This is a genomic window from Phenylobacterium sp., from assembly GCF_036495085.1.
GTDB lineage: Bacteria > Pseudomonadota > Alphaproteobacteria > Caulobacterales > Caulobacteraceae > Phenylobacterium.
This window is the reverse complement of sequence record NZ_DASXNL010000004.1, coordinates 1-40,570: the sequence shown is the minus strand read 5'-3', so window position 1 is coordinate 40,570 and position 40,570 is coordinate 1. Positions and strand designations below refer to the sequence as shown.

The following is a 40,570-nucleotide window of genomic DNA, read 5'->3' as shown; positions in this document are numbered from 1 at the left end:
CCTGCGGCGCTATCCGCCGGCCGCCAGAATCGCGGCCAGCCCTTCGCGATAGGTCGGAAAAGCGGGCCGCCAGCCGAGTTCGGCCTTGGCGAGCGCATTGGAGACCCGCTTGTTCTCGCCATAGAAGCGCAGAGCCGCGGGTGACATCTGGGCCTGCGCAAACGGGACTTCGGGGGGTGGCGGCAGTCCCAACAATCCGGCGGCGTAGGCTATGACGTCGCTGTTCGGAGCCGGCTCGTCGTCGCAGAGGTTGTAGACAGCCGCGGCCCTTGGCCGGCCTATCGAGGCTTCCAGGCCGGCGGCCAGGTCGTCAACGTGGATCCGGGAAAACACCTGGCCGGGACTGACGATGCGGCGCGTCTCGCCGGCCCTCAATCGATCGAATGCCGAGCGGCCTGGGCCATAGATGCCGGGCAGGCGAAAGGTGGCCACGGTGAGCCCCATGCCGCGCCCGATCTCCGACCAGTCGCGTTCGGCGCCGACCCTGCGAGCGCCCTCGACGGATCGGGCGGAGAGGCGGCTGGATTCGAACACCCAACCTCCGTGGCGGTCGCCGTAGACGCCTGTCGTCGAGAGATAGCCGATCCAGTCCGGAAAGGCGCCAGCCCGGGCCAGCGCGGGAACAAGCGCCTGCAAGCCGGGACAACCGTCGGCATCTGGCGGTGCGGTGACAAGAACGGCCTGGGTCCTGGCCAGCGCATCGGCAAGGTGGCGCCGGTCGCCGGCCGCGACCGCCGTTACGCCGTCGGCGGCCAGTCGCTGCGCATCGGCGGTATCGCGCACGCTCGCAGCGACCGTCCAGCCTTTGGCCGTCATCCGGAGGGCTAACGCCCGGCCCGCATAGCCATAACCGAAGACAAACAACTGCAACCGCTATTCCGCCGCCTGGGTGGTTTGCGCCGCCCCGGCCGCTGCCGCGCGCTCGGCGTTCCAGCAGGAGATGCTGGGGATCTTCGACAGGTCCGCGCGGTGCGCGTAGCGGCGGGCGACCTCGGCGATCTCCAACAGCAGCCCGTCCTCGAGCCTGATCGGCCTCAAGCCCAGCCCCAGGAGCCGCCCATTGTCGACCATGAGATCATTCTCTTCAGCCTCCACGCGGGGATTGGGCAGGTGGGTGAGCTCCGCGCCGGTGAGTCCGGCCACCATCTGGGCGAGATCGCGAACCCGCCAGCATTCGGTCATCTGATTCATCACCTTCACGCGCTCGCCGCGCTGTGGCGCATCGGCGAGCGCCAGCTCCACGCAGCGCACCGTGTCCTGGATGTTGATGAATGCCCGCGTCTGGCCGCCTGCGCCGTGGACGGTGAGCGGATAGCCGACAGCCGCCTGCATCAGGAAACGGTTCAACACCGTGCCGTAGTCACCGTCATAGTCGAAGCGGTTAATCAACCGCGGATCTGCCCGGGTCTCGAGGGTCTGAGCCCCCCAGACGATCCCCTGGTGGAGGTCGGTGATGCGCAGGCCGTCGTTGCGGGCATAGAACTGAAAGGCCAACGCGTCCTGGGTCTTGGTGAGATGGTAAATGGAGCCCGGCGAGGCGGGGTAGAGGATTTCCCGTGTCGCCCAGCCCTCTGCGGTCTCGACACGCACGGTGAGATAACCTTCGGGCACCGAAACGCCCGCCGAGCCGTAGCCGTAGACGCCCATGGTGCCCAGATGCGCCAGGTGAATATCGAGCCCGCTCTCGACGATCGCAGCCAGGACGTCGTGCGTGGCGCAGACGTTGTTACTGACGGTGTAGCGCTTGTGCCGGGCCGATTTCATCGAATAGGGCGCAGCCCGCTGCTCGGCGAAGTGGACGATCGCTGCTGGCCGGAAGTCCTTGAGGAGCGCCAGCAGCGCGTCGAAGTCCTGGCCGACGGTGAAGTCATGCGCCGGTATGTCCCGGCCGGATATCTCCCGCCACGCCGCAAGGCGGGTCTCGAGCGTGGCTATCGGCGTCAGCGACCCCGCGCCCAACTCATCATCTATGTGTCGGCGCGAGCCGTTATCGACGATGGCGACCTCGTGGCCGCGAGCCGACAGGTGAAGGGACGTCGGCCAGCCGCAGAAGCCGTCGCCGCCCAGGATAAGTACGCGCATGCCCCGCTCCGGTTCGAGGCCCCCCTTCCGCAACGGCTAACGCACAAGGGGGGCGCTTCGCGACTCGAATCTGCGGCAGCCTGTCGTGCCCTGGGTCGACGCTCCCGGCGAGGGGCCGCCAGCGATCTCCTAGAGCAACGCCTTGATCGCCGCGCGGGCCTCTTCGGCCAGGTCGGGGCGGCGAAGGGCGAAGGCGACGTTGGCGCGCAACAGCCCGATCTTGTCGCCGCAGTCATATGTGGTCCCTTCATACTCCAGGGCATGGAACGGCTGGCGCTTCATCAGGCCGACCATGGCGTCGGTGAGCTGAATCTCGCCGCCGGCGCCGCGCTCCTGGGTCTCCAGGATGTTGAAGATTTCCGGCTGTAGGACGTAGCGGCCGGAGATGAACAGGTTTGAAGGCTCGGTTCCCAGCGGCGGCTTTTCGACCATCCCGGTCATGCGGTTGAGCCGGCCGTCCTGACCCTCCAGCGCGACGATGCCGTACTTGTTGGTCTCGCCCGCCGGCGCCGGCTCTACGACCACGATATTGCCGCCGACCTGCTCGTAGGCCTCGACCGTCTGGGCCAGCGCCGAGCGTTGGGTCGCCATCAGCATGTCCGGCAGCATTACCGCGAAGGGCTCGTCGCCGATCACGTCGCGGGCGCACCACACGGCGTGGCCGAGCCCGAGAGGCGCCATCTGGCGGATAAAGCTCATCTCACCCGGCGTAGGCAAGTCGCGGCGGACATCGGCGAGGATCTCGGTTTTGCCCTTGGCTTCCAGCGCCGCCTCGATCTCCGGGCTCGTATCGAAGTAGTCCTCGATCGCGCCTTGGCCGCGTCCGACGATGAACACGAAGTGCTCGATGCCGGCCGCGCGGCCTTCTTCGACGATGTAGGACAGGATCGGTCTGTCGACCACGTTCAGCAGGTTCTTCGGGGTGGTTTTGGCGCCTGGCAGGACCCTCGTGCCCATGCCCGCCACCGGCAGCACCGCTTTGCGTACCCGCTTGCCCATCGAGATCCTCCCGAACATCGCGCGAGACGGGACCCCGGCCCAAGCGCCCCGCCCCAAGCCGCACTAGATGAGGTGGCGCTTGAAATCCATGGTCTGCGGTCCGGAAAAAGTGGTTCGAAAGAATGATCACGATTTCGGGAACTCACGAACCCGTGTAAGAGTCATCCTTTGTCGGGGGATAGTCCTCCAGGGGAGCAATCCATGAAACTGCGTATCATCACCACGGTCGCTGCAGCTGCGGCCCTGGCTCTGAGCCTGTCCGCCTGCCAGAAGAAGGCCGACGACACCGCCACCACGACCACGACCACGGCGACTGATTCGACCGCTCCCGCGGCGACCACGCCGCCGGCGGCCGACGCCTCGGCGACCACGACCACCACGACTCCGCCGGCTGACGCTTCGGCGCCTGCCGCCTCGACCACGACCACCACGACCCCGCCGGCGGCCACCCCGCCCGCGACCGGCTCGATGTCGTCGACCACGACCACGACCAAGAAGTAGGTTTTAGGCCCTCTGGGTCTGGACTAGGCGCGGCCGCCCCCTCAGGGGGCGGCCGTTTCCTTTTGTGGCCGCCGCGCCCGCGGGTTGTCGCCTTGTCCCCGGGCTACTCGACCGTCACCGACTTGGCCAGATTGCGTGGCTGATCGACGTCGGCGCCCTTCTGCACGGCGACGTAGTAGGCCAGGAGCTGGATCGGCGGAGCGTAGACCAGGGGGGCCAGCAGAGGGTCGCAGGTCGGGCCGACGATCACCCGAGCTCCCGCAGGCGCGTGGCGCGCCCCCTCCGCGTCGGTGATCAGCACGATGGGGCCGCCGCGTGCGGCGACCTCGCTCATGTTTGAGATCGTCTTTTCGAACAGCGGATCGGTGGGGGCGATGACGATCACCGGCGTCGCCTCGTCGATCAGGGCGATTGGCCCATGCTTGAGCTCTCCGGCGGCGTAGCCCTCGGCGTGGATGTAGCTGATCTCCTTGAGCTTCAGCGCGCCTTCCAGGGCCAGTGGGAACATCTGGCCGCGGCCGAGATAGAGGATGTCGCGGGCTTTCGCGAGGTCGGGAGCCAGCGCGCGGATCTCCTCCTCCAGATGGGACGCCTCGGCGATCAGGCGTGGCGCCTCCAGGAGGAGCTTCGAGATCTCGACCTCCTTCTGGGCGCTGATCTTGCCGCGCGCCGCCGCGGCGGCGACGGCCAGCGCGATCAGTGCGGCGACCTGGCTGGTGAAGGCCTTGGTGGACGCGACGCCGATTTCCGGGCCTGCATGGGTCGGGAACAGGACATCGGCCTCGCGGGCCATTGTCGACTCGTGGACGTTCACCACCGCAGCGGTCGTCAGTCCCTGGCTCTTGCACCAGCGTAGCGCCGCCAGTGTATCGGCCGTCTCGCCTGACTGGGACACCGCGATGGCCAAGGTGCCCGGGGTCATAGCCGGCTGGCGGTAGCGGAATTCGGAGGCTACCTCCACATCGCAAGGCAGGCCCGCCAGGCTCTCAAACAGGTAGCGGGCGATGGCGCCGGCGTAGCTCGCCGTGCCGCAGGCGACGATCTGGATGCGGGATACCGCGGCCAGGTCCACGCCGCCCGGCGCGGTCACCTTTCCGGTGGTCGGGTCGATGTAGGCCGAGAGGGTGTGCTGGCAGGCGTCCGGCTGCTCATGGATCTCCTTTTCCATGAAGTGCCGGTAGTTCCCCTTCTCAACCAGGGCCGCGGAGGCGGAGATCGTGCGGACCTCACGTTCGGCCCTGTGGCCGTGCTCATCGAAGATCTGAGCCTGGTTGTGGTCGATGGCGACGTAGTCGCCCTCTTCCAGGTAGGCGACCCGGTTGGTGAAGGGCCCGACGGCCAGGGCGTCCGAGCCGATGAACATTTCGCCCTGCCCATAGCCGACCACCAGCGGGCTGCCGCGACGAGCGCCCAGGATCAGACCGTCTTCGCCGTCGATCAGCACGCCGATGGCGTAGGCGCCGGTCAGCTGGTCGAGCGCGGACTTCAGGGCCTCGACGACGGGCTTGCCGCCCGACAGCTCGAAGTCGATCAGCGAGGCGATGACCTCGGTGTCCGTGTCGCTTTCGAATTTACGGCCCTTGGACTTCAGCATCTCGCGCAGCTCGGCGTAGTTCTCGATGATGCCGTTGTGCACCAGGGTCACGCGGCCGGCCTGCTGTGGGTGGGCGTTGCGGGTCGTGGGGGCCCCGTGGGTCGCCCAGCGGGTGTGGCCGATGCCGACCGTGGCGGTGAGCGGGGTTTCGGCCAGAACCTCCTCCAGCGCGCGGATCTTGCCGGCCGCGCGTCGGCGCTCGACGCGGCCATCCATGACCCCCGCCACCCCGGCGCTGTCGTAGCCGCGGTATTCCAGGCGCTTGAGGCTGTCGACGAGACGTTCCTCGACGGAGCGTGTCCCGACGATACCGATAATGCCGCACATGGGGTTTGGCGTCCTTTTGTGATAGTGCGTCGCGGGTCGAACCAGATCAGGGTGCGGCTTTAGCATTCGCCAATCGCACGTCGACTAAATCTCAGTTTCGGATCGTTTCGAGAGCTGCCGATGTCCAAGCGCGCCTATTTTGGAACCGATGGCATTCGTGGGCAGGCCAATCGCTTCCCCATGACTGCTGAAGTGGCCCTGCGGGTCGGCATGGCGGCCGGCAAGCTGTTCATGTCGAAGGACGACCGCCGCCACCTGGTGGTGATCGGAAAGGACACGCGGCTTTCCGGCTACATGATCGAGCCGGCCCTGGTGGCAGGCTTCACCAGCGTGGGCATGGATGTGCGGCTGTTCGGTCCGCTGCCCACTCCCGGCGTGGCCATGATGACCAGGTCGCTGCGGGCGGATCTCGGGGTGATGATCTCCGCCTCGCACAACGCCTTTCTGGACAACGGGATCAAGCTGTTCGGCCCCGACGGCTACAAGCTCTCCGATGAGCGGGAGTTGGAGATCGAGGCTCTGATGGATCAAGGCCTCCAGGAGAACCTGGCCGCGCCGACGAACCTTGGTCGGGTGCAGCGCATCGACGATTGCCAGGCTCGCTACGTCGAGATCGCCAAGGCGACCTTCCCTCGTCGGCTGAACCTTTCGGGCATGCGGATCGTCATCGATTGCGCCAACGGCGCGGCCTACAAGGTCGCCCCCGAGGCGCTCTATGAACTCGGCGCCGAGGTAATCCCGGTTGGCGTGACGCCCAATGGGTTCAACATCAACGAGGAGGTTGGCTCCACCTCGCCAGGCGCCATGCAGAAGCTGGTCAAGGACTACCGCGCGGACATCGGAATCGCCCTGGATGGGGACGCCGACCGGCTGGTGATTTGCGATGAGAAGGGCCAGATCGTCGACGGCGACCAGATCATGGCGTTGATCGCCGGACACTGGGCCGGGCGCGGCCGCCTCAACGGGGGCGGGGTGGTCGCCACGGTGATGTCCAACCTGGGCCTTGAGCGCTTCCTGAACGCGCGCGAACTCAAGCTCGAACGCACGGCCGTCGGCGACCGCGCCGTGATGGCCCGCATGCGCGAGGGCGGCTTCAATCTCGGCGGCGAGCAGTCGGGCCACATCATCCTCTCCGACTTCTCCACCACCGGCGACGGCCTCCTGGCCGCCCTGCAGGTGCTGGCGGTGCTTAAGGAGAGTGACGTGCCGATGAGCGCGCTCGCCCGTCAGTTCGAGCCTGTGCCGCAAAAATTGGAGAACGTCCGCTTCGGGGCCGGCAAGCCGCTGGAGGACGCTGAGGTGAAGGGTGTCATCGCTCAGGCCGAGCAGCGCCTCAACGGCTCGGGACGTATTCTGGTCCGCGCGTCGGGGACCGAGCCGCTGATCCGGATCATGGCTGAGGGCGACGACGAAAAGCTGGTGTCCCAGGTGGTCAAGGAGATCGCCGGCGCGGTGAAGAAGGCCGCCGCCTAGCGACGAGCGGGGTCTGCAAAGCCGCGGCCCCTGCTGCAATCACGCTGATTGAAACGTCGTCTCGGCGAACAGTTTGTGCTGCGCGGTTCAACGCCCTCCATCACCAGGAGATCGGGCGACTCCACGCCATCACAAAATTGCGCCCCGACGGGGCGAGTGCGCGGGCGTGCAGCATCCCTACCCAAACCTTGAGCATCGAGCGTCACGGCAACCCTACCCAAACGCTAAACATTATGACAATCTCGTAACCTCTGCGCCGCTCGACCGGTATCAGAGGTAGAAAAAAAGAGCTTGGGAGGCACTATGGTACGTCACCTCACGTTTGGGGGCGCCACACGGCCTGTGGGGCGAGGCGTCAGTTCGCTCGCCTGTCTGGCCTTTGTCATACTCCTCGGAATAGCGTTCTGGGCGGGCGCGGTGTGGATCGCGCAGTTCCTGCTCCGGATCGGCGCGTCAGGCGTCTGAAATCGCAGCCGCGGGAGGCGGTTCAAACGGCCGGGCGGCCCACGCTGGTGTAGGCGAAACCGCGGGCGCGCATATCGTCCGGCTTATAAATGTTGCGCAGATCGACCAGCACCGGCGTCTTCATCAGCAGCTTGATCCGATCGAGATCCAGCGCCCGGAACTGGTCCCATTCCGTGATGATGACCAGCACATCAGCGCCCTCCGCCGCATCGTAGGGGCTGTCCTTGAAATCCACGCCGCGAAGCAGCTGGCGCGCCTCGTGACCACCTTCTGGATCGAAGGCCTGGACGTGGGCCCCTTGCGCCTGCAGGGCGGGCACGATGTCGAGCGCAGGCGCGTCCCTCATATCGTCCGTGTTCGGTTTGAAGGTCAGGCCGAGGATGCCGACCGTCTTACCCTTGAGCTCGCCGTTCGCCGCAACGCCGATCTTGCCGGCCATGGCCTTCTTGCGTTCGCCATTGACCTTGACGGTGGTCTCGATCAGCTCGACCGGCGCGCCGGCGTCGCGGGCGGTCCGGACGAGTGCGATCGTGTCTTTCGGGAAGCAGGATCCGCCGTAACCAGGGCCGGCGTTCAGGAACTTTGACCCGATGCGGTTGTCCAGCCCGATGCCGCGCGCCACCTGCTGGACGTCGGCGCCCACCGCCTCGCACAGGTCGGCCATCTCGTTGATGTAGGTGATCTTCAGCGCCAGGAAGGCGTTGGCCGCATACTTGATCAGCTCGCTTGTGCGGCGATTGGTGAACAGGATCGGCGTCTCGTTCAGATAGAGCGGCCTGTAGAGTTCGCGCATCACCGCCTGGGCGCGGGGCTCCTGGGTTCCGACGACCACGCGGTCCGGGCGCTTAAAGTCCTCGATGGCCGCGCCCTCGCGCAGGAATTCCGGATTGGATACGATGGCCACGTCGGCGTCCGGACGGACCCGCTTGAAGATCGCCTCGATCTCGTCACCGGTGCCCACGGGGACGGTCGACTTGGTCACCACCACGGTGAACCCATCCACCAAGCCCGCGATCTCCTCTGCCGCGGCGTAGACGTAGCTGAGGTCCGCATAGCCATCGCCGCGCCGCGAGGGCGTGCCGACCCCGATGAACACCGCATCGGCCCCGCGCACCGCCTCGGTGGCGTCGGTGGAGAAGAACAGACGTCCGGCCTTGACGTTCTGAGCGACCAGGAGGTCGAGCCCCGGCTCGTAGATCGGGATGCCGCCGCCCTGCAGTCGCTCGATCTTCGCGGCATCCTTGTCGATGCAGGTCACGGTGTGTCCGAAGTCGGCGAAGCAGGCGCCGCTCACGAGGCCCACATAGCCAGTCCCGATCATCGCCACATGCATGAAGACAACTCCGTTGGGGGCCCCGGTGGCGCTTTCAGCACGCCACCGCTTTCGGCGCTAGCTTCCCGCTAGGATTTCGTGCGTAGGCTAGCTTTGCGGCGCCGATGGTTTCGTTTTGCTATCCGCCGCCGGCCTTGGGATATAGGGGCCGAGGTGGGCGGTAGCTCCTGGCGCTTAGTGCTGGAACACGAAGTCGCTATGGCCCGTGGTCAATTCTGAGGCGGGTCTTCAACCATGCATCTTGAACGTCGCGTGCTGATCTCAGGTGGGGCAGGCTTCCTTGGCTCGCATCTATCGGAACGACTGTTGTCCCAGGGCTGCCAGGTGCTTTGCGTCGACAATTTTTTCACCGGGACCCGCCGGAACATCGAGCATCTGATCGGCGAGAAGAATTTCGAGCTCCTGAGGCACGACATCTGCCAACCGTTGTTCGTTGAGGTCGACGAGATCTACAATCTGGCCTGTCCCGCCTCGCCGATCCACTACCAGCGCGACCCGGTCAAGACGACCAAGACCAGCATACTCGGCGCGCTTAACATGCTGGGTCTCGCCAAACGTGTTGGCGCGAAGATCTTCCAGGCGTCGACCAGTGAGGTTTATGGCGACCCAAGCGTCCATCCCCAGCCCGAGGAATACTGGGGCAACGTGAACCCCATCGGCCCGCGCTCCTGCTACGACGAGGGCAAGCGTTGCGCCGAAACGCTGTTTTTCGACTACCGCCGCCAGCACAATCTGGAGATCAAGGTCGGTCGGATCTTCAACACCTACGGCCCACGCACCCATCCCAACGACGGTCGCGTGGTTTCCAGCTTCATCGTCCAGGCCCTGACCAATCGGCCGATCACCATTTTCGGGGAGGGCCGCCAGACCCGCTCATTCTGCTACGTCAGCGACTTGATCGAGGCCTTCGTGGGCATGATGGCGACGCCTCGGGAAGTCGCAGGCCCCGTTAACCTGGGAAATCCCGCGGAATTCACCATCGCCGAGTTGGCCACGCAGATTATCGAGCTGACCAATTCGCGATCCGAAATCATCAATCTGCCGCTCCCGCAGGATGATCCGCAGCAGCGTCGCCCGGACATCTCCAAGGCCAAGAAACTCCTCGATTGGGAGCCTAAAGTCGGGCTGACCGAGGGCCTCACCAAGACGATCGAATACTTCGAGGGCATGATCGCCGAGGGCCTGGTCCAGCGGGTGCACGCGCCGACCTGAGAGACTAGGCGGCGGCCTTCCTCTGCTCGCGCCACAGCCGAAGCCGGTAGTAGCGCGCCATGAAGCCCGGATCCGGTTGGCGGTTGATCACCAGTCGCAGGAACTGCGTCAGGCACCGGACGCCCAACCCCGGCAAAACCTTGAGCAGCATTATCAGCGAGGGCGGGCCGGCGGCTGGATCGCGCTCGCGATCGACGATCACCTGCGATGCAGCCATCCGCCGTGCGGTGGACAGGAAGGCCTCGAACGACAGACGGTCCGAACCGAAGTGATGTTCGACTGCGACGTCGGGCAGGAACAGCTTGCTGTAACCCGCCCGCTCGAGCGCCCAACCCAGAGCGGTGTCTTCAAAGAAGCCGGCGGCGCCTGGCCCCAGCCGTGGGTCGCAGGGCCCCGCGACGTCGAAAGCCAGACGGCTGCAGGCCATGTTGGCGCCGACCAGGCCCTCAGGCGGCCAGGCTGGATTGTCCACCGCCGCGACCCAATAGCGAAGGACGCCCTTCAACCACGCCTTATCGAGATGCGGCGCGATCCTAATCCCGCCCTGCACCGCGTCCGCCGCGCCGGACAGGATCGGACGGCACATGTTCTCGATCCAGTCGGCGGATACGTGGACGTCGTCGTCGGTCATCAGCAGGACCTTGCTGTTGCAGGTCGCGACGCCGGTGTTGAGGGCATGGCTCTTGCCGCCGTGTGGCTCGAACACGTAGCGGACCTGCATGTTCGGCATATGCGCCTGCGAGACCACCTGCTTGGTGTCGTCGCTTGACCCGTTATCCACGATCAGGAGTTCGACCTGCCAATCGGCCGGGACCCGCGCGCGGGCCAGGTGCTCGAAGAAATCCCGCAGCGCCGCGCCGCGGTTCTTGGAGCAGACGATGATCGATACGTCCAATTCAGGCACCGCCGTCGCTTCGGATTGGCTCTCAGTCATGGTTCATCCGGATCGTGCTGGCTATCCGGGTTTTCCTTATATTTCCTGATTATAGGCTCCGACCTCCGGGCGCTTCGCCAGGCGCGGCTTGACTTCCTCGCGGAAGAGCGCCCGCATGTCGTCTTCGCTTCGTGTGCTTTCCACGACCACGACGATCTCGGGTTTGTTGGAGGATGCGCGCACCAGCACCCAGGAGCCGTCGTCCAGCGCCACACGCACGCCGTTGACAGTGATCAGGTCGGCGATCTTGCGCCCCAGGATCTTGCCGCCGGCATCGCGCAGGGCGGTGTATTCGGCGACAACCTGGTCCACCAGGCCGTACTTAACCTCGTCGGCGACATGCGGGCTCATAGTCAGCGAAGTATAGGCGACAGGCAGGGCTTTTTTGAGGTCCGAAAGCTTCTTGCCTGGATTGCGGTCCAGCATCGACAGGACCGCGGCAGCCGCCACGATGCCATCGTCATAACCGCGGCCGATCGGCGGGTTAAAGAAGAAGTGGCCTGATTTTTCGAAACCCGCCAGGGCGCCCAGCTCGGCGGTCTTGCGCTTGATGTAGGAGTGGCCGGTCTTCCAGTAGACCGTCTTGGCGCCGTTCTTCTTGAGCACCGGGTCCGTGGCGAAGAGCCCCGTGGATTTCACGTCAACCACGAAGGTGGCGTCCTTGTGCAGTTCCGAGAGGTCGCGGGCCAGCATCAGGCCGATCTTGTCGGCGAAGATCTCCTCGCCTTCGTCGTCGACCACTCCGCAGCGGTCCCCGTCGCCGTCGAAGCCCAACGCCAGGTCGGCGCCATGTTTGCGCACCGCCTCCGCCATCGCGTGCAGCATCACACTGTCTTCCGGGTTTGGATTGTATTTGGGGAAGGTCCAATCGAGCTCGCAATCCATCTCGACGACCTCAGCGACGCCCATTTTGCGCAGAGCGTGCGGCGCGAAGGCGCCGGCCGTACCGTTGCCGCACGCGCAGACAACTTTCAGCGGCCGCGAGAGGCTGGCGCGCGAAGCCGCATCGGCGATGTAGCGCTGGGCCACCGCGCCCACATGAGCCACCGAACCGTTGGGGCGCTGCTTCCAGGTCCCGGTGAGCACAATCTCCTTCAGCCGGCCCATTTCGTCGGGGCCGAAGGTCAGCGGCCGCTGGGCGCCCATCTTCACCCCCGTCCAGCCATTCTCGTTGTGGCTGGCGGTAACCATCGCCACACAAGGCGCCTCGAGATCGAACTGGGCGAAATAGGCCATGGGCGAGGTGGCCAGCCCGATGTCGATCACCTCGCATCCGGCCGCCACCAGGCCGATCGTCAGCGCCTGCTTGATCGACAGCGAATAGGATCGGTAGTCGTGGCCGACGACGATCCGATTCTGGCCAAGCTCGTGGATATAGGTCCCAAGCCCCAGGCCCAGGGCCTGTATGCCGAGCAGGTTGATTTCCGGCCCGAACAGCCAGCGCGCGTCATACTCCCGAAAGCCCGTGGCCTTCACCAAGGGCTCGTTCTCGAAGTCGTAGGTGTTGGAGATCAGGTCAGCGCGGGGAACGGGAAGCATCGGAACTCCGTGACGGTCGCACGTGCGGGAAGCGTGGGATAGCTTACCTTAAAGGCCCTGCAGGAGTGTGTACGGCGCGCTACATTACCCCAGCGCGCAACAGGTCGTGGATGTGCAGAATGCCCACCGGCCTTGCGGCGTCGACCACGAACAGCACGGTCACCGCGGGGGGCGGGTCGCTCATCAGCGCCAGGGCTTCGGAGGCCAGCATGCCCGGCGGCACGGTCTTCTTCGGGCCTGCGGTCATCACCTCACCTGCGGTATGGGACATCAGGCCTTCGATGTGACGGCGCAGGTCTCCGTCGGTGATCGCCCCGGTCAGCTGCCCGTCGCGGCCCGTCACCCCGACGATTCCCCAGCGCTTCTCGGTCATCACCAGGAGCGCATCCTTCATCGGCGTTTCGAGGGTCACCAGGGGCAGTTCGTTCGCGCCGTGCATCAGGTCGCCGACCGTTCGCAGCATGGCGCCGAGCTTGCCGCCCGGGTGGAAGACCCGGAAGTCCTGCGGCCGGAACCCGCGCCGTTCCAGGAGCGCGACGGCGAGCGCGTCACCCAGCGCCAGTTGCAGGGTCGTCGAAGTGGTCGGCGCGTTCAGCTCGTCGGCGGCCTCGGGCGCGTCGGGGATCGCCAGCACGATGTCGGCTGCGCGGCCGAGCGCGCTGCCCGGCGCGACGGTGATAGCGATGAGCGGTATTTTGAACCGCGTCGCATAGGCAATGACGTCGGCGAGCTCGCGCGTCTCACCGGTCTTGGACAGCGCCAGGATGACGTCGTCTGCGCCGATCATGCCCAGGTCGCCGTGGCTGGCTTCCGTGGCGTGGACGAACATGGCGACCGAGCCGGTGGAGGCGAGCGTCGCGGCGATCTTGCGCGCCACGTGGCCGGACTTGCCGATACCAGTCAGGACGATGCGGCCTTTCGCATCGAACAGAGTCTCGACCGCGCGCGCGAAGGATTCGTCGAGCCCCGCGGCCAACAGGCCCAGGCCTTCGGCTTCGGCGGCCAGAACCCGGCGGCCGACCGTGATTGCGTCGAAACCGCTCATCGCCCCAAATTCCTCATTGTTCGGGTGCGAGAGCCTGGGACTGCAGGGCGCGGACCTGGTCACGGGTCTGGGAGACGTGAAGCTCGGCGGCCGCCGCTTCGGCCTTCATGGCCGCTTGCATGGCGGGGGTCCGCTGGACGGGGATCGAGCCGAACGGCGCGGGCGAACGGTCACCCAGCCCCTGCGGCCAGACCATCGCCAGGGCGATTGCGGCGCCGGCGAGTAGCGTCAGCATCGGTAGGTAGAGGCGATCGAGCATGCCGTTCTATAGCTGCTCGCCCGCGCCGGACCAAACCCGTTGCGGCCCTGCGCGCGACCTAGGCGGCTCGTGCATGCTTGACGGAAGTCGCGCTCGCCCCTAGCGCCTCATCACCGCACCGCTGCCAAAGAGACCTGAGCCTTGCCGACCCTGATCCTGCTGCGCCACGGCCAGAGCCAATGGAACCTCGAGGACCGCTTCACCGGCTGGGTGGACGTGGACCTCACCGCAGAGGGGGAAGCCCAGGCCAAAAAGGGCGGCGAGCTGATTGCAGCTGCAGGGCTTTCGCTCGACCGCTGCTACACCTCGGTCCTCACGCGCGCGATCCGCACGTCATGGTTGGCGCTGGCCGCTGCGGGCCAGGCCTTCGTACCGGAGGTGAAGGACTGGCGGCTCAATGAGCGCCACTACGGCGGCCTAACCGGGCTCAACAAGACCGAAACCGCAGCCAAGCACGGCCAAGAGCAGGTCAAGGTCTGGCGGCGCTCCTACGATGTGCCGCCGCCGCCGCTGCCGGCGGGCGGAGAGTTCGACTTTGCCAACGACCGCCGCTACGCCGGCGCCGTCCTGCCGGCCACCGAGAGCCTGAAGACCACGCTCGAGCGTGTTCAGCCCTACTGGGAAGCCGAAATTGTTCCGAACCTGCGGGCCGGCGAAACCCTGCTGATCGCGGCGCACGGCAATTCCCTGCGCGCCATTGTCAAGCTGCTCTTCGAGCTGGACGGGGGCGCCATCGTGGGCGTCGAAATCCCCACCGGCAACCCGCTGCTCGTCGAACTCGACGTGACCCTGAAACCAACAGCCGCCCGCTATTTGGACCAGGCCCGAGCGCAACCGCTGCCAGCCCTGCCGTAGAGCGACTTTCTCCCGGAAGGTGAGAAAGGCAATTCCTGAGTTTTACTTGATTATTCAAGGTATTGTGTCGCCGCTTCGGCGACGGCGCTCGCCCTAACGCTCTCCCAGATTCTGCCGGCTCACAACACGGCGTGCGCCCCAACGCCGCGCGACGCCAGGCTTAGGCGTGGAGCCCGAAAACGGCCTCCGGAATATCCGAAAAAGCGTGTGGGAGGCAGCCGCTCGCGAAGCCCCGGGGTGACTCCGCGACCATTGTCGGTAACACTGTTCGGTAACCGGGATTTGGGGGGCCGCTGGGGCTGGGAAACCGCGATGAGGATCGAACTGGCCGCGAGTCTGTTTCTATGGGCTGCCTGCATCGCGGGGTCGGTTGAGGCTCAGCCGCGCGCCGGAGCCGGCCCAGTCCGGGCGAAGCCCAGCATCGAAGGCGACTGGCGGGTGAACTTCATCCTGCCGATGGAGGCGACGCCGGCGACCCCGCAGCTGGTGGTGTCCGAGGAGGAAGCCAAGGCGGTCGCCGCCGCTGCCGGCGCGGCTCTGTCGGATGAGTTCGCCAAGACGCTCGATCCGGAGCTGCCGATGCTGGTGCCGCTGTCCGACGGGCTGGCCATCGTCCGGGGCCAGCGGCGCACCCGCGTGGTCGTCCAGCCGGCTGACGGCAAGCTGCCCTACACCGCGGCCGCGCGGAAGGAGCTCGATACGCCGCCTCCCGACGGCTTGGCTGACAACCCCGAACAACGCCCCAACGCCGAGCGCTGCCTGGTCGGTCAGGGCCAGCCGCCGCTGTCGTCGTTCGCGCTGGACAGCCAGATCCAGATATTGGTGACCCGCGATTACGTCGTCATCCACGTCGAGTATGGCGACGACGTCCGCATCGTGCCCCTGAACAGGGCGCACGCGCCAAGGGTGAGCTGGTCACGGCTTGGCGACTCCATCGGCCACTGGGAGGGCAAGACCTTGGTCGTTGAGACGGTGGGCCAGCCCGACGCCGACCGCATCCATCTTGCGCCGACACTGATTGTGCCGGGCGAGGCGAGGGTGATCGAGCGGCTGACGCCGATCTCCGAGCGCGAGTTGCTCTACCAGTTCACCATCGTCGATCCTAAGACCTACACAGGCCCTTGGCTCGCTGAGTTCTCCTGGTTCCGCACTGACAAGCCGATGTACGAGCACGCGTGCCATGAGGGGAACTACAGCCTCCCCAACATCCTCGCCGGCGCGCGCTACGCCGAGAGCGTCCGCCGAGGGGGTCGATAGCTAACATTGGCTCACCGCCCGAGCGCGGACCTCCTTTATGCCGGGCCTTCTGGCGCTAATCCGTGGTCCCAGTAGGAAAGAAGGGGCATGTTCCGCTTATGGAAAGGCAGAAAGACAAGGCCTGGATGCGACGGGCGATCGAGCTCGCTGGGCGCAATGTCGGCCTGACCGGCGACAATCCTTCGGTCGGGTGCGTGATCGTCAAGCGTGGCGTGGTGGTCGGCGAGGCCGCGACGGCGCCGGGCGGGCGCCCGCACGCCGAGGAGCAAGCGATCGACCAAGCGGGCGCTGCGGCAAAGGATGCCAGCGTCTATGTCACGCTCGAGCCCTGCGGCGAACGCACGGGGGGGAGCCCATCGTGCGGTGAGCGGCTGGCCTTGGCCGGCGTCAGCCGGGTCTTTGCGGCTTGCGCCGATCCCTCGTCTTTCGCGGCGGGACGCGGGGTCGAGCGCCTGCGGGCGGCCGGCATAGCCGTAGACTTCGGGTTGCAACGCGAAGAGGCTGAGCTGCTCTACCTCGACTACCGGCCTCATGACCGTTCGCCGGCTGGGCGCTAACCATCTGGAAATGGGCCGTTAATCACCCTGACCTAGAATTGGGTAACCATGCCGCCCGTCTCGTCAGGATCGATGCCCGAAGCCACCCCCATAATCCGTCGCATCAACCAGGCGGAGGTTGACCGCATCTGTGCGCGGCACGATCGGCTGTGGAGCTCGAAGCCCGGCGGGGCGCGGGCCGTCTTCGCCTGGATCGACCTCTCCGGCCTGGACCTTTCCGGCCGCAACCTCTGCGACGCGGATTTCAGCGGGGCGGTCCTGGCCGGCTGCCGCATGACCCGGGCGCGGCTTGATCATGCGACCCTTTTCGGCGCCGATCTGCAGGACGCGGACATGCGCGAGGCGTCCTTGCGACGCGCCGACCTGCGCGGCGCCTGCCTTCGCAACGCCGACCTGACCGGCGCCGACCTCTTCGAAGCAGACTTGCGCGAAGGTGTTCTCGCAGCGGCCGATCCCAAGTTCGGCTTCCGGCGCCTCGAAGCCGGCGGCGGCGCGCGGATCGGCGACGCTCAGGGCGCCAAGCTCGTGGGCGCCAATCTCGAACGCTCCAAGCTCTCCGGCGTCATCGCCGTGAAGGCCGATTTTACGGATGCAATGCTGAAGGACGCCCGCCTGGTGCGCGCCAACCTCAAGCAGGCGAGCATGCAGGGCGCCAATCTCTCCGGCGCCGACCTATCGGGCGCGGACCTGGACGGGGCGGACCTGCGCAATGCGATCCTCGTGGGCGCCAAGACGCAGTCCTGGAACGTCACCAACGCCAACCTGGCCGGCGCTCTCACCGACAAGGCGGCCGGGATCGCCGCCACCAGCATGCCCTACAAGACCATGATCCAAGATCACGCCCGTTGGTGTGAGACCGACGGGCGTCATGGAACGCCCTCGGTATTCGACGGCGCTGACCTGCGCGCGCTGGAGACGGTGCGCGGCTACAATCTGACCGCGCTCTCAGGCAAGGGCGCGGTGTTCTATGGTCTCGATATGGAAGGGGTGCAGCTGCAAGGCGCCCACCTGGAGGGCGCGGACCTGCGCAACTGCAATCTGCGGCGGGCCGACCTGCGCGGCGCCAAGCTGGCCGACGCCAAGCTGTCGGGCTCCGACCTGCGCGAGGCGCAGATGGGCCCGCTGCTTCTGGGCGCCGACCGCGTCCTGGCCTGTGACCTGCGCCGCGCCGAGCTGAAGAACGCCGACCTGAGCGGCGCGGACCTTCGCCAGGCGATCTTCCTCGACGCAGACGTATCGAGGGCGAACTTTACCGGCGCCCTGCTTCGCCAGGCCAATCTCACCGGGGTTTCTCGCCACGGCGCCCGCGGCCTGGAAGACGTCATCTAGCGGGCCAAAGGGCGACACGGGATCGCCCGCGCCGCCCCTCTGGTTGACTTCGTTCTCCCGCGTCGCGGGAGGGCGTTAGGCCGCCTTTTCGGCTTCGATCAGGCTTGGTTGGCCGACGCCGATCTCAACGCGGCGGGGTTTCAGCGCTTCCGGCAGTTCACGCTTCAGCGCGATCGAGAGGAGGCCGTCGGCGAGGTTTGCCTCGGTCACCACCACGTAGTCGGCGAGCTGGAACCTGCGCTCGAAATTGCGCTCTGCGAGGCCGCGGTGCAGGAAGCGGCGCGGCTCGTCGTTGGCGGCCTTGCGGCCGGTCACGGTGAGCAGGTTTTCCTTGACCTCGATGTTCAGCTCTTCCGGGCGGAAGCCAGCCACCGCGATCTCGACGCGGTAGGCGTTCTCGTCGGTGCGCTCGATATTATAGGGCGGATAGCCGGCCGCGCCGTCGGCGGCGGCGGAATCGAGCAGGTCGGCCAAGCGGTCAAAGCCGACGACTGAACGGTAAAGGGGGGAGAAATCGATCGTACGCATGCGGTCACATCCTTCTTTCAAAGCAAGGTTGCGGTTTCTGTTCGAGCGTCCTTGCGAGCCATCAGGCCTCGCGAGCCGCCCAGAAGGCCCGGACATCCAGCGCCTTCGCGCCATGAGTTAGGCGGCCGATTTCCACGTTCAAGGGCTTGTGGCGCAGCGACCCGCGCTTTGACCCGCGGAGCCGGTCGCGGTACGTCGAGGTCGGGTCGGGCCGGGGGCGAGGGTGAGGTCTATGGCGAACCCGTACGTCTCCATGTCCCGGCGCGGTGCTCTCTTGGGTGCGGTGGCGCTGGGCGCCTGCAGCGGCAATACCGGCGGTTCCGCCTCGCCCACGACCCTCCACGCGGCGGTGGCCGGCGACTGGCGCCAGCCCGCCGATCGGGCGCGCGATGCCTGGCGTCATCCGGAGGCGTCGCTGGCGTTCTGGGGCGTGAGGCCGGGCCAGACGGTGATCGAGTTCTGGCCCGGCGCGGGCTGGTATACCGATATCCTCGCCCCGTTCCTGGCGGCGACTGGCGGGCGGCTCTACGCCGCCGATCTCGAGCCATCCGACGCCGACGCGCGCGCGATGATCGAGGCCTACCGGCGAAAGCTGGCGGAAAAGCCTAAGCTCTACGGCAAGGTCGAGATCACCGCCTTTGGTCCGAACAGCGGGCCCGTGGCGCCCGCGGGGTCCGCTGACGTCGTGCTCTTCCTGCGCAATCTGCACAATTGGATGGCGGCAGGGCTGGCGGAGAAAGCCTTCAGCGACGCCTATGCCGCGCTCAAGCCAGGCGGGGTACTGGGGGTCGAGGAGCATCGCGCCGACCCCGCCGCAACGCCCGACGTGACGGCGGCCAACGGCTATGTGCCGCAGGACTATGTGATCCAGCTTGCCAAGGAGGCAGGCTTCACACTCGCCGGCGCCAGCGAAATCAACGCCAACCCGAAGGACACCAAGGACCACCCCTTCGGGGTCTGGACATTGCCGCCGGTCCGCCGTTCGTCGCCACGGGGCCAGCCTGACGATCCGCACTTCGACCACGCCAAGTACGACTTGATCGGTGAGAGCGACCGCATGACGTTGAAGTTCGTCAAGCCGGAGGCGCCGCGCGCCTGACGGTTTACTTCCCACACGTCAGAAGCGAAGCTCGGTTCGGGCTGGGAGGTTTAGAGAATGGCGACGCTGGAGGAATTGACGAGTCGGATCCGCGTCGCGACGGCGTCTGACTCCGGCCTCGGAACATCCATCAAACTCGACCTCAAGGGCCAGGGCGTCATCCACATCGACGGGGCGATGGTCACGAACGAAGACCTGCCGGCCGATCTGGTTGTTACGGTGGGGCTGAACGACCTGGCGGCCCTGGGCAAGGGGCAGCTCGACCCGACGCGAGCGATGATGACGGGCCGCCTTCGGCTTTCGAACATGGCGCTCGCCATGCAACTCCAGCAGAAGATTCAACTCCTGTTTTCCAGGGCGGCCTAGGTTCAGGCATGGCCGACGCAGCCCCCCTTATCGAAACAGAAGAAGCCAAGGCCCCGCCGGGCGGCGAGGCCAGTTGGATCGTGGGCGCGGGCGGCGTGAAGCTGCGCGCGGCGCTGTTTACGCCACCGGCGGTCAGCAGAGGCGGTCGCGCGCGCGGATCGATCGTGCTCTCCGGGGGCCGCACCGAGGCGATAGAGAAGTATTACGAGTTCATCGGTGAATGCCTGGATCGCGGCTTCGTCGTCTTGGCCCACGATTGGCGCGGGCAAGGACTCTCGCAGCGCGCCCTCGGCGACCCGCTGAAGGGTCACGCCAGGGGCTATAAGGCCTACCTCGACGATTTCCGCGCGCTCCTCGGCGCCTTTGCCGATCGGCTTCCAAGACCCTGGGTCGCAGTGGCCCATTCGATGGGCGGCTGCCTGACGCTCCTGGCTATGTCGCACGGTGAGGACCGCTTTGCCGGCGCCATCCTCTCCGCGCCGATGCTGGGTATCCGCACACCGTTCCCGCCCGGCGTGTCGCGGCTCCTGACGACCTTGAGCCTGTTGGCTGGGCTCGGCGGCGGCTACACGCTAAGCGGCGCCGGCAAGCCCTTTGACAGCGACTTCGAAGGAAACGTCCTGACGCACGACCCGGTGCGTCACGCCCGTGCGTGGAGCCTGGTCGCGGCCGAGCCAAAGCTGGCGCTCGGGGCGCCCACCTGGGGCTGGATCGACTTCGCCTTACGCGCGACGGCCTATCTCGCGCGGCCCGACGCCTTGCGCAATATCACCGTTCCTGTCGTGATCGTCTCGGCCGAGGACGACAAACTCATCGACACCGCGGCGCAGTCCGCCGCGGCACGCCACTTGCCGCAGGGGAAGTTCATCAACGTCCCCGGCGCGTACCACGAAATCCTGATGGAGACCGACCCGATGCGTAATATCTTCCTGAGAGCCCTCGATGCGCTCACCGGCCGGGTCGCGCCGACGCCCGCCGAACCGCCGAAGGCCGCTCTGACACCTATGCCTGCGCCTACGCCGGCGCCTGCCGCCGCGGACCCTGTTGCGACCGCCGCGCCTGTCGCGCCAAGGGCCGAGATCAAGCCTGCTGCGCCGAAACGGGCAGCCTCAAGGTCGGCAGCCGCCAAACCTTCGGCCCCCAAGTCTGCAGCCGTCAAACCTGCCGCCCCCAAGGCTGCAGCCCCCAAGACTGCTGCCCCCAAGGCTTCTGCTCCCAAGGCTGCCGCTCCCAAGACTGCAGCCTCCAAGTCTGCGAGCTCCACGTCTGCGTCCAAAGCGAAGACGGCCGGCGTCAAGGCCTCGTCCGCCAAGCCTGCCGCCAAGTCCGCCGCGAAGCCGGCTGCGACCTCGAAGACGGCGACAAAGACGGCTGCGCCCAAGTCTCCCGCAACAACGAAGCCAGCGGCGAAACCGGCTGCCAAGCCGGCGCCTTCCACCGCGACAGCGAAAGCTCCAGCGGCGAAGAAGAGCGCCTCGGCCAAGACGACCGCCGCTCCAAAGGCTGCAGCCAAGCCCGCAACGACTAAGGTCGCGGCGGCGGCGAAGAAGCCGACCACGCCGAAGGCGCCTGCTGCGAAGAAACCCTCTGCGAGCACCCCGGCGGCGAAGAAACCCTAGGGCGCCGCAGCGTTCAGGGCGGCAACCGCCTCGTCAAGGCAGGCCCGGTCGCCGGCGATGGCGACCTGGCCGCCGTTGTCGCCGAGCGGCTCGCCGCGCCAGTCGGTCGTGAAGCCTCCCGCGCCGGCGACCACCGGGATCGCCGCTTCGATGTCCCAGGACTTCAGGCGCGCTTCCAAGACGAGGTCGATCGTGCCGGCGGCGACCATGGCGTAGGCGTAGGCGTCGCAGCCAAGCCGCGCCAGCCGCGAGGCCGAACGTACTGCGCGCCATGCGTCGCGTTCGCGCCCCTGGAAGAGGGCCGGATCGGTGGTGGCGATGATGGCGTTGGAGAGCTTGGAGCAGGCGCGCACTTTAAGTGGCCGGCTCTGGCCGCCGGCGATAAGGCGCGAACCGCCGGCGTGGCCGATGTAGAGTTCGCCAAGGTAGGACTGACCAATCGAGCCGAGCACGGGCTTTCCCTGGAAACGCAGCCCGATCAGCGTGCACCAGAGCGGGAGGCCGGCGATGAACGCCCTTGTGCCGTCCACCGGGTCCAGCACCCAGACGAACTCGGCGTTCGCACGGTCCTCGCCGTATTCCTCGCCGATGACCCCATGCTCGGGATAGCGCTCGGCGATCAGGGCGCGGATCGCGCGCTCAGCCCCTTTGTCGGCGTCCGTGACCGGATCGAAACCGTCGGCGCCGCCCTTGTCGACGAGGCCATGGTCGGCCCTGAACAGCGGCAGGATCACGCCCGAGGCGGCGCGGTTGAGCTCGACGAGGAAACTATCGAGCTCTTCGACAAGATGGCTGGCAAGGCCCGGGATGAGGTGGTCAGGGGCGGCGGTCATTCGACCGCTTTACCTCCTCGCGTCCTTCAGGGGAACGCGTGCCCGATCGGCTTCGCCTCGTTTTCGTTCAGGGTCTTGGCCAGCTCCAGCAACCGCTGCCGAGGCCGTTCGCTCAGGCTGTAGAACGCACGGATCAGGGCCTTGGTCTCCTTGCCGGCCACCGGCTCCGGGCGGTCGGGTTCCCTCTCCTCGGCGGCGGCGTTTAGCGCGATGCCTTCGTAGAAATAACTGACGGGCACCTCCAGCACCTCGGCCAGTTGCCAAAGACGAGCGGCCGACATCCGGTTGGCGGCGCACTCATATTTCTGGATCTGTTGGAAACGCACGCCGCAGGCGCTGGCGAGCTGTTGCTGGGTAAGGCCCAGGATCCGGCGGCGGCGGCGAAGCCTGCGGCCCAGGTGAATATCGATCACATCCATCATGACGCGACGCTCGTTCTCCTCAGGCGCCGTGTCCCGATGCGGGACGGCGCGCAACACCCGCCGCAAGCCTTGCGCCAACAGACGCGTTGCCACGGTTGCAAAGCCAGCCGTACTAGAGGCGCATGACGAATTCATCGGCCGACAAGCGGCAAGACCTCCTGTGGCGCCTTGAAGCGCGTGCCTACGACTTCGCTGCCTATTTAGCGCGCAGCTTTCCGATCGACGCCGTGTCCGATTTTGGCGCCTGGCTGTTTCGGACGATCGGGCCGCTGACCGGCCCCAACCGCGTTGTGGAGACAAATCTGCGCATCGCCTTTCCGGATGCGGACGACGCCCAGATCGCGCGGCTGCTGGCGGAACAGTGGGAACATCTTGGCCGTTGGGCCGCCGAGTTCCCGATAATCGACCGCATCATCGCCGAGCCAGGTCGTGTGGAGGTCGTGGGCGCCGAGAGGTTGGCGGCGATCCGCGATGGCGCGGGGCCGGTGGTGTTTATTTCCGGCCACTTCTCGAGTTTTGAGCTTATGCCAGCGGTGATCATTCGGGCCGGGATCACCTGCCAGATCACCTACCGGGCCTTCAACAACCCCTACTTCGACGAGCGCATCCGCAAGAGCCGCTGGCGCTACGGCGTGCGGCTGTTTGCGCCGAAAGGCACCGAAGGCGCGCGCAAGCTGATGCACGCGCTGTCGCACGGCGAGTCGGTCGCATTGATGATCGACCAGAAGTTCAATGGCGGGGTTGCCGCGCCGTTGTTCGGCGTCACCTGCCACACCGCCCCTGGTCCTTCGAGCTTCGCCCTTCGCTACGGCGTCCCGCTACAGCCGATGAGTGTCGAGCGTCTGGGCAAGGCGCGTTTCCGCGTGATCGTGCACGACCCCATCATGCTGAAAGACACTGGCGACCGCGGCGCTGACATCGAGGCCGGGGTGCGCCGGATCAACAGCTTCATCGAAGAGCGCATCCATGAGCGGCCCGCCGAATGGTTCTGGGTGCACAAGCGCTGGCCCAACGAGCACTACAAACGCAAGTAGCCGGCTTAGCCGCCGTTGGTTTCGCGCCAGCGTTGAAGCGCCTCGGACGGGCCGGCGTAGGCCTCCTGCAGGGCGGCGCTCCAATAACGGAGCTGCTCGAGGGGGATCTTCAGCCCCGTGACCGCGCAGATCACATAGCGGCCGGGCTTCAGCACTGCGAAGTCCCCATCGCCATAATGCAGCCTGGCGAGATCGGAGCCGGTGAAGTCGCGGTCGTGGGCGTTCATGAGACCTATTTAGCGCGCCGCCGCCTTCCGCAAAAGTGGTGCGCTCAGAAGAGGTCGCCTTGTGCCGGGGAGGCCGCTTTCGTCTTGGGTCGCGCCGGCTTGGACGCTGTGGGCTCGCTCCCCTCGTCCTCGATCACCGCCCGGCGGGTGACCTGATCCCCGAACTTGATCGCGATCTCCTCGCCCGGCGCCAGAGCCGCGCCGGCGTGGACGATGGAGCCGTCGTGGCGGGTGACGCGGGCGAAGCCGCGCTGCAGAGGCCGCTCAGGGTCGACGGAGGCGTAGAGCTTGGCGAGTGCGCCAAGTCGCTCGGAGGCTCGCTCCAGGCCTCGCATCACGCCAGGCTGCAATCGCGCCGTAAGGCCCTCAAGCCGTTGGCGCTGCACGGCCTGCGGGCGCTGGAGCAACAGGGGCGAAAGCCTTGCGGAGACCGCCACCAGATCGCGCTCGTGGACTGCGGCGTTCTTCGCCAGCCCCGCCGCCAGCCGGCCGGAGACGATGTCGAAGCGCTGCTCCGCCAGTCGCAGAAGGTCCGGCATCCGGCGCAGGCCACGCTCAGCGGCCTCGACGCGGGCGCGCCGGTCCTCGACGGCGCGGCCGCCACAGCGGTGCATTCGCCCGCCCAGGTCGCTCACCGCGGCCTTCAGCTCGGCCAACACTGGCGTCGCCATCTCGGCCGCCGCGGTCGGGGTCGGCGCGCGGCGATCGGAAACGAAGTCGATCAGCGTCGTATCGGTTTCGTGGCCGACGGCGCTGATCAGCGGGATGGCGCAGGCCACGACGGCGCGGGCCAGGGCCTCGTCGTTGAACGGCCAGAGGTCCTCCACCGAGCCTCCGCCGCGGGCTACGATCAGCACGTCGGGCCGCGGGATCGCGCCGCCGGTTTCGAGGGCGTCGAAGCCGCGGATCGCGGCGACGACCTGGGCCGCAGCGGCATCGCCCTGCACGACAACCGGCCACACCACCACCCGACAGGGCCAACGGTCGCGAATGCGGTGAAGGATGTCACGGATCACCGCACCGGTCGGGCTGGTGATCACGCCGACCACCGAGGGCATCGAAGGCAGCGCCTGCTTCCGCTCCGCCGCGAAAAGCCCCTCGGTGGAGAGCCTGGCCTTCAGTCGCTCGAGCTGGGCCAGGAGCGCGCCGACGCCCGCGGCCTCCATGGTCTCAATGACGATCTGGTAGCGCGAACCCGCGGGATAGGAGGTGATCTTGCCGGTGACGATCACCTCCAGCCCCTGCTCGGGCCTGATACCCAGGCCTCGCGCCTGGGTTTTCCAGACGACCCCGTCGATGGCCGCCCGCTCGTCCTTCAGAGTTAGGTAGACGTGGCCGTTGGAGTGGTGGGTAACCTTCGAGATCTCGCCGCGCAGCCGGACGAACCCATAGGCGTCTTCCAGCGTACGCTTCAGCGCAAACGCCAACTCCGAGACAGAATAAGGCCGGGCGTTGCCGGAGCCGTCGGCATCGGAGACGGGGGCGTCTGGAACGACGTCGGTCATGGAGGATAGGTAGCGGTGCGCGCTCTCAAACCCAACCGCACGTCCTCATCTGCGATATTTGGGAGTGGAAAGGGAAAAGGGCGCACCCGGCTCGACGGCGCTATTGCGCCTCAGGCCGGACACGCCCCCATCCCCAACGGATCAGATGTAGCGGCGAAGGCTCCTGGCCAGTTCGGCCGGGCCCGAGCGCTTCTTGGTCTGCACGGGCTGATAGGCGACCTGGCTGTGTTCGTGGCAGTAGGGCCCTTCGCCGGAGCGGCGGCCGCAGAAGGTGAAATTGTCGAGCGAGGGGTCGCCGATCGGCCATTTGCACATGTGTGCGCCAAGGGTCAGGACCGTAGCGGTGCCCGGCGCCTCTTCGACGTAGCGCACGGGCGTGGGATGCTGCGGGGTGTGCGCCACGGGCTCGGCGATGCGGCGCGGGGCCGACGGAGTCGTCGAGATCGTGCGCGCCGGCCTTGGAGCCTTGAACACCGTCCGAGCAGGCTTCGAAGGCGCCGCGCGGCCCGAAAGCCCCAGGCGATGGACCTTTCCGATCACAGCATTGCGGGTGACACCGCCCAGCTGTTTGGCGATCTGGCTGGCCGAGAGGCCGTCTTGCCAGAGCTTCTTGAGGAGTTCGACCCGTTCGTCAGTCCAGCCCATGTGCGCCTCCTTGACCCCCGCAGCGCGCCCCCGCGCCATCTTCGAGATCAACATCTTGTGGCGGCCAACAATCTCGCTGCCCACCAACCACCACCAGTAGTAAACAACTCCTAAATGCCCACAATAGGCGCCCCACCTTTCGTCCACAGGAACTAGATATTGGGTCGGTTAACGGCGCCCTTGCGGCCGGCTGCGTGGGGGCGCAAATGGGGGCCATGAAGGATATGGCGCTTGCCGAAGCCGTCCTGCCGCCACAGCCGCGGGACTACCACGGGATCAATTGGGAGGGCCTGAAGACCCTCTACGTCCGAGAGGTTCGCCGCTTCATCAAGGTGGGCATGCAGACGCTTGCCGCACCGGTCGTGACGGCTCTCCTCTACATGCTGGTCTTCGTGGTGGCCGTTGGCGGCGGCCGCGATGTGCACGGAGTCCACTACGGGACCTTCGTGGCTCCCGGGCTCGTCATGATGCAGATCCTGTCGAACGCCTTCGCCAACTCTTCATCGTCGCTGCTGCAGGCGAAGTTCAACGGCCTGATGGGCGATTTCATCACCCCACCGCTTTCGCCGCTCGAGCTCATGGTCGGCTTCGGGGCCGGCGCGGCCACGCGCGGCCTCTTCGTAGGCGCCATCAGCCTGCTGGCGGTGATGCCCTTCGCGCGCCTCCCGGTGGCCGAGCTCTGGGCGGTGGTCTATTTCGGACTGGGCGCCGCACTGATCATGGGCTTCATCGGCATCATGGCGGGCCTGTGGGCGGAGAAGTTCGATCACATGGCGGCTGTGACCAACTTCGTGATCATGCCGATGACCTTCCTGTCGGGCACGTTCTACCTGGTGGAGCGGCTCCCCGAGCCGTTCCGCACGTTCTCGAAGTTCAACCCCATCTTCTATTTGATCGATGGTTTCCGGTACGGTTTCGTCGGCCGCGCCGAAGGCTCGCTGGTGGTCGGCGCGACCATGACGGCCATCCTGGTGCTGAGCCTCGGGTGGATCTGCTATTCGATGTTCAAGACCGGATACAAGATCAAGACGTGACAGTCTGGTCGTTGACTTCGCCGCCTTAGAAGACGAAAACGCCAAGCCTTCCAGTCCCCGCCGCCCGGCGCGCGGGGACGCTTCCGTTTTGGAGGGCTCTTCCGGTGACCGAGAAGACCGCGTCCCAAGCTCCCGCGACCGTTCCCAGCGACCACATCATGGGTGTCTATAGCCGCACCCCGCTGGCGTTCGAGCGAGGGGAGGGCGCGCGCCTCTACACCACCGACGGCGAGGCCTATCTCGACTGCATGGCCGGCATCGCGGTGAACGCGCTGGGTCACGCCAATCCGAAACTGGTGGCGGTGCTCAAGGAGCAGGCCGAGAAGCTCTGGCATGTCTCGAACGTCTTCACGATCCCCGGCCAGGAGCGGCTCGCCAAGGCGCTGACCGATGCGACCTTCGCCGACGTCGTGTTTTTCGGGAACTCCGGGTCCGAGGCGATCGAATGCGCGATCAAGACCGCGCGCAAGTACCACTGGGCCAAGGGCCAGCCGGAGCGCGTGGATATCATCGGCTTCGACGGCTCGTTCCACGGCCGCACCCTGGGCGCCATCAATGCGGCCGGCAATCCGAACTACCTGGAAGGCTTCGGCCCGCCCCTGCCTGGCTTCATCCACCTGCCGTTCGGCGACTTCGAGGCTATCAAGGCCGCGGTCGGCCCGACCACGGCTGCGATCATTCTGGAGCCCGTTCAGGGCGAGGGCGGCGCTCGCGCCTGGCAGGACGACGTGCTGCGCGCCATCCGCCAGCTTTGCGACGAGACCGCGACGCTGCTGATCTACGATGAAATCCAGTGCGGGCTGGCGCGCTCGGGCAAGCTCTTCGCGCACGAGTGGGTCGAGGGCGCGACGCCGGACATCATGGCGATCGCCAAGGCGCTGGGGGGCGGTTTCCCGGTGGGCGCCTGCCTGGCCACCGCTGAAGCGGCCCGGGGCATGGTCGTGGGCTCTCACGGCTCGACCTACGGCGGCAATCCCTTGGCCATGGCGGTCGGTGAAGCCTCGCTGGCCGAGTTGGTGAAGCCCGAGTTCCAGGCGCACGTGCGCGAAGTCGCCGGTTATTTCACCCAGCAACTTTCGGGTCTGACCGAGCGCTATCCGGACGTGGTCGAGGACATCCGCGGAAAGGGCCTGCTGATCGGCCTGAAGCTCAAGACGCCCAATCGCGAATTCATGCAGCACGCCCGCGACCAACATCTGCTGATCGCCGGCGGGGGCGACAACTGCGTACGCCTTTTGCCGCCGCTCAATCTGACGATCGCTGAGGCCAGCGAGGCCATGGAAAAGCTGGAACGCGCTTGCGAGACCGCGCGCTCCAGGGCCAAGGCGGCTGCGTGAGCCAGCCGCCCCGCCACTTTCTGGATCTCTGGAAGCTCCAGGGCTCGGACCTGCGAGCCATCCTGGAAGACGCCAAGCGCCGCAAGACAGCGCGCCTGGGCTGGCCCAAGGGCCGTCCCGACGCCGATGCCCCGGCCGATGGCCGGACACTGGCGATGATCTTCGAGAAGAACTCCACCCGGACCCGCTTTTCATTCGACGCGGCCATGCGTCAGCTTGGTGGCGACGTAATCATCTCCAACGCGGTCGACATGCAGCTCGGGCGCGGCGAGCCGATCGAGGACACCGCTCGGGTGTTGTCGCGCATGGTCGACGCCGTGATGATCCGTTCGAACTTCCACCAGGACGTCGAGCGCCTGGCCTTGTCTTCGAGCGTTCCGGTGATCAACGGGCTCTCCGACAAGAGCCATCCCTGCCAGATCATGGCCGATCTGCTCACCATCGAGGAGCATCGGGGACCGGTGACGGGCAAGACGCTGGCCTACGTCGGTGACGGCAACAACGTCTGCGCCAGCTTCATCCATGCCGCGCCCAAGCTCGGCTTCCGACTGAACATCGCCTCACCGGCCGTCTACCATCCCGACCTTCAGGATCTGGCCCGCGCAGCCCAGGAGCAAGGGCGGGTCTATGCCGGCGACGACCCTCGCGAAGCCGTCAAGGGCGCCGACGTGGTGATCACCGACACCTGGGTCTCGATGGGCGACACCGACCACGACGAGCGGGTGGACGCGCTGGAGCCCTATCAGGTCGATGAGGAGCTGATGGATCTGGCGAAGCACGACGCAGTCTTCCTGCACTGTCTGCCCGCCCACCGCGGCGAGGAGGTCACCGATGAGGTGATTGACGGCCCCAGGAGCCTGATCTGGGACGAGGCCGAGAACCGCCTGCACGCCCAGAAGTCCATCCTCGCCTGGTGTTTTGGGGCGATCTGAGCCTTGTTCCTCCCCCTGGGGGGAGGTGGCGCCGAACCCCGATGGGGGATTAGGCTCAAGCGACCTGGGCCCCGGTCAGCTTCGCTGACAGTTCCCCAACGGGGAACAAGTTGTCGCGTCCTGCTCGCAATCGAATGTCAGAGTCCTATATGCCGCCGATGCCCAATCCTCCCGTCCCCGACGACGCCGTGACCGCGTTCCAGATCGAGGGCGAGCCCGTGCGCGGTCGCCTGGCGCGCCTCGGTCCTGCCATCGACGAGATCCTTCGCGGACACGACTATCCCGAGCCGGTCGCCAACCTTTTGGGCGAAGCCTGCGCGTTGGCGGCTCTGGTTGGCTCGAACCTGAAGTTCGACGGCCGGTTGATCGTCGAGGCCCGGGGTAATGGCCCGGTGCGCTTCGTGGTTGCTGACTACGACACCTCCGGCGGCCTGCGCGGTTACTGCGGCTTCGACGCCGAGCAAGTGGCCGCCGCCGCCACCGGCTTCGCCCGACCTGGCGCGAGGTCGCTGCTTGGAGACGGTCACTTCATGATGACGGTAGACCAGGGCCCGGACATGGACCGATACCAGGGCGTGACCATGATCGACGGCGAGACGCTCGCGCTCTGCGCTGAGCAATATTTCGCGCAGTCCGAGCAGACCCCCACCCGCGTCCGGCTCGCGGTGAGCCAGGCGGACGGCTTGTGGCGGGCCGGCGGCATGCTGATCCAGAGCGTTGCGGTGGACGACGCGCGTGGGTCCACCACAGAGGCCTGGGTCCGCACCCAGGCCCACTTCGAGACGGTCGGTGAGGACGAGCTCTGCGATCCTGAATTGTCTTCTCAGCACCTCTTGTTCCGGCTCTTTCACGAGGATGGCGTGCGGGTGTTTGGCTCCAAGCCGCTGCGGGCCTTCTGCCGCTGCTCGCAGGCCCGCATCGAGGCGGTGCTGAAATCCTTCGATGCCGTCCAGCGCGCCGAGATGGTCGAGCCCGACGGCAAGATCCACGTCACCTGTGAATTCTGCTCGAAGATCTACGCCGTTGAGCCGCAAGTTCTCGAGACGGCGAGCGCGTCCTAGCCCCTCATTCGAGTTTAGGTCGGCTTCACCGCGCGGCGCACGCCGTCAAGGCGCTTGCCGCTGCGGATCGCTTCACAGACGGCGTCGAGGGTGTCGTTCTCCGAGGCCACCGGCGCTTGCCAGTCGTGACGCTGGCCTTGGCGGGTGGCGACCTCGCCCTGCAGATTATTGTGCGCGTACATGGTGGCCTTCACGACGGAGAAGACGCGCTGATGGCAGTCGACCACCCAATGGGCGAGGCCCGAGCGAGCGCGCCCAGCGCGCAGGTCGATCGGTGTGAACAGTTCGTGGCGGATGTCAGTCTCCACCAGGCCGTCGGACATCAGGGAAACCCCATCGGGCGTCGCCAGGCGGACGCCCTCGGCGTCGTAGTTCACCAGGACCCAGCCATCACCCTTCAGGTTCTGGGCCACCCAGGCGGCCACCGACCTGTCATCCAGCGTCTCCGGAGGGGCAGGATCGCCTGCGGAAGCTGCCGGCGACGCGGCGGGCGCGGACTTCGGGGCATGCCCTGGCGCGGCGTGCGCGCTCGGCGCGACGAGCGCCACGGCGACGGCGAGCACGGTGGGTCGGATCGGCCTCATAGCCGCCATGGTGTCACAGCCGTGCGGAAAGGCGAAGGCGTCAGGCTGCGTCGAGCGCACGCGAGACGTCCCGGCCAAGATCGCCTGCGCCTTCCAACCCGACGCTCATTCGCACCCACCCCTCGGTCAGGCCGATCCCCAGCCGCTCGGCCTCCGGCATGGAGCGGTGGGTGGTCGTCGAAGGGTGGGTCGCCATCGACTTGGCATCGCCAAGATTGTTGGAGATGTCGACGATCTCAAGGGCGTCCAGGAACCGCCATGCGGCCTCGCGGCTGCCCAGGTCGAAGGCCACGACGTTGCCACCGCCGGTCATCTGGTTGGCGATGATCGCGGCCTGCGGGTGATCGGGCCGCCCGCAATAGATCGTCTGGCGCACCTTGCTGGAACCGGCGATCAGATCGGCCACCCGTCCGGCGTTCTCGGTCTGGCGGCGAACTCGCAACTCCAACGTCTCCAACGCCTTGACCAGCACCCAGCTGTTGAAGGGCGACATCGCCGGGCCGGTGTGGCGCAGGAGGTCCTTGTAGGCTTCCGTCATCAGCTTCTCGGAGCCCAGGATCGCTCCGCCGAGCACCCGGCCCTGGCCATCGATGTGCTTCGTGGCCGAATAGACGACGATGTCCGCGCCCAGGGCCAACGGCTTCTGGAAGATCGGGGTCGCAAAGACGTTGTCGACGATCAGCTTGGCGCCCGCAGCGTGTGCGATCTCCGCCACGGCGCCGATCGCCGTGACCTCCAGCAGCGGATTGGCCGGGCTTTCGATCAGGAATGCCTTGGTGTTGGGCCGCACGGCATTCTTCCAGGCCTCCAGGTCGGTGGCGTCGACATAGGTCGCCTCGACCCCGAACCGAGGCAGCCATTCGGAAATGATCCAGCGGCAGGAACCGAACAGCGCGCGCCCGGCCACCAGGTGATCGCCGGCCTTAAGGAGCCCCATCAGCGAGACGTGCACCGCGCTCATGCCGGACGCCGTCGCGCGACAGACATCGGCGCCTTCCAGCAGCGCCAGGCGGTCCTCAAACATCTGCGTCGTCGGGTTGCCGAACCGCTGGTAGATGAACCCCGGCTCGGCGCCCGAGAACCGATCGTCGGCCGCCTGGGCGGTGTCGTAGGCGAAGCTCTGCGTCAGGAACATAGCCTCGGAGATCTCGCCATAGGGGCTGCGGGCCATGCCGCCGCGCACCAGTCGTGTCTCGGTCTCCCAGTCGCGCGGATCTTCAGCCATGGCGGGCTCCTCTCGAAGGTTGCGCGCATCAACGTCAGGCGCGTCCACCCGTCAAGGTGGCTCTCCTGATGACGCCATCAGCAGCCCTGGGGGGCCGAAGCTTTGCTTGCAAGGCTACGGATTGCCGCTAAGGCTTGGCCGCCCATGAGCGACACTCAACGCCCCGGCATCCTGCCCTGCCAAGCCATCGACGCCCTTATCGCAGGCGGCGCGATAACGGCCGACACGCGCTTCGATGCCGACCAAGTTCAGCCGGCGAGCCTCGACCTGCGTCTAGGCGCGCGCGCCTGGCGGGTGCGGGCCTCGTTTCTGCCGGGCGAGCACACGGTTCGCCAGCGGATCGCGGCTGTCGCCATGCATGAGGTGGACCTCACCCGCGGCGCCGTCCTGGAGCGCGGTTGTGTCTACATCGCCGAGTTGCAGGAGCGGTTGAAGCTGCCGCGCGGCGTCTCGGCGAGGGCCAATCCGAAGAGCTCGACCGGCCGGGTGGACGTCTTCGTCCGCCTGCTCTCCGACCGCGGTGCGGCCTTCGACGACGTGGCCGAGGGCTATGACGGTCCCATCTATATGGAGATCGCCCCACAGACCTTCTCGGTTCTGGTCCGCACCGGCACTCGCCTGAACCAGCTGCGCCTCAAGATCGGAGCCCCGCCGCGCCTGCGCGTGGAAAGCGTGGGCGTCGACCTGACCGGCGAGATCGCGGGTTTCCGCGGCCGCCGGCACGCAGGCCTCGTCGACCTCGACAAGGAGGATGGCCACGACCCTCGTGATTTCTGGGAGCCGCTGCATCCCAAGGACGGCCAGCTGCTTCTCGATCCGGGTGAATTCTACATCCTGGCCTCGAAGCAGGCCGTGGAAATCCCGGTGCTGGAGGCCGCCGAGATGACCCCGATCGACCCGTCCGTCGGCGAGTTCCGTGTCCACTACGCCGGCTTCTTCGATCCAGGCTTCGGAACCGACGAGGCGCACGGCAAGGGCTCGCGAGGCGTGCTCGAGGTCCGCAGCCACGAGACGCCGTTCATCCTCGAAGATGGGCAAACGGTGGCCCGACTGGTCTATGAGCCCCTCACCGAGAAGCCGGAGCGGCTCTACGGCGACCTGGGATCCCACTACCAGCGCCAGGGCCTTAAACTCTCAAAGCACTTCCGAATCTGGGGCGAGTAAGGCGAGGGCGTTCCACTCGCGGGGAGGGACGGCGGCCTCAGCCCTCAAGACCAAGCTTGCGGTCTTACCCCGGCCCTTCGACACGCCGTCCCGATGCAGGAGAGTAAGGCGAGCCTGACGTTTTGTCAGGTTTGCTTGACATGTCGTTTATGTCCTGTTTCCTTGTCATTCAGACAAGGAGACTTGCAATGACAAGCTCGCGTCGAGGGCCGATAGCCCCCATTCTCGGACTGGCAAGCCTTCTCGGGCTCGTCGTGGCGCTCACAGCGAGCGAGCGCGTTTCCGGCCTGAGACTGCCCCGCCCGGTGGAGTTGGTGATCCTGCTCGGAATCATGGTCGCCGCCTTTTGGCTAACCTGCGTCTATTGGCGGCGCATCGACGAGGCGGCGAAGGCGGCGCACAAGACCGCCTACTTCTGGGGCGCCTCGCTTGGCGGTGGCGTCGGCATTGCCGTCTGCGCCCTTCTCGGCAAACCCTTCGCGGCGGGGTACGCCCGTTGGCTGAGCGGCCTGGCCCCGCAGGTAAGCCAACTCGTCCTCGGCGGCCTGATCGTGTTGGTCGTCCAGACCCTGGGCTTCCTCGCGGCGTGGGCGATGTGGTGGAGGATCCGGCGGTGAGGAACTGCGGCCATCCGATGCCCGCGCTGCTGAGAGGCCGGCAGGTCTGGTCTCCCACTAGGCACTACAAGGAACGCTTGCGGCTGACGCCGGCTGTCTGCGCGGTCGTTCTTGTGGCCGCCCCGCTTTATCGCGTCGCGCAGGGCTTGTCGGTTCCCCTCAGCGCCTGGAGGTATCGGTGAAGAACCGACTGAAGGTGCTGAGGGCCGAACGGGATTGGAGTCAGGCCGACCTGGCGGCCCGCCTCGACGTCTCCCGCCAGAGCGTCAACGCGATCGAAACCGGCAAATACGACCCCAGCCTGCCGCTGGCGTTCCGCATCGCAAGACTGTTCGACATGCCGATCGAGGCGGTGTTCGAGGACTGAACTCCTCTCCCGGCTCAGGCGGGTTGGTAGATCGATTGCCTGGGCGTCGCGGTCACCCGGCGCAGCATTGGCTCGAACGCCTCCAGCGGCATGCTCTCATAGGCCGGATCGAAGCTGTTCTGGTCGTAGAGGTGGCAGAACTGCGCGCAACGTTCAAAATGCGGATGACCGCGAAATTGTTCGCGCATGTCGCGATCCAGCCCGAGGTAGTGGAAGAAATAGTAGCCCTGGAAGACACCATGCTTGTCCATCATCCAGTGGTTCTCTTCGGAGATGTAGGGCTTGAGGATTGTGGCGCCGAGTTCGGCGTGGTTCGCCGGCATCAGGATGTCGCCGATGTCGTGCATCAGCGCGCAGATCACGTATTCCTCGTCCTGGCCGGCGCGATGGGCCCGCGTCGCGGTTTGCAATGAGTGCTCGAGCCGATCGACCGCAAACCCGCCATGGTCGTTGTCGAGAAGTCTCAGGTGCGCCAACAGCCGGTCGGCCAGCTCTGCGCGATGCGAGGCGCCAGCCCGGGCGATCGCCGCCCAGTCCTCCTGCGTGCCCTCGGTCATGGCGTGGAACCTTGCGCGGTCAAGCACGTCGCCGTCGGCCATCGGGGCCTCCTATGATGATCTGTCCCCGATGGTGCGGCCGCGGCCCGGCGAGGTCAACGCTCCCCTCAGGCCGCTTCCGTCTGGGGCTCTTCGACAAAGCCCTTCCAGGTCTGCATGTACTTCACCATGGCCGGTCCCAGACCTTCAGCGCGCAGGTGGTCGGCGGTGACTGGGGTCTTGATGGGTGTGAAGCGCGGATCGGCGGCCAGCTGTCGCGGCCAGTCGTGGTGAAGGATCGCTGCGCGGCCCAGCAGCACGAAATCCATGCCCCTTTCGAGGCAGGTGCGGGCATCGTGCGGCGTCATGATCTTGCCGGCGCAGCCCAGGCGAACGTCGCCGCGAGGCAGGTCGGTGAACCAGCCCATCAGGGTGCGGTCCTGATGCGCCTCGTCGACCGGCAGCTTTGCGTAGTCCCAGAGCGACATGTCGAGGTAGTCGATCTTGCCTTCGGCCAGGACCTGGCGGGCGAGTTCGCGGATATCCATCAGCTTCAGGTCGAACCGCTCGGGCGAGAGCCTTAGGCCGAGGCTGAAATCCGGCCGACAGCGCGAGCGGACGCCATCGATGACTTCCTTGATCACGCGCGCCCGGTTTTCGGGCGAGCCGCCGTAGCGATCGGTGCGCCGGTTCAATCCCTCGCTGAGGAACTGGCACAGGATATACGAGTGCGCCCCATGGATCTCCACGCCGTCGAAGCCCGCCGTCTCCGACCGCTGGGCAGCTCCCACGAAGTCCTCGACCAACTGCTCGACCTCGCCGGTCGAGAGCCCTCTCGCGCCTGTTCCCTCATCGTCCGAAGGCGCGACAGGGGCTTCGCTGATCAGCTCCTTGGGGCTGCGCATGCCCGCGTGGTGCAACTGCACGACCGCGATCGAGCCATAGCCCTTGATCGTCGAGGCGAGCCGGGTCAGCCCTGGCAGGTGCTCGTCGCCGAACACCCCGAGCTGGCCGGGGAAGCCCTGGCCGATCCGCTGCACGTGCGCCGCGCAGGTCATGGTGAGGGCGAAACCACCCTTGGCCCGATAGGTCAGCCACTTGAACTCGTCGTCCGACAGCGTGCCGTCGACGTGGCTCTGCAGGTTGGTCAGCGGCGCCAGCGCAAGGCGGTTCTTCAATGCGGGCCCGCGGGCAAGCGCGAGCGGCTCGAAAAGGTCGGGCAAGGCTTAATCCCTCAAACGGCTGTTTGAGGCAAGTTAGGCGCCGGCGCAGCGCTCGGCAATGCAGAGGAGCTGATAGCGTCCCGACGCGTGCTTACGCCGCGCCCGGCTTGAGAGCCGCCGGAAGACGGGCTAAGGAACCCCACCTCCCGGAAATGCGGCCGTAGTTCAGAGGTAGAACGTCAGCTTCCCAAGCTGAATGTCGTGGGTTCGATTCCCACCGGCCGCTCCAATCTTTCAAACACTTGGCGAATTTTGGCTTTGGTCATTTTGGGTGTTTTGACGCCATTTCGCCAAAATGTCGTTCACGTTCCACGGCAGCAATGATCACGATTTGATGCGCATTTCCTCGCGGCGCGCTCGAGGCAACGTCGCCCGCTGCGCCAGCCAACTCGCTCATAAAAGTGAACAGCGTTTTGCCACTTGAGAATTACGTTTTTAGCGCGGTTAATCATGGGGCCGGGACCCGCTCGGCTATGCCGTGAGGCGTCACCGTGCCAAAGGTTCCAAATAGTCCCCAGGGCGGTCCTGAAGACCTGCTTGTAACTCCTAGTCTGACCGAGGTGACCTACCCAGGCCAGGTCATTACATTCCAGATTTCGCTGGCTGGATCCCAGTTTAACCTTCCTGAGTCCAACATCACGATTTCCCCCGTCGGCGGAGCGCCGTTGCCCCTCGTCAGCGGCGACGTTAACGGCGACTCGATCCTTCAGACTGACGAAACCTGGGTTTACACGGTAACCCATGTGGTCACGGCTGCCGACCTGACACCCGGATCCGAGCTGAACTTCCAATTTCAGGGCTCGGGCAAGGACACCAACGGAGTTATCGAACGTCACTCGGGCTTCGCCATCGTGGCGGCCACAGGGCCAATTCGTATTGTAAACCTCGTCTCGGGGGATGGCGGGGCGAACTGGTACGTCTCCCACATTGAACCCCACGACACGATCCAGGAACTCTCCGCGCTGACCGGGCTGACCCCGAACGCCCTGCATCTAGGGACCCCGTTGTTCCAGCCGGGCGCATCTCTGCAGGAGCTCTTCGTGGTGCAGAACGTGAGCCCCCAGGGGCTTACGAACGTGACATTGGCGGACACTCGCTATGACCTGTCGACGGTCTCGATCGGCGCCCTGGCGCCGGGGGCGGTCTTCAAGACGATGGTTGCCGGGACAACCGTTTACGGGGCGCCCGTGACAGACGTGTTCACGGCCAAGGCGATGTTCGACGGCTTAAGCGTCGGCGACACCCACACGGGTGACTACGACGCCTACTCCAACGCAAGCTTCCAACAAGGGCCGGAGGCGCACGATGTCGCCTACTGGAGCAAGCACCCGGAGGCTTGGGTCTCCAATGTGGTGAAGGTCACCAACTCCGACGGGATTAATCAGCCGGGAGTTTGGGTTGGCGCGGTGGACCCGTCGACCACGCCCGCGGCTCAGGGGGCTCTCTTCGTTCCGATCGAAGCCGTCCGCCAGTTGCTCGCCACCAATGGCGGAGACGATCTGCGTCTGGGCATCGCCGCACAGGCGATTGCCGCCCAGTTCAACCTCGACGCGGGGGTACACGTCCCAGGCGCTTCACTCGGTGCCCTTTCAGGGGACCTGCTGAGCGAGGCGGTGGCATTCCTATACGGTAGTAGAACCATCTTCGACGCCTACCGCTATCACGGCGCCAGCATCAGCGGTGAAGACGTCGGCGGCTCCGCCGGATATCTGAGCGTCGGCCCGAAGGACACCTTCGATTACAACACCAGGACCCACGAGTTCTCCTCGCCCAAGACCGCGCTGGACTCGTCAGAGGCTGTGACGCCTCACCAGTACGTCGCCCGGGACGGCGGAGATTTCTTTGAATCTGGGGTTGGGCTCGAATCGGCCCTCAATCTTTTCAATACCAATCATCTCGTAACCGATTCGCTTGGACAGACGGTGGGCTGGGACGCGTCAGGCACAGTCGGCGGTCCCTACACCTTGGTCGGCCTGAACCTGGACAACGACTTCTGGAGTGTCCTTCACACGGTGACGACCGGGACGGGCCTGTTCGAGGGCATCCTCTAACCGCGCCAGCCTGCCGGGGCGTCTTTGTTGCGAGGGCTCGCTCCTCCCCGACGCGGCAATCTCCGCCCTACCGGCGAGGGCGTAGGACGATCCGTCGGGGCGGGCGGCATGGCAGAAGAACTAAGGTATTGGGCCTTCCTAAGCTACAGCCACGCTGATGAGCGCTGGGCGAGTTGGCTTCACCGACAGCTTGAGGCCTACCGGGTCCCTGCCAAGCTTGTGGGGCGCTCAAGCTCCAGCGGTCCCATTCCCGCTCACCTCAGGCCCGTGTTCAGAGACCGCGAAGAACTGAGCGTGGCTAACGATCTTGGGGACCGGCTTCGCGCTGCGCTGCGCGGGGCCTCCTACCTTGTAGTGATCTGCTCACGGAGTTCGGCCAAGTCTCGATGGGTCGAGGAGGAGATCCGCCAGTTCAAGAGGTATCACGGCGAGGACCGCGTCCTGGCGGTTATTGTGGACGGGGAACCTTACGCATCCGCCAGGCCCGAGACGGCGGCCGATGAATGCTTCCCGCGGGCGCTCCGCTACAGGCTGAGCCCCGACGGGGAGGTGGGCAACGTGAGAGCTGAGCCAATCGCCGCCGATCTTCGCCGCATGGGTGATGGGAAGCGGCTTGCGCTGCTCAAGCTGGTTTCCCGTATCCTCGACCTGAATCTCGACGAGTTGGTGCAGCGCGACGCCCATAGGCACCAGCAGCAATTGACCATCGTGGCGGCGACGGCGACGATCCTGTCGGGCATATTTGCCAGCTTGGCGGTCGCGGCGCTCCGCGCACGCGACGACGCTATCGTCGAGCGCGCTGAGGCCATCTCCCAGCGCACGCAGGCTGAGGGTCTCGTCGAATTCATGATCGGCGACTTGCGCAAGAAGCTGGCGCCGAGTGGCCATCTTGAAGCCCTCGACGCGGTCGGGGAACGCGCGCTTGTCTACTATCGGGCGCAGGCGACCCACGGCCTGGATGCATCTGCGCTGGGCCGCCGAGCACGTGTGCTCCACATGTTGGGCGATATTCAGATGCATCGAGGACATCTCTCAGCCGCTCAGGCGCAGTTCGAGCAGGCGGCCCGGACCACGGGTGAACTCTTGCGACGTGAGCCTTTAGCGCCCGAGCGAATCTTCAATCACGCTCAGAGCGTCTACTGGGTAGGGTACCTGGGCTATCGTCGGGGAGAGGACGACATCGCGCGTCAAGAGTTCGAGAGCTATCTTCGTTTGGCTGAACACCTGAACCGGATAGACGCCCGCAAAGAGGACTGGCAGGCCGAGGTCGACTATGCGAGCTCCTCCCTGGGGACGGTGCTCCTCGATACTGGGCAAGTTCCCCAAGCGGCGGCCGCATTTCGTCGCGCCCTCGACTACAGCGCCCGACTCGCCCGCGGCGCACCGGAAGACCGTGACCGACAAGTCGATCTTGCGCAGAGCTATGCTTGGCTGGCGGACGCTGAGTTCCTGTCCGGCCGATTGGATTCGGCCCTGGACCTTCGGACGCAAGAAGCCGCCATCTACGAACGTCTTCTCGCGGCGACCCCGTCCGACTTGGAGGCCTCCGCAGCGCTTGCGTTTAACAGCTATTCGCGCGGACGAATGCTTCTTGCAATCGATCGGATCGACCCGGCGACCGCCAGCCTTCGGGTCGCGCAAAACAAGGCGGAATGGCTGGTTCGGGATGCGCCCGACGACGTCGGTCACAAGAGATCCTTGGTCAATATAGACCTTGTATTGGGCCAGGCCCTTCTGGATGCTGGGGAACGCCAGCCCGCACGCCAGGTTGCCGAAAGAGCCGGAGTTCTCGTTGCGTCCGTCGTTCGGGCCGATCCGACGCTAGGCGACTGGGGCATCGAACAAGGCGGCGCGGTCCAAGTGCTCAAGGGTCGAATCGATGCGCAAGCTGCGGAGACGCCGCAGGCGTGCGCGGCTGCGTTAGCTTCATTGGTCGCCGACGCCCAGAGGTTGCGCACGCTTTCGGACACGAGGCCCACCCGGCTTACCCTGGCTCGGGTGGCTGCCGAAGCAGCGATGCTGGCAGGCGATCATTTCGACCTCACGGGCGATGTGCGATCAGCAAGACTTTGGTGGGGCGCCGGCCTTGAGATTCTGGAGCGCTCTGAGATTCCGCGCCTTCCTGACTACGACCGCGGCCGCAAATTGCTTCGGCAACTGAATCTGCGGCGACAGGATTCGAAGGTCGCAGTTCGCGGCGGAACGGCGATTGTGACCTACCGTTGGTAGCAGCGCATCCGGACCACCCTTCTCGGATCTTGGAAAGGTGACGTTCAGCCTTTCGGCCTGGGAGCGCACGTCCGCAAGTTCCGCAGAGGGTGTAGAACGCGGACAACGCGTCAGCCCAGCAGGCGCTCTGTGGCACCGTTATGAACGAGGAGGGCGGCCCCTGAACCCTAC

At 66.1% G+C, this 40,570-nt stretch carries 39 protein-coding genes and 1 tRNA gene; 21 read left to right on the top strand and 19 right to left on the bottom strand.

The genetic code is table 11. The annotated features are described in order from the left end of the window. Nucleotides 1-9: 9 nt before the first annotated feature. The 3 genes from VGI62_RS00495 to VGI62_RS00485 form a co-directional block, all read right to left on the bottom strand. Complete coding sequence (locus VGI62_RS00495; protein WP_331502418.1) at nucleotides 10-870, bottom strand: SDR family oxidoreductase; 861 nt, start codon at nucleotides 868-870, stop codon at nucleotides 10-12. 3 nt (nucleotides 871-873) lie between these two features. Next, entirely contained in the window at nucleotides 874-2,082 is a 1,209-nt protein-coding gene (locus VGI62_RS00490; protein ID WP_331502417.1) for an NAD-dependent epimerase/dehydratase family protein, read from the bottom strand. Nucleotides 2,083-2,211: 129 nt separating this feature from the next. Beyond that, entirely contained in the window at nucleotides 2,212-3,081 is an 870-nt protein-coding gene (locus tag VGI62_RS00485) for a UTP--glucose-1-phosphate uridylyltransferase (protein WP_331502416.1), read from the bottom strand. 201 nt (nucleotides 3,082-3,282) lie between these two features. On the opposite strand from VGI62_RS00485, the gene VGI62_RS00480 reads away from it, so the two are divergent. Then, complete coding sequence (locus tag VGI62_RS00480) at nucleotides 3,283-3,582, top strand: hypothetical protein (protein WP_331502415.1); 300 nt, start codon at nucleotides 3,283-3,285, stop codon at nucleotides 3,580-3,582. Between the two features lie 103 nt (nucleotides 3,583-3,685). On the opposite strand, the gene glmS is transcribed toward VGI62_RS00480, so the two are convergent. Then, nucleotides 3,686-5,503 carry a glutamine--fructose-6-phosphate transaminase (isomerizing) gene (gene glmS, locus VGI62_RS00475; RefSeq protein WP_331502414.1) on the bottom strand — a complete coding sequence of 606 codons (1,818 nt, stop codon included), beginning with the start codon at nucleotides 5,501-5,503 and terminating at the stop codon, nucleotides 3,686-3,688. 120 nt (nucleotides 5,504-5,623) lie between these two features. On the opposite strand from glmS, the gene glmM reads away from it, so the two are divergent. Then, complete coding sequence (gene glmM, locus VGI62_RS00470; RefSeq protein WP_331502413.1) at nucleotides 5,624-6,976, top strand: phosphoglucosamine mutase; 1,353 nt, start codon at nucleotides 5,624-5,626, stop codon at nucleotides 6,974-6,976. Between the two features lie 487 nt (nucleotides 6,977-7,463). On the opposite strand, the gene VGI62_RS00465 is transcribed toward glmM, so the two are convergent. Then, nucleotides 7,464-8,774, bottom strand: coding sequence for a UDP-glucose/GDP-mannose dehydrogenase family protein (locus tag VGI62_RS00465; protein WP_331502412.1), 1,311 nt, complete (start codon nucleotides 8,772-8,774; stop codon nucleotides 7,464-7,466). A gap of 234 nt (nucleotides 8,775-9,008) precedes the next feature. Between VGI62_RS00465 and VGI62_RS00460 the strand changes: the two genes are divergently transcribed. Then, nucleotides 9,009-9,986, top strand: coding sequence for a UDP-glucuronic acid decarboxylase family protein (locus VGI62_RS00460; protein WP_331502411.1), 978 nt, complete (start codon nucleotides 9,009-9,011; stop codon nucleotides 9,984-9,986). Between the two features lie 4 nt (nucleotides 9,987-9,990). Here VGI62_RS00460 and VGI62_RS00455 read toward each other — a convergent pair whose 3' ends face one another. From VGI62_RS00455 to VGI62_RS00440, 4 genes are all read right to left on the bottom strand, one after another. Next, nucleotides 9,991-10,920, bottom strand: a complete 930-nt coding sequence (locus VGI62_RS00455; protein ID WP_331502410.1) for a glycosyltransferase — start codon at nucleotides 10,918-10,920, stop codon at nucleotides 9,991-9,993. Nucleotides 10,921-10,956: 36 nt separating this feature from the next. Then, nucleotides 10,957-12,459 (bottom strand): phosphomannomutase/phosphoglucomutase, encoded by a 1,503-nt coding sequence (locus VGI62_RS00450; protein WP_331502409.1) that lies wholly within the window; start codon nucleotides 12,457-12,459, stop codon nucleotides 10,957-10,959. Nucleotides 12,460-12,538: 79 nt separating this feature from the next. Next, on the bottom strand, nucleotides 12,539-13,504 hold the full coding sequence (locus tag VGI62_RS00445) for a KpsF/GutQ family sugar-phosphate isomerase (protein ID WP_331502408.1): 966 nt from the start codon (nucleotides 13,502-13,504) through the stop codon (nucleotides 12,539-12,541). A gap of 13 nt (nucleotides 13,505-13,517) precedes the next feature. Then, entirely contained in the window at nucleotides 13,518-13,763 is a 246-nt protein-coding gene (locus VGI62_RS00440) for a hypothetical protein (protein WP_331502407.1), read from the bottom strand. A gap of 141 nt (nucleotides 13,764-13,904) precedes the next feature. On the opposite strand from VGI62_RS00440, the gene gpmA reads away from it, so the two are divergent. The 4 genes from gpmA to VGI62_RS00420 all read left to right on the top strand — a co-directional run bounded on the left by gpmA (nucleotide 13,905) and on the right by VGI62_RS00420 (nucleotide 17,761). Beyond that, nucleotides 13,905-14,618: a 2,3-diphosphoglycerate-dependent phosphoglycerate mutase gene (gene gpmA / locus VGI62_RS00435; RefSeq protein WP_331502406.1), complete on the top strand. Its 714-nt coding sequence runs from the start codon at nucleotides 13,905-13,907 to the stop codon at nucleotides 14,616-14,618. Between the two features lie 312 nt (nucleotides 14,619-14,930). After that, nucleotides 14,931-15,875, top strand: a complete 945-nt coding sequence (locus VGI62_RS00430; RefSeq protein WP_331502405.1) for a hypothetical protein — start codon at nucleotides 14,931-14,933, stop codon at nucleotides 15,873-15,875. Nucleotides 15,876-15,973: 98 nt separating this feature from the next. Next, nucleotides 15,974-16,432, top strand: coding sequence for a bifunctional diaminohydroxyphosphoribosylaminopyrimidine deaminase/5-amino-6-(5-phosphoribosylamino)uracil reductase RibD (locus tag VGI62_RS00425; protein WP_331502404.1), 459 nt, complete (start codon nucleotides 15,974-15,976; stop codon nucleotides 16,430-16,432). A gap of 72 nt (nucleotides 16,433-16,504) precedes the next feature. Next, nucleotides 16,505-17,761 (top strand): pentapeptide repeat-containing protein, encoded by a 1,257-nt coding sequence (locus VGI62_RS00420; protein ID WP_331502403.1) that lies wholly within the window; start codon nucleotides 16,505-16,507, stop codon nucleotides 17,759-17,761. A gap of 75 nt (nucleotides 17,762-17,836) precedes the next feature. On the opposite strand, the gene VGI62_RS00415 is transcribed toward VGI62_RS00420, so the two are convergent. Then, on the bottom strand, nucleotides 17,837-18,289 hold the full coding sequence (locus tag VGI62_RS00415; RefSeq protein WP_331502402.1) for an Hsp20 family protein: 453 nt from the start codon (nucleotides 18,287-18,289) through the stop codon (nucleotides 17,837-17,839). A 232-nt stretch (nucleotides 18,290-18,521) separates the two neighbouring features. Between VGI62_RS00415 and VGI62_RS00410 the strand changes: the two genes are divergently transcribed. Genes VGI62_RS00410 through VGI62_RS00400 form a run of 3 tightly spaced genes read left to right on the top strand, consistent with a single transcriptional unit; the run spans nucleotide 18,522 to nucleotide 21,373 of the window. Further along, nucleotides 18,522-19,388 (top strand): methyltransferase, encoded by an 867-nt coding sequence (locus tag VGI62_RS00410; protein WP_331502401.1) that lies wholly within the window; start codon nucleotides 18,522-18,524, stop codon nucleotides 19,386-19,388. 57 nt (nucleotides 19,389-19,445) lie between these two features. After that, nucleotides 19,446-19,754 carry an SCP2 sterol-binding domain-containing protein gene (locus VGI62_RS00405; RefSeq protein WP_331502400.1) on the top strand — a complete coding sequence of 103 codons (309 nt, stop codon included), beginning with the start codon at nucleotides 19,446-19,448 and terminating at the stop codon, nucleotides 19,752-19,754. 8 nt (nucleotides 19,755-19,762) lie between these two features. Beyond that, on the top strand, nucleotides 19,763-21,373 hold the full coding sequence (locus VGI62_RS00400; RefSeq protein ID WP_331502399.1) for an alpha/beta hydrolase: 1,611 nt from the start codon (nucleotides 19,763-19,765) through the stop codon (nucleotides 21,371-21,373). Here the strand turns inward: VGI62_RS00400 and hisN are convergent. After that, the gene (gene hisN / locus VGI62_RS00395; protein ID WP_331502398.1) at nucleotides 21,370-22,206 is read right to left on the bottom strand and encodes a histidinol-phosphatase; all 837 of its coding nucleotides are present in this window, start codon (nucleotides 22,204-22,206) and stop codon (nucleotides 21,370-21,372) included. The two genes, VGI62_RS00400 and hisN, sit on opposite strands and share 4 nt — an antisense overlap. Before the next feature lie 26 nt (nucleotides 22,207-22,232). After that, on the bottom strand, nucleotides 22,233-22,628 hold the full coding sequence (locus VGI62_RS00390) for a helix-turn-helix transcriptional regulator (protein ID WP_331502421.1): 396 nt from the start codon (nucleotides 22,626-22,628) through the stop codon (nucleotides 22,233-22,235). Between the two features lie 122 nt (nucleotides 22,629-22,750). On the opposite strand from VGI62_RS00390, the gene VGI62_RS00385 reads away from it, so the two are divergent. Continuing rightward, complete coding sequence (locus VGI62_RS00385) at nucleotides 22,751-23,662, top strand: lysophospholipid acyltransferase family protein (RefSeq protein ID WP_331502397.1); 912 nt, start codon at nucleotides 22,751-22,753, stop codon at nucleotides 23,660-23,662. Between the two features lie 5 nt (nucleotides 23,663-23,667). Here VGI62_RS00385 and VGI62_RS00380 read toward each other — a convergent pair whose 3' ends face one another. From VGI62_RS00380 to VGI62_RS00370, 3 genes are all read right to left on the bottom strand, one after another. Beyond that, entirely contained in the window at nucleotides 23,668-23,889 is a 222-nt protein-coding gene (locus VGI62_RS00380) for a DUF2093 domain-containing protein (RefSeq protein ID WP_331502396.1), read from the bottom strand. A gap of 44 nt (nucleotides 23,890-23,933) precedes the next feature. Next, on the bottom strand, nucleotides 23,934-25,394 hold the full coding sequence (xseA, locus tag VGI62_RS00375; protein ID WP_331502395.1) for an exodeoxyribonuclease VII large subunit: 1,461 nt from the start codon (nucleotides 25,392-25,394) through the stop codon (nucleotides 23,934-23,936). Between the two features lie 141 nt (nucleotides 25,395-25,535). Continuing rightward, nucleotides 25,536-26,039, bottom strand: coding sequence for a GcrA family cell cycle regulator (locus VGI62_RS00370; RefSeq protein ID WP_331502394.1), 504 nt, complete (start codon nucleotides 26,037-26,039; stop codon nucleotides 25,536-25,538). A gap of 215 nt (nucleotides 26,040-26,254) precedes the next feature. On the opposite strand from VGI62_RS00370, the gene VGI62_RS00365 reads away from it, so the two are divergent. From VGI62_RS00365 to VGI62_RS00350, 4 genes are all read left to right on the top strand, one after another. Next, complete coding sequence (locus VGI62_RS00365) at nucleotides 26,255-27,073, top strand: ABC transporter permease (RefSeq protein ID WP_331502420.1); 819 nt, start codon at nucleotides 26,255-26,257, stop codon at nucleotides 27,071-27,073. Nucleotides 27,074-27,231: 158 nt separating this feature from the next. Next, nucleotides 27,232-28,410, top strand: a complete 1,179-nt coding sequence (locus tag VGI62_RS00360; protein WP_331502419.1) for an aspartate aminotransferase family protein — start codon at nucleotides 27,232-27,234, stop codon at nucleotides 28,408-28,410. Beyond that, nucleotides 28,407-29,342 carry an ornithine carbamoyltransferase gene (gene argF, locus VGI62_RS00355; protein ID WP_331502393.1) on the top strand — a complete coding sequence of 312 codons (936 nt, stop codon included), beginning with the start codon at nucleotides 28,407-28,409 and terminating at the stop codon, nucleotides 29,340-29,342. Before VGI62_RS00360 ends, argF begins: the two co-directional genes overlap by 4 nt. Nucleotides 29,343-29,491: 149 nt before the next feature. Next, entirely contained in the window at nucleotides 29,492-30,403 is a 912-nt protein-coding gene (locus VGI62_RS00350; RefSeq protein WP_331502392.1) for an Hsp33 family molecular chaperone, read from the top strand. Nucleotides 30,404-30,417: 14 nt separating this feature from the next. Here the strand turns inward: VGI62_RS00350 and VGI62_RS00345 are convergent, their stop codons facing one another. Both VGI62_RS00345 and metZ read right to left on the bottom strand, forming a co-directional pair. Beyond that, a complete protein-coding gene (locus VGI62_RS00345; protein WP_331502391.1) occupies nucleotides 30,418-31,047 on the bottom strand; it encodes a surface-adhesin E family protein in 630 nt (209 codons plus the stop codon). After that, nucleotides 31,028-32,212 (bottom strand): O-succinylhomoserine sulfhydrylase, encoded by a 1,185-nt coding sequence (gene metZ / locus VGI62_RS00340; RefSeq protein WP_331502390.1) that lies wholly within the window; start codon nucleotides 32,210-32,212, stop codon nucleotides 31,028-31,030. Before metZ ends, VGI62_RS00345 begins: the two co-directional genes overlap by 20 nt. A 144-nt stretch (nucleotides 32,213-32,356) precedes the next feature. Between metZ and VGI62_RS00335 the strand changes: the two genes are divergently transcribed. The 3 genes from VGI62_RS00335 (at nucleotide 32,357) to VGI62_RS00325 (ending at nucleotide 34,360) form a co-directional block, all read left to right on the top strand. Next, on the top strand, nucleotides 32,357-33,376 hold the full coding sequence (locus VGI62_RS00335; protein WP_331502389.1) for a 2'-deoxycytidine 5'-triphosphate deaminase: 1,020 nt from the start codon (nucleotides 32,357-32,359) through the stop codon (nucleotides 33,374-33,376). 188 nt (nucleotides 33,377-33,564) lie between these two features. After that, nucleotides 33,565-33,993 carry a hypothetical protein gene (locus VGI62_RS00330; RefSeq protein ID WP_331502388.1) on the top strand — a complete coding sequence of 143 codons (429 nt, stop codon included), beginning with the start codon at nucleotides 33,565-33,567 and terminating at the stop codon, nucleotides 33,991-33,993. A gap of 178 nt (nucleotides 33,994-34,171) precedes the next feature. After that, nucleotides 34,172-34,360: a helix-turn-helix transcriptional regulator gene (locus VGI62_RS00325; RefSeq protein ID WP_331502387.1), complete on the top strand. Its 189-nt coding sequence runs from the start codon at nucleotides 34,172-34,174 to the stop codon at nucleotides 34,358-34,360. A 14-nt stretch (nucleotides 34,361-34,374) separates the two neighbouring features. Here the strand turns inward: VGI62_RS00325 and VGI62_RS00320 are convergent, their stop codons facing one another. Both VGI62_RS00320 and VGI62_RS00315 read right to left on the bottom strand, forming a co-directional pair. Next, nucleotides 34,375-34,959, bottom strand: a complete 585-nt coding sequence (locus VGI62_RS00320) for an HD domain-containing protein (RefSeq protein WP_331502386.1) — start codon at nucleotides 34,957-34,959, stop codon at nucleotides 34,375-34,377. Between the two features lie 65 nt (nucleotides 34,960-35,024). Further along, nucleotides 35,025-36,119 (bottom strand): NADH:flavin oxidoreductase, encoded by a 1,095-nt coding sequence (locus VGI62_RS00315; RefSeq protein WP_331502385.1) that lies wholly within the window; start codon nucleotides 36,117-36,119, stop codon nucleotides 35,025-35,027. 154 nt (nucleotides 36,120-36,273) lie between these two features. On the opposite strand from VGI62_RS00315, the gene VGI62_RS00310 reads away from it, so the two are divergent. The 3 genes from VGI62_RS00310 (at nucleotide 36,274) to VGI62_RS00300 (ending at nucleotide 40,399) form a co-directional block, all read left to right on the top strand. Further along, a tRNA-Gly gene (locus tag VGI62_RS00310) sits at nucleotides 36,274-36,348 on the top strand. Nucleotides 36,349-36,679: 331 nt separating this feature from the next. Further along, the gene (locus VGI62_RS00305) at nucleotides 36,680-38,170 is read left to right on the top strand and encodes a hypothetical protein (protein WP_331502384.1); all 1,491 of its coding nucleotides are present in this window, start codon (nucleotides 36,680-36,682) and stop codon (nucleotides 38,168-38,170) included. Between the two features lie 108 nt (nucleotides 38,171-38,278). After that, nucleotides 38,279-40,399, top strand: coding sequence for a toll/interleukin-1 receptor domain-containing protein (locus VGI62_RS00300; RefSeq protein ID WP_331502383.1), 2,121 nt, complete (start codon nucleotides 38,279-38,281; stop codon nucleotides 40,397-40,399). Nucleotides 40,400-40,570: the final 171 nt, after the last annotated feature.

Bases quoted from the DNA above. Each gene is read 5' to 3' on its own strand.
- VGI62_RS00445 (WP_331502408.1), bottom strand. From the start codon at position 13,504: ATGAGCGGTTTCGACGCAATCACGGTCGGCCGCCGGGTTCTGGCCGCC.
- VGI62_RS00415 (WP_331502402.1), bottom strand. From the start codon at position 18,289: ATGCGTACGATCGATTTCTCCCCCCTTTACCGTTCAGTCGTCGGCTTT.
- glmS (WP_331502414.1), bottom strand. From the start codon at position 5,503: ATGTGCGGCATTATCGGTATCGTCGGGACACGCTCCGTCGAGGAACGT.
- VGI62_RS00465 (WP_331502412.1), bottom strand. From the start codon at position 8,774: ATGCATGTGGCGATGATCGGGACTGGCTATGTGGGCCTCGTGAGCGGC.
- glmM (WP_331502413.1), top strand. From the start codon at position 5,624: ATGTCCAAGCGCGCCTATTTTGGAACCGATGGCATTCGTGGGCAGGCC.
- metZ (WP_331502390.1), bottom strand. From the start codon at position 32,212: ATGGCTGAAGATCCGCGCGACTGGGAGACCGAGACACGACTGGTGCGC.
- VGI62_RS00300 (WP_331502383.1), top strand. From the start codon at position 38,279: ATGGCAGAAGAACTAAGGTATTGGGCCTTCCTAAGCTACAGCCACGCT.
- VGI62_RS00380 (WP_331502396.1), bottom strand. From the start codon at position 23,889: ATGAACGCCCACGACCGCGACTTCACCGGCTCCGATCTCGCCAGGCTG.
- VGI62_RS00390 (WP_331502421.1), bottom strand. From the start codon at position 22,628: ATGATGGATGTGATCGATATTCACCTGGGCCGCAGGCTTCGCCGCCGC.
- VGI62_RS00485 (WP_331502416.1), bottom strand. From the start codon at position 3,081: ATGGGCAAGCGGGTACGCAAAGCGGTGCTGCCGGTGGCGGGCATGGGC.
- VGI62_RS00490 (WP_331502417.1), bottom strand. From the start codon at position 2,082: ATGCGCGTACTTATCCTGGGCGGCGACGGCTTCTGCGGCTGGCCGACG.
- VGI62_RS00330 (WP_331502388.1), top strand. From the start codon at position 33,565: ATGACAAGCTCGCGTCGAGGGCCGATAGCCCCCATTCTCGGACTGGCA.
- xseA (WP_331502395.1), bottom strand. From the start codon at position 25,394: ATGACCGACGTCGTTCCAGACGCCCCCGTCTCCGATGCCGACGGCTCC.
- VGI62_RS00320 (WP_331502386.1), bottom strand. From the start codon at position 34,959: ATGGCCGACGGCGACGTGCTTGACCGCGCAAGGTTCCACGCCATGACC.
- hisN (WP_331502398.1), bottom strand. From the start codon at position 22,206: ATGACCGCCGCCCCTGACCACCTCATCCCGGGCCTTGCCAGCCATCTT.
- VGI62_RS00405 (WP_331502400.1), top strand. From the start codon at position 19,446: ATGGCGACGCTGGAGGAATTGACGAGTCGGATCCGCGTCGCGACGGCG.
- VGI62_RS00385 (WP_331502397.1), top strand. From the start codon at position 22,751: ATGACGAATTCATCGGCCGACAAGCGGCAAGACCTCCTGTGGCGCCTT.
- VGI62_RS00365 (WP_331502420.1), top strand. From the start codon at position 26,255: ATGAAGGATATGGCGCTTGCCGAAGCCGTCCTGCCGCCACAGCCGCGG.
- VGI62_RS00440 (WP_331502407.1), bottom strand. From the start codon at position 13,763: ATGCTCGATCGCCTCTACCTACCGATGCTGACGCTACTCGCCGGCGCC.
- VGI62_RS00400 (WP_331502399.1), top strand. From the start codon at position 19,763: ATGGCCGACGCAGCCCCCCTTATCGAAACAGAAGAAGCCAAGGCCCCG.
- VGI62_RS00450 (WP_331502409.1), bottom strand. From the start codon at position 12,459: ATGCTTCCCGTTCCCCGCGCTGACCTGATCTCCAACACCTACGACTTC.
- VGI62_RS00410 (WP_331502401.1), top strand. From the start codon at position 18,522: ATGGCGAACCCGTACGTCTCCATGTCCCGGCGCGGTGCTCTCTTGGGT.
- VGI62_RS00460 (WP_331502411.1), top strand. From the start codon at position 9,009: ATGCATCTTGAACGTCGCGTGCTGATCTCAGGTGGGGCAGGCTTCCTT.
- VGI62_RS00370 (WP_331502394.1), bottom strand. From the start codon at position 26,039: ATGGGCTGGACTGACGAACGGGTCGAACTCCTCAAGAAGCTCTGGCAA.
- VGI62_RS00480 (WP_331502415.1), top strand. From the start codon at position 3,283: ATGAAACTGCGTATCATCACCACGGTCGCTGCAGCTGCGGCCCTGGCT.
- VGI62_RS00360 (WP_331502419.1), top strand. From the start codon at position 27,232: ATGGGTGTCTATAGCCGCACCCCGCTGGCGTTCGAGCGAGGGGAGGGC.
- VGI62_RS00425 (WP_331502404.1), top strand. From the start codon at position 15,974: ATGGAAAGGCAGAAAGACAAGGCCTGGATGCGACGGGCGATCGAGCTC.
- VGI62_RS00335 (WP_331502389.1), top strand. From the start codon at position 32,357: ATGAGCGACACTCAACGCCCCGGCATCCTGCCCTGCCAAGCCATCGAC.
- VGI62_RS00420 (WP_331502403.1), top strand. From the start codon at position 16,505: ATGCCCGAAGCCACCCCCATAATCCGTCGCATCAACCAGGCGGAGGTT.
- VGI62_RS00350 (WP_331502392.1), top strand. From the start codon at position 29,492: ATGCCGCCGATGCCCAATCCTCCCGTCCCCGACGACGCCGTGACCGCG.
- VGI62_RS00455 (WP_331502410.1), bottom strand. From the start codon at position 10,920: ATGACTGAGAGCCAATCCGAAGCGACGGCGGTGCCTGAATTGGACGTA.
- VGI62_RS00430 (WP_331502405.1), top strand. From the start codon at position 14,931: ATGAGGATCGAACTGGCCGCGAGTCTGTTTCTATGGGCTGCCTGCATC.